This is a genomic window from Limnohabitans sp., from assembly GCF_031539105.1.
In the GTDB taxonomy this organism is placed as follows: domain Bacteria; phylum Pseudomonadota; class Gammaproteobacteria; order Burkholderiales; family Burkholderiaceae_C; genus Limnohabitans.
Genome location: NZ_JAVKLM010000034.1, coordinates 1 through 56,127, shown reverse-complemented (window position 1 = coordinate 56,127; position 56,127 = coordinate 1). Strand labels below are relative to the sequence as shown.

Genomic DNA, 56,127 nt, shown 5'->3' with positions numbered 1-56,127 from the left:
GCCGGGGAAACTCGATGCGCTCAGGTGCTTCAGTGGTGCGTAGACCATGTGTTCGTACACCTCGTCGCTGATGAGCACGATGTTGGTGGGGGCGAGCAGCTCTTGCAGTTTGAGCATTTCCTCGCGCGTCCACACCGTAGCGCTGGGGTTGTGCGGGCTGTTGACGATGATGGCGCGCGTCTTGGGTGTGATGGCCGCTGCGATTTTGTCGAAGTCAGGGCGGAAGGTGCCGGGGGTGAGCGGCACGCGCACGGCCACGCCGCCGGCCATGTCGATGTTGGGGATGTAGCTGTCGTAGCAAGGCTCCAACACAATCACTTCGTCACCTGCACGCACCACGGCCAAGATGATGCTGAGGATGGCTTGGGTCGCACCCGCCGTGATGGTGATTTCGTTGGTGGGGTCGTAGCGGTATTGGTAGAGCGACTCAATCTTGTCAGCCACGGCTTCGCGCAGCGCGGGCACGCCGGTCATGGGCGGGTATTGGTTGAGGCCGTGGGTCATGGCGTCGTTCACGCAGGCCACGAGCTTGGGGTCGCAGTCAAAGTCGGGGAAGCCTTGGCCGAGGTTGACGGCATTTTTTTCAGTGGCCAAAGCCGACATGACCGTGAAGATGGTGGTGCCGATTTTGGGGAACTTGGTGTCGAGTTGAGGTGTGGTCATCTTGCGTGGTTCACATGTTGAAATCAGTGGGGTGGCCGTCGAGGGCCTTCATGATGAGGTTGCGGTCGAGGCGGTCGCTCAAGAGGGCGGCAAAGTCATACACAAAGTGGCGAATGTAGGCGCTGCGCTTGAACGCAATACGCGCCACGTTTTTGCCAAACAGCAGCGAGGCGGGGCGTGCCACGAGGTCGTCGTCCAAGCCGTCTTTCACAGCCATCTCGGCCACGATGCCCACACCTAAACCCAAACGCACATAGGTTTTGATGACGTCAGAGTCAATCGCTTCGAGCGCGATGCGTGGCGTGAGGCCCTTGGCTGCAAAGGCTTTGTCAATGCGTGTGCGCCCTGTGAACGAGGGGTGGTAGGTGATGATGGGTTCAGTCGCCAAGTCTTCCAACGTGATACGCACTTTGCCCGCGAGCGGGTGCGATTTGGGAATGACCAACATGTGTTCCCACTCGTAGCAGGGCAGGGTGACCAGCTCGAGGTATTCAGAGAGCGACTCGGTGGCAATGCCAATCTCGGCCACTTCGTCCATCACCATTTGCGCCACTTGCGCGGGTGCGCCTTGGTGCAAACTGATGTTCACATTGGGATAGGCCTCGCGCAGCTTGGCCACGGGCACGGGCAGCACATAGCGGGCTTGGGTGTGGGTGGTGGCGATCGACAACGTGCCGCTGTCTTCGGCGCTGAACTGCTCGCCAATGCGTTTCAAGTTGCCCACTTCGCGCAAGATGACTTCGATGCTGCGCAGCACATGCTGGCCTGGCTCGGTCACGCGCTTGAGGCGTTTGCCGTGACGCGAGAAGATTTCGATGCCCAACTCTTCTTCCAGCTCAATGATGGCTTTAGACACGCCAGGCTGCGAGGTGTGCAGCGACTTGGCCACCTCGGTGAGGTTGAGGTTGCGGCGGACGGCTTCTTGGACGAAACGGAACTGATGTAGGTTCATGGCTTGGCGTTGTAATTTGCCGTCCATTATGCCTTGGGCATCTAACTAATCGTTTCTTTATGCTTTGTAATAGTCTCGGTACCAAGCCACAAAGCGCGCAATGCCCGTGCTCAAAGAGGTTGCTGGCGTGAACCCAATGCAGGCTTCAAGCTGGGTGGTATCGGCAAAGGTGGCGGTCACGTCGCCGGGCTGCGCGGGCTTCATGATTTTGGTGGCTTCCACGCCCACAGCTTGCTCGATGGTGTGGACAAAGTCCATGAGTTGCACGGGGTCCGAGTTGCCAATGTTCAACACGCGGTAGGGCGCCCAGCTTTCGGCGCAACCGGGCTCTTGGCCTTTGGCAAATGTTTGTGACACGGGCGGGCGGTCAAGCACTCGCAGGGCGGATTCGACGATGTCGTCCACATAGGTGAAGTCGCGCATTTGCTGACCGTGGTTGTAAATCTCAATGGGCTGCCCTTTGATGATGGCATCCGCAAATTTGAAGGGCGCCATGTCGGGGCGGCCCCAAGGCCCATACACCGTGAAGAAGCGCAAGCCCGTGGTGGGCGTGCCGTACAAGTGGCTGTAGGTGTGGGCCATAAGTTCGTTGGCGCGTTTGGTGGCAGCGTACAAGCTGACAGGATGGTCGACGGGGTCGGACTCTTTGAAGGGCAGCTTTTCGTTCCCGCCATACACGCTCGAGCTGCTGGCGTAAGCCAGATGCTTGACTTGCCAATGGCGTGACCACTCCAGAATGTTCAAGAAGGCGACCAAGTTGGATTGCGCGTACACATGCGGATGGTCGATGGAGTAACGAACGCCTGGCTGAGCGGCGAGGTGAAGGATGGCATCGGGGCGCCAAGTGCCTAGCTGGCTTTCAATGGCCGCCATATTGACCAAGTCTTCTTCGATGAAGCGGAAGTTGGGCTGGCCCAACAGCTGCTGCATGCGCGCATGCTTGAGATTGACGTCGTAATAAGGGGTGAAGTTGTCAATGCCAACCACGTCGTCGCCACGGGCTAAGAGTCGTTGAGCAGCATGCATGCCGATGAAGCCGGCGCAACCAGTGAGGAGTACTTTCATGCGGCCATTGTCCCGCAAAAAGTGAGACCGAATCAGGGCTGAGTTTTGATCCTGCGGAGTGCTCGCCAGTGCACATAGCACCCGCGTGTGGCCCATGCGCAGCCCCACAGCAGCAAGCCGCCGAATAGCACATCGCCCAAAAAGTGGCCGCCTTGAGCCATACGCACAAAGCCCAGCACCAAGCCGGCCGTCCAGCCAATGAAGATCCAACGGCGACGTGTGCGCGTGGTGGCGAGTGCGCCCACGGCAATCAGCACAAAGCCAGTGCCCGCATGGCCACTCATGAAGGAGCAATTGGTGTCACAAGCCGAGCTCGGGACCAAGGGTGAGGTGTAGGCTTCAGTGCCACCCAGGGCTGTGATTTGGCTAGGACGTGCGCGGCCCCAGTGGTCTTTGAAGCCGACATGCATGATGAGCCATAGCCCGACGATGAGGCAGACAAGCAAGGCGCATGTTTTGCGGCGCATCGCGGGCTTTAACCGACCCTGACCAAAAGCCAACAAGAACACGCAGACCAACACCATAGCTCGCCCAGCCCAAGGCACGCTCATGTGCCAGGTGGGTACCCAAGACCATGCGTCGGCATCAAATCCGACGTTGGGTGTGTAAAACCAATAGGCTACCTGCAGGTCCAATTCTGGCCAAACCAGATAGACCGCAATGCATATCAGGGTGAGGGCAAACCACGTTTGAACTTCGTGGCGTTGGGGGCGTGTCATGGCTGTGGTCGTTGGGCTTGCAGCAGCCAAGCTTGGAGTGTGACGCGATCCGATTGCGCCTCAGCCAGTTTGCGTGCCTGTGGGTATCGCATCAGCAGCGCGGGGTGTGGCTCGCCGGGGTTGATCCACACCACGGTTGGATCGCTGGCATTCGCAGGCCAAGGCTGTTTCCATTCAAAGTGATGGTGCACACCGCCATCGCTGTTCCATGCGTACAGTTTTGGTTCGAGCGTGCGAAGGCTGTAGGCAACTTGCACCAAGGTGCTGCGGTCGCTCGTGAGCCAAGGCACATCACGGTAAGGCTCTAGGGCGGGTTTGAGGATTTGCAATGACGCGTCCCAGCCTCGCATGCGGCCCCAGATGTCCCACTTCGATTGGTTGGCTTGGGTTTGTACACCCACCCATTGTTTGATGTCACCGCCCGTGGCGATGAAGCCGCTCAGCACAACGCCTGCAAGACAAGCCCAGATGAGGCGCGTGAGTGAAAGTTGCAGCTGATTCGCCCAGCAGGCCAGCCACAAGCACACGCCCAAGGCCATGGGCACAGACCAGTTGATGAGCGCTTTGGAATTGAGCGCTTGAATCAAACCCAGCGCCAAGATGGGAAACGAAAAAGCCAAGGCGTAAGCGCGAGGTGTCCACACACTGGTCTGTGACGCAGTCTCTTTCACGCCGTATTCGGCTGGGGGTGGCAAGTGATCCGTGCGTTGTTTGCGCCAAAGCCAAAAGCAAACCAGCCACACACTGGGTCCCAAAATTAACAACTGGCCAAAGGAAAACTCTAAGCCTGATGCCAACACGCGGCGCCATCCACCTGCACCTTGGGCCACGGTCGAGCCTGTTTCTTGCACGGTGATTTCAAGCGTGTGTTGTGCCGTCGGCCAGTGGTTGGCCATGTTCCAAGCCAAGTGCGGCAGCAGCACCAACACAGCCACCAAGCTGGCGAGCATGCCACCCAAGAAAATATGTCGACGGTGTTCTTTGGGTGCTGTTGCCAAGAGCCAGAGTGCAGAAATACCCAAGGCCAAGGCGCTGTATTTGGACAACACGCCCAAGCCTAAGCTCACGCCACAAGCGATCCACCACAAGTTGGCACGCAGGCCTGTGGCATGGGCCGCCTCCCAAAGGGTGAGCATGCAAAACGCCCAACACAAGGTCAGGGGGGCATCGGTGGTGACGCTCAGGCCCAACAAGCCCGACACCAAGGTGGCAGAAAAAAGACCACCCGCAAAGATAGCGGTGCGCATGCCGCTGATGCGATAGGCCAACCAGCCCAGCACCCACGCACTGAGAATCCAGCACGTCATCGCCAGCGCTTTGACACCCAGCAGCGAATTGCCAAACATCGCTGTGGATGCCGTGATCAGTGCCACCAAGACAGGTGGCTTTGAAAAGTAGCCCCATTGCAAGTCACGCGACCACAACCAATATTGCGCCTCGTCCACATGCAAACCCGCACCACTGAGGGTGAATTCGAACATCCGCAAAGCCAGCAAGGCGAGCGAGAGCAGCACCAGGATCACAAGGGTGGACGAGAGGGGGCGGCGGTTCAAAGGCATGAGATCAAAAGGGCTTATGGCATGGGCTTGAGCAGCAACAGCCCACGGTGGCTGTGCGCTGTTTCATAGCGGGACATGGGCAAGCCCTCCACGCGGTCTTGGCGCACGATGACCCAGTCGGTGGCTGTGGGGGGCTGCTGCGTGGTGGGCGCGCCGAAGTAAAACGCAAAGCTGGGTTGATGCATGCGCCATTGCACGATGCGGGCATCTGGGTGGTGTTGGCGTGCCCAAGTGCCAACTTCTTGGAAGGGAGCTTGCAGCACTTGGCCCAACCAAGGAATCACCATGCCAATCCACAACATGCTGACCAGCCAAACGCAGGTCATCAAACGCGCCCATGCTTCAGCACGACGTGCGATGGCAAGCATCACACCGACCAAGGCTACGCCAGCGGCGGCGACCTGAACCCACAAGCCATCGGGCGCGCTGGCCAGCAAGGGTTGTACCCAGGTGTCTTTGACGGTGGTGGCACCCCAAGCTGCGATGAACGGCACGGCAAAAGCCAAGGCGCAAGACAGCGCAGCACACACCCAAAGCGCAGCCTGCCAAACTTGAGTGGCAGGACGCTGGACAGATTGAGCCACGATCAGCAACACCAAGGGTGCAAGGCCATACAGCATGTAATGCGGCAGTTTGGTGCCCGACAGCGAGAAAAACCCCAACACGAACAGCACCCAAATCCACAAGAAGCGTTGCAAGGGATCGGCCCACTGCGTGCGCACGCTGCCCAGCAAACGCACGCACCAAGGCGACCATGGCAAGAGCAGAAGTGGCAACACCACCACGTAGTAAAGCGGATTGCCACCGTGTCCCTCAAGCGTGCCAGTGAAACGTTCGACGTTGTGCTTTAAAAAGAAGCCCTGCACAAACGCCATTTCGTGACGCTGCAACGCGTAGAGATACCAAGGCACAGCGATGGCGAGTAAAAGTAACCAACCCTTGGGCTCCCAAAGCGCTTGCAAGGCCGTACGACCTCGGTCAGTGACCAAAGACCAAATGAGCAACGTGACGCCAGGAATCAGCAGCGCCACCGGGCCTTTTGTCAGCAAGCCAAGCCCGCACCACACATAAGCCCAGCGCAATGCCGCGCGAGAGCCTGTGGAGGCAAAGGTCCACAAGCACAAGCCTGTAGCAATCAACAAGGCATTGAGCATGCCGTCGGCGGTGGCTGCACGGCCAATGGCGAGCAGGCCTAAGCTAGAACCCAGCATGAACGCAGCGCGCTGGCCGGCGGCCTCGCCCCAATGCCGGGCTGCAAACCGCCAGACGCCGAAGGTGGCCGCGAGGACCGCCAAAGCGGAAGGCAAACGAGCCACCCAGTCGTGGGAGCCCAACACGGTCATCAGCGCCGCTTGGCACCAATAGATGAAGATGGGTTTGTCAAAACGGTCTGCGCCGTTGAGGGTGGTGTGGCCCCAATCGCCAGAGGCTAGCATTTCGCGTGAAGCTTCGGCAAAGGCCCCTTCGTCCACATCAAACAGGGGGGCACCTGCTAGGCGGACCAAATATAAACTCAGGAGCGACAGGGCGACCCAAGTTGCGCTGGTCCAGCGAAGGGGGTTGCAGTACTGAATCATGCGTGTGCGGTATGCCAGCCCTCTGAAGCTTCGGGTGCTTCATTGCGCATCACATGGTAGGAGCGTGCACCGCTTTGGTCAAAGTAGCTGCGCATCAAAATCTCCGCCAATACACCCGTCGTCAGCATTTGCACGCCTGCGAGCAGCGCAAAGAAGCCCAGCCACAACAAGGGGCGACCACCCACTTGGTCGCCAAACAATTTCAAAACGCCCAAATAGGCCAAGACCAAGCTGCCGATGGCCGAAAAGACCAGGCCAATGCCGCCAAAGAAATGGCCAGGGCGTGTGCCAAAGCGCAAGAAGAAGTACATGGCCAGCAAGTCAACGATCACACGGAAGGTGCGAGAGATGCCGTATTTGGACTCGCCCAACACGCGTGCGTGGTGACGCACAGGCTCTTCGGCCATGCGACGTGGGGATGTGACCGTGGCTAGCCAAGCGGGAATGAAGCGGTGCATTTCGCCATACAGACGCACTTTGCGCAGCACTTCACCGCGGAAGGCTTTGAGGCTGCAGCCCAAGTCTTTGAAATCGAGGCCAGACACTTTGCGAATCAAGGTGTTGGCAATCATGGACGGGAACTTGCGCAAGATGAAACCATCTTGGCGCTTTTGACGCCAGCCAGCCACCATGTCGAGGTCTTCGTTGAGCAAACGCGCCACGAGTTTGGGGATGTCGCGTGGGTCATTTTGCAAATCGCCGTCCATGGTGACGATCACGTCACCTCGTGCGGCATCAATGCCTGCTTGCATGGCGGCAGTTTGTTTGAAGTTGCGGCGCAGTTCGACCACGCGGATGTGCGGGCCAATTTCTTTGGCGCGTTTGAGCAAGGCCGCCACCGTGTTGTCTGAGCTGCCATCGTCGACCAAGATCATTTCCCAAGGCATGGGGTAGTGCTTCAGTGCGTCTTGCACCGCATCGATTTGCAAAGGTGCATTTTCTTGTTCGTTGTACATCGGAACAACGACGGACAAGGTGTGCTGTGGCATGAGGGCGATGGGGTCTGACATGATGTGAAAACCTTATGGTGAAAATGTGGCTGGCGCCCCGTCCAGGCGGTGCAGCGGTTTTTGGCTCCAGCCTAGGACACGCGCCACCGTGGCTGAGCCAACCGTGACGGCCAAAGCCAGCAAATGCACAGCCAAAGCTGTGGCAGCAATTTCTTGCCAGGGTAGGGTGGCTGACCACTGGATGCCAAAAATGACACCACCTTCGTAAGGCCCAAAGCCCGCCGGAGGCTGCAAGGGAAGTGTAGCGGCGAGCTCGCCCCCCACCGATCCGTGTAAGGCCGTCCTAAAGTCAATCGGCAGCATGACCCACAGCGGCCAAGCAATGGCGCAGGACTTGAGGATCCAGTTGGAAATGGCGTACATCCAGCTTTCCCACGCAGGTGGGGGAGCTTGGAAAGGCTCAGCGCCTTCTTTGCGCGACATGCGGTACATCAGCCATGTCCAGCTCAAAGGCAGGATCCACATGGCCATCGCCATCATCACCACCGCCAATACCAAGCTGATTTCTAAAGAAAACGGGGCGAACAAAGCCACTGACAAACCGCCCAAAACCGCCATGTCTTGGACGCGCAATCTAAGCAGGCTGATGCTGGCATCGCGAATGGAAATGCCGCCTTGTCGGTGCAGCACCCATACATAAATGGCTTCACCCCCGCGCATGGGCACCAAGACGACCCAAGCGCTGTGCCGCACCATCAGGCCCCAAGCTTCTCGCCAACCCATGTTGAGTGTGTCGCGCCATTCCGTTCGAACGCGGCCAGCGCGCAGCAGGTGGCTGGCTGCCAAGCCGATGGCACTGACCAGCCAAATGTGGGCCGGTACGCGCTGCCAAGCGCCAATGGCCACATCCCAGTCCACGGCGCGCAGCATCCACGCCATGATGGCAACTGCCAGCACGGTGACGCCGATGGACACCCAGAGTTTTTTGGAAGATTTTTTCATGCGGCGTGTTCAGAAGTTGGGCGTGACCACCAGGTTTGGATGCGCCACATCAAGCTCGCCACAGCCAAGCCACCAAGCAGCCACTGCCAGGTCAAGGCCAGTGGCATGCCTTCGTCAAACGTGAAGGCGGCCCAAGCACCCAAAGCTTCTACAAAAACGGGAAGCCATGGGAAAGCTTGCGCATCTTTGCGCGGCCATGCAAAAGGAAAGCGCCAAGCCAGCCAGCCCACCATCAAGCCGAGACCACTGCCCACTAGCACATCGGCGGGCCAATGCGCCCCCACAGCAATGCGGGATGCAGCGATGGTGGCAGCGATAGCCCATGACAAGCCCTCCAACCAGCGAGGGTATGCGTGCGCGCGGATCAAGCACACCCACAGCGTGCCCATGCACATTGCTGCGAGCGCGTGGCCAGATGGCATGGAGTGGTGGTTGATGACAGGGTTACCAATGAAGTGCAGCATGTCCAAAGGCAAAACTTCACCGGGCCTAGGTAGGCTGAGCCAAGGTTTCAGGGTATGCGTCACGATGCCGCCAAGCAGGAATGCGGTCAACACCACGCGAGCGCCTAAGTCGCTGCGGCTCATGACGCTGACCAAAATCAAGACCGCCCAGCCTAAGCCCGATACGGTGATGCAAGACCAGAAGAGTTCAGGCAGTAGCTGCGCAGCGTGGTTCAGCCCAAGCATCAAGCTCGGGTGCCACTCTGAGAATTCGGCTAAGACGCCTGCCGCAATGATCAAAGTGGCCATCACGAACCAAACGCGTCCGTTAGGCGGCGACGACAAAGTGATCTGCATGCAGTGAGGATGAGGGCGAGCGAGCTTAGTCGCTGCCAAACAAATCGCGCGTGTAGACCTTGGCCGCCACATCGCTGAGATCGTCTGTTTGGCGATTGGCCACGATCACATCGCATTGCGACTTGAACGATGCCAAGTCGTGCGTGACTTCAGATTTGAAAAACTCTTCCTCTGCCAACAAAGGCTCGTACACGATGACGCGCACGCCTTTGGCTTTGAGCCGCTTCATGACGCCTTGAATGCTGCTGGCGCGGAAGTTGTCGCTGCCCGCTTTCATGATGAGGCGGAAGATGCCCACGGTGCTGGGCTTGCGGCGCAGGATGTCGTCGGCAATGAAGTCTTTGCGTGTGCTGTTGGCGCTCACGATGGCACCAATCAGCGTTTGCGGCACATTGTTGTAGTTGGCCAGCAATTGCTTGGTGTCTTTGGGCAGGCAGTAACCGCCATAGCCAAAGCTGGGGTTGTTGTAATGGCTGCCAATGCGTGGGTCTAGGCAAACACCATCGATGATTTGGCGGGTGTCTAGGTCGTGCGAGGCCGCGTAGCTGTCGAGCTCGTTGAAATACGCCACGCGCAAGGCGAGGTAGGTGTTGGCAAACAGCTTGATGGCTTCAGCCTCGGTGCTGCCTGTGAACAGCACTTGCACATCGGGCTTCAGAGATGCTTCTTGCAACAACCCGGCAAATACGCGGGCCCGTTCAGACACTTCGCCCACCACAATGCGGCTGGGGTAGAGGTTGTCGTGCAAGGCTTTGCCTTCGCGCAAAAACTCGGGGCTGAAAATAATTTGCTCTGTGCCCAGATCGGCGCGAATCTTTTCAGTGAAGCCCACTGGAATGGTGGACTTGATGACCATCACCGCTTTGGGTGCGATGCGCTTGACATCGGCAATCACCGACTCGACCGAGCGGGTGTTGAAGTAATTGGTTTGCGGGTCGTAATCGGTGGGCGTGGCAATGATCACGTAGTCAGCGCCTGTGTAGGCATCAGCCGGATCTAGCGTGGCACGCAAATTCAATGTTTTTTCAGCCAAATAGGCTTCAATGTCGCGGTCATCGATGGGGGAGTGACGGGCATTGATGGCTTTGACGCGCTCGTCGACGATGTCGAGAGCCACAACTTCGTGGCGTTGTGCGAGTAAAACTGCGTTAGAAAGACCGACGTAACCTGTGCCTGCAATGGCGATTTTCATAAGTTATCACGCAATTATTAGGATCATCGATTCTAACATTTGACCCCGTCAGCCAAGGCCTCAACTCAGGGCAATATCGGCCAGCAAATCCAGTAACTGTGCTTGTTCGCCCACGGCGGGCTGGCACTGAATGTCTACCGAGGGGTGGTCGATTTTCAAGACCCTGATCAACTCGGGCAAATCCTCACGCGCATGGCGGCCTACACCCAAAAACATCGGCACCACACACAAACTGGTGGCGCCTTCGTCCACCAAGGCCTTTGCCACATGCGGCAGATCGGGTTCGGTGAGCTCAAGATAGGCGCATCTAACCACCGTGGTGGGGGAGCGCTGAACAATGCGTTCAGCCACCGCTTGAATGGGCTTGTGCCAGAGCGGATCGCGGGAGCCGTGGGCGAACAAAATGATGGCGTGCATAAAAAACCTTATTGACGAGCGACCAACCAGCCAAATGCGGCCAAAGAGGCCAGTGTGTAAAGCAACCCAGGCGCAGCGGCAGCAAACCAAGGTAGCCAGTTGTTGATGTTGCCCAAGTAGCCAAACACGTTGTTGAGCAAGAAGAAGCTGATACCCGCCAACACGCCCCCAAAGACATGGCTTGCAATGTTGCTGCTGCGCGAATGCAAGTAGGCAAAAGGCAGTGCCAACACCACCATGACCAAGCAGCTGAGTGGGTAAAACACTTTCTTCCAAAACTCAATCTCAAAACGCTGGGTAGATTGCCCGTTGGTGCTTAAATGTTTGATGTATTGAAACAAGTCAACGGTGCTCATTCGGCCGGGTTTGAGAATGGCAACAGCGACCATTTCGATGCTGATTTCGCTGGGCCAGCGCATCGTGTCTGCATGTATCACTTTCAACTGCTGCTCGTCCGCTTTGCCTTGCAGCGCATTGCGTTCTGTTTGGCGAAGCAGCCATGCGCCGCTTTCAATTTGAGCCCCTCCTGCTTTGCTCAAGGCGATCCATTCGCCGTCTGCGTTGAATTCAAAAATTCGAATGTCTTGCGGAGAACCATCGGCTGAAAGCTGGTTGATGTTAATAAACACTTTTTGGTCGGCTTGGGTTTCGCGCAGCCACGCGCCAGTGTGGCCCACCTTGATTTGCGTGCCAAGGTACTTGGACTTGAGAAGCTGTGCGTAGCGATCGCTAATAGGGGCTAAGAAGTCGCCCACGGCAAATGTGATGAGTACGAAAGCAAGACCTAAACCCATCAGGTTGCGAAGTGCCATCAGCGGCGTGAGTCCGCTGGTGCGCAAAATGGTGAATTCCGAGCTCTTGGCCAAACGTGACATCACAAAAATGGTGCCGATCAAGACCGTGATAGGGAGCAACTCATACAAGTGGCTAGGGACGGACAGCAACACAAACCCAAACACGTGTCGCAGTTGGTAGAGGTTGTTGTTGCCTCCGGCATTGGGCAACTCATCAATGAAGTCAAAGAAAAAGAACAGCGCTAAAAAACAAAGCGTGACAAACGCCACAGAGACCCAAATTTCATGGTGAATGAGTTTGCGAAGGGTTTTCATAAGTCGATGGGCTTTAAGCGCCTGCACGTCCCAACAGTTGACGCCAATTCCAGTTGTAATGACGCGCTGTGAGCCAGGTGTAGGCCAAGACGAAAACCCCGCCATGCAGCGTGATGAAGAAGGGCAGCAGTTGCACTTTGCCCGAGCCCACCCAACTTTGCCCCAAGTTGATCAAGTTGAAATAGACCACAAAGATGAGCAGTGCCTGAGCCAAATTTCCTCCGCGTCCCACACGCGGGTTGGCGCTGGTGATGGCCAAGGCAATGACGATGACATTGAACGCCGAAAACGCCACACCCAAACGCCAACCCAATTCACCCAAATTTGCACTTGTGGGGGTTTGGATCAGTTCGAGGCTCGTGACTGTTTTGAGTGGTGGTTTGTCTTGCAGTTTGGAGGAGGGGTTGAGTTGCGAGGTGTAGCTTTTGAATTGGGTGACTTTCAACTCAGGTTTGCCGATGGTTTGTTCAACCCGTTGGCCGTTTTCGAGCACCAAATATTGTTCATCGTCCAAGATTTCCACATGTCCTGTTTTGGACGATGTCATGGCTTGTTTGTTGTGGTCCGTGGATGAAATAAAAACGTTTTTGCCTTCTTTGTTATCAAGGCTGTCTTTGTCGATGAAAAACACCCGAGCCCCGCTGGCGGACTCTTGAAACTGACCCGGTGCCACACGCTCTAAGTCGCCGCGGCGCTCGTAGCGGTCTTTGAGTTCACCGATTTGCTGATGGGACCAAGGCCAGACCAGCAGCATCAGCACAAACACGCTTAGCAACATTGGCCAAGCAAAGTTCAGCATCGGCGTGACCAAAGCGCGCAGTCCTTTGCCGCTGACGAGCCAGATCACCATTTCGCTTTCCAAGTACATGCGAGACAAGGTGCCGACGGCCGCAATAAACAAGCTCATCGTGAGCAAAATGGGCAGTTGCCCCAGCATCGTGTAGCCCAGAATTAGGGTGACTTCGGCTGGGTTGACGCTGCCGTTAGAGGCCTGTCCGAGCGTGCGGATCAGCATCATGGTCATCACGATAGTGACCAGCACGATCAGCGTGGCACCAAAACTGCGGGCCAGCTCTTTACGAATAGTGGAATGGAATAACATCAGCAACAGAGGAAAACCGCAATTATGAACTTCGAGCTCAAGACCCTAGATTTACACGCTGCAGCCACGCATAAAACCGATGCGCTGATTATCTTGGTATCTGCCAAGGACAAGCCTGCCAAATGCGTTTTGGCACAACTTATTTCTGAAGCACGCAAAAGCGGCGATTTATACGAATCACCCGCCAAGCTCCTGAGCGTGTGGCACCCACAAGGCGTGACCGCACCTCGCGTGGTGTTGTCCTCGAGCGGCGACGGCAGCGCCCGCGTGGTGCGCCAAGCTGTGACCGCTGCGGTGGCTGCACTCAAAGCAGCCAAGCCTGCCCACATCACGGTGTGTTTGGCCGATGCCAGCGAACACCGCCTGCAAGCCGCGGCGCAAGCTGTGGCCGACACCAGCTATGTGTATACCGCCACCAAGCCTTCGGCCAAAGCCGCTGACTTGAAGCGCGTGGTGTTGGCCTTGCCAACAGCTGAGAAAACCAAAGCCGCTAAACACGAATTCGACCTCGCTCGTGCCCAAGTGGCCGGTGTGTCTCTGGCCAAAGAGTGGGGCAACCGCCCCGCCAACCACGCCACGCCCACGCATTTGGCCGATGTGGCCAAGGCTTTGGGTAAGAAGGCTGGCATCCATTGCCAAGTACTTGGCCCCAAAGAGATTGAAAAGCTGGGCATGGGCTCATTCGCTGCGGTGGCGCGTGGCTCGGTCGAGCCTTTGCGTTTCATTGTGTTGCAATACACCGGTGCCGCCAAAATAGTGGCGCCCACGGTCCTGGTGGGCAAGGGCATCACCTTTGACACCGGCGGTATTTCTCTCAAGCCAGGCCCTGGCATGGATGAGATGAAGTTCGACATGTGCGGAGCCGCCAGCGTGCTTGGCACGTTTGAAGCGTTGGCGCACCTAAAGCCCGCCATCAACGTGGTGGGTTTGATTCCTACTTGCGAAAACATGCCTGACGCCTCAGCTTTGAAGCCAGGTGACGTGATCACCAGCATGAGCGGCCAAACTATTGAGGTGCTCAACACCGACGCTGAAGGCCGTCTGATTTTGTGTGACGCGCTCACCTACGCCACGCGCTTCAAGCCCCGTGCCGTGATTGACATTGCCACGCTCACCGGTGCTTGTGTGATTTCACTGGGCCATGTGCGCAGTGGTTTGTTTTCGCCATCTGATGATTTGGCCAATGCCTTGTTTGCCGCCGGCGAAGCCGCGCTCGACCCCTGCTGGCGCTTGCCTTTGGATGAAGAATACGCTGAAGGCCTCAAGTCCAACTTTGCCGATGTGGCCAACGTGGCGGGGCGTGAGGGGGGCTCGATCACCGCTGCCAAGTTCTTGCAGCGCTTTGCCAAAGATTACCCGTGGGCGCATTTGGACATCGCAGGCTCGGCTTGGAAGAGCGGCGCTGCCAAAGGCGCCACCGGTCGCCCCGTGGGCTTGTTGTTGCAATACCTCTTAGGTACTGTCAAAGCCAAATGACCGAAATCGCCTTTCACTTCAACGCGCCTGACAAATTAGCCTATGCCTGCCGCTTGCTGCGCAAGGCTGTGGCCAGCGGTGCGCGCGTGGTGGTGACGGGCGCGCCTGCATCTTTGCAAGCGCTGGACACGCTACTGTGGACGTTTTCGCCGCTGGAGTTTGTGGCGCACTGCCGCGCTGGCAGTCCAGCCGAGCAGTTGATGGCATCGCCCGTGGTCTTGGCTGCACAAATTGAAGGTGGGCCTGAATTGCCGCACCACCAAGTACTTTTGAATTTGGGAGCCGATGTGGCGGCTGGCTACGAGCGTTTCGAGCGCACCATTGAAGTCGTGTCGCTGGACGACGAAGACCGCCAGCAGGCCCGTCAGCGTTGGAAGCACTATGCCGATCGCGGGTATGCCATCACACGGCATGATTTGAAGTTGAAGGAAACTTCGGCTTAATTGTTCTCTGTGTTTTTTCTTTTCACTTTTAGGAGCTCTTGCATGCATCTCTCTTTCAAATTGACAGCCGTTGCAACTTTGGCCGCCATCAGTAGTTTGGCCATTGCGCAAGAACAAGTGGTGAAGATTGGCCATGTAGGACCCGTTAGCGGTGCCATCGCCCACTTGGGCAAAGACAACGAGTGGGGCGCACGTTTGGCCATTGAAGAACTCAATGCCAAAGGCGTGAGCATCAACGGTAAAAAGGTCAAGCTTGAATTGGTCGCTGAAGATGATGCCGCCGACCCCAAACAAGGCACGGCCGCAGCACAAAAGCTGGTCGATGCCAAAGTCAGCGGCGTGATTGGCCACTTGAATTCGGGCACCACCATTCCAGCCTCCAAGATTTACAGCGATGCGGGCATTCCGCAAATTTCTCCTTCGTCCACCAACCCCAAGTACACCCGCCAAGGCTACAAAACCGCCTTCCGTGTGGTGGCGGATGACGTGCATTTGGGTGGCACCTTGGGGCGCTATGCGGTGAACGAGCTCAAGGGCAAGTCGATTGCCGTCATCGACGACCGCACGGCCTACGGCCAAGGTGTGGCAGAAGAGTTTGAAAAAGCGGTCAAGGCCGCCGGCGGTAACTTGGTGGGCCACGAGTTCACCACCGACAAAGCCACCGACTTCATGCCAATTTTGACGACGCTTAAAGGCAAGAAGCCAGACATCATCTTCTTTGGCGGCATGGACGCCGTGGGCGGCCCCATGGTCAAGCAAATGAAATCTTTGGGCATCAAGGCCAAGTTCATGGGCGGTGACGGCATTTGTACCAACGAGATGATCAAGCTCGCCGGCGACGCCATGGCCGATGGCCAAGTGGTGTGCGCCGAAGCGGGCGGCGTGGACGGTGCCTTGAAGAAGGGCATGGACGAGTTTGGTGTTAAGTTCAAAAAGCGCTTCAATGACGACGTGAAACTGTATTCACCGTATGTGTATGACGCGGTGTTTGTGATGGTTGACGCCATGCAACGCGCCAAGTCCAGCGAGCCAGCCAAGTACTTGCCAGAGTTGGCCAAGACCACGGGCTTCAAAGGCGTGACTGGTACGATTTCGTTTGATGCCAAGGGCGACATCAAAAACGGGGCCCTCACGCTGTACACCTTCAAAGCAGGCAAGCGCGACCAGATCGCCGTCGTTCGTTAATCCTTTGTGATTAGCCTTTGCTTTTTAAAACCACCTTCGGGTGGTTTTTTTATGACTTTTTTGAAATTTTTAATCTATATAAATCAATGACTTAATCTAATTTTTTCAATTTGATGTTATTTTCTTTACAAAATGTGTGCACCAAATGAAAGTCTGACGCGTTGATTTCTGACTAAGTTCTTTGGAGCCTAAATTGGATAAATCAGCAGTTCAGATCGAGTCGCCTAATGTTGCCGTGGAGCGTCGCTTCAAAATCGTGTCTTGCGAAAAGACCGGCATCAAAGCCACTTTCGATCGCATCCGCGCTCAGTTGGCCCAAGAGGCCGAGCAGCGCAGCCGTCCTGCTTCGCGTATGTATTCTGGATTCCGCGCTGTCAAAGCCTGATCCAAGTCCACTATTTCAAGGGCACCCGAAGGGTGCCCTTTTTATTTGTACTCTAAATAGTTAATTTATATTTAAATTCAACAATTTATACGCCGTGAGGTGTATAGACTGATTTTGTTGAATTATTGATAATTTCGCGCGACTACTCCTTCATGCGAGGTTATTTTGTTCTCTAGCTTCACCAAATTTTTCTCGACCGATATTGCCATCGACTTAGGCACGGCGAATACGCTGATCTACACCAAAGAACACGGCATTGTGCTCAATGAGCCTTCGGTGGTCGTGATCAAAAAAGACGGGAAAGTTCACGGCAAAACCTCCGTCTTGGCTGTGGGCAACGAGGCCAAAGCCATGTTGGGTCGCGTGCCTGCGGGTATTGAATGCATTCGCCCCATGAAGGACGGCGTGATTGCCGACTTCACCGTGACCGAGGTCATGCTCAAACACTTCATCAAACTGGCACATCCGCACATGCTGTTCAAGCCCAGCCCACGCATTGTGATTTGCGTGCCTTGCGGCTCCACCCAAGTCGAGCGTCGTGCGATTCGCGAGTCAGCTCTCGGTGCAGGAGCCTCTGAGGTGTACCTGATTGAAGAGCCCATGGCCGCAGCCATTGGTGCAGGTTTGCCTGTGACCGAGCCCTGTGGCTCGATGGTGGTGGACATTGGAGGCGGCACCACAGAGGTGGGCATTGTGTCGCTGGGCGGCATGGTTTACAAAAACAGCGCACGCATTGGTGGCGACAAGTTTGACGAAGCCATCGTGAACTACATCCGTCGTAACTTTGGCATGCTCATTGGCGAACAAACGGCAGAGCGTATCAAGAAAGAAATTGCCACCGCCTTCCCCACGGGTGAGGTGATGGAAATGGAAATCACGGGTCGTAACCTGAGCCAAGGCATTCCCCAAAGCTTCACCATCAGCTCCACTGAAATTTTGGAAGCCCTGACCGACACGCTCAACAACTTGGTGTCTACCGTCAAGATCGCTTTAGAGCGTACGCCGCCGGAGCTGAGTTCTGACATTGCCGAGCGGGGCGTCATGTTGACTGGCGGCGGTGCTTTGCTGCGCGACTTGGATCGCTTGATTTCTGAGGAAACCGGTTTGCCTGTCTTGATTGCAGAAGACCCGCTCACGTGCGTGGCTCGTGGCTGCGGCATGGCGTTGGATCAGCTGCACAGCGTCAGCGGCATCTTTACCGCTGATTGAGCTACTTTCTTTAAGACATCTCGGCAATCAACTCAATCTCCACACAAGCACCCAAAGGCAGTTGTGCCACACCAAACGCGCTGCGTGCGTGTGAGCCTTTGTCGCCAAACACTTGGCCAATCAGTTCGCTGCAACCATTGGTCACCAAGTGGTGTTCGGTGTAGTCCGGGCTTGAGTTGACCAAGCTCATCACCTTGACGATGCGTTTGACTTTGTTCAAGTCGCCCACCGCAGCGTGCAGGGTGCCCAACAAATCTACAGCCACCGCGCGTGCAGCTTGTTCGCCTTCGGCGGTTTGCATGGTTTTCCCCAGTTGGCCGGTCCACACTTTGCCGTCTTGCTTGGCAATGTGGCCGCTCAAAAATACCAAGTTGCCTGTTTGCACAAACGGCACATAAACCGCAGCGGGAACAGACACGGGGGGCAGGGTGATGTTCAGGGCTTGGAGTTTGTCGTAAACGCTCATGTTGGATTCCTTGTTTGAATCCAATGATTTTAAGAGTGCTAGGCCACCAACTCAGAAGCCGGTTGCACCGTGACGCCCACTTCCAGCGTGTGGCTGGCGCCGCCATGAATCACCCCGCGCACGGGTGACACATCTGCGTAGTCGCGGCCAATGGCCAAGGTCACGTAGTCGATGCCAGGTGAGCTCAGGCCCCAGCGGTTATTGGTGGGGTCGAGGTCAAACCATTGCCCGGTGGTGGCCAGTGCCCCTGTTTTAGCGGTTTCTGCTGCATCGTCTAAGTCGTTGGGCACATAGACCGACACCCACGCGTGCGAGGCATCGCTGCCAATCAAGCGTGCTTTGCCTTGTGCCACTTCGGTCACCAAATAGCCGCTCACATACCGCGCTGCCAAACCTTGCGTGCGCAAACAGCCAATGAGGATGTGAGCAAAGTCTTGGCACACGCCGGTGCGACTTTTGAGGGCATCGAGCGCCGGCGTGTTGATGTCGGTACTCGCCGTTTCATAGGTGAACTCTTGGTGAATGCGCGTCATCAAATCGCAGGCAGCCACCAACACGGGGCGAGCGGGTGTGAAGCTGGCGCGCGCATATTCGGCAAAGTCTGGATGAGGTTGCACATAAGGCGAGGCAAACACGTATTCGGTAGCGGCGTCCCACGCAGCACCCGAGTGGTACACAAAATGTGCGCGCACGTTTTCCCATGCCGGGGTCCCGTCTGCTTGCTCAGGTGGGTAGGGGATGAAGTGGGTTTCTACCGTGCTCTTGGCGGTGATGCTTAAGCGTTCGTGCACCACCGGCAGCGAGAAGAACGTGCGGTTGTTGCCAAAAACATCCACATGTGTGCTGGTGGCAGCCGGCGTTGGGCTGATGTGTAGCTCGGCTTGGTGAACGGTTTGCGCAGCACTTTCGCGCGGCAACAAATGCGCCATGTGCTGTGCGGTGTTGACCTGCGGCACATAGTGGTAGGTGGTGGTGTGGGTGATGAACAGCAGCATGGTTTAGGCCCCCACGCTGTCGGCGTCGTCGGTGTGGCTGAAGTAGTGGGCCGTGATGGCGTCCGACACTTGCCAAGCAGCTTGCATGCACTCGGTCAGGCAGGCACGGAGATTTTGGTGGTGGCCTGCGCCGTTGAATGTGCAGAGCTGTTCTAAATCCGTGTCTTTTAAAGTGGGCACCAAGCGTGCCAGTGCATCGGGTTCGCCCATGGGCGTTTTGGCCAGCTTTGACAAACGCCCACGCAGCGCGCGAGCCACCCAAGCGAGTGAGCGTGGGTTGTCGTTGTCTTGTACCAGCAGCTCAATGAGTGGCGCCAGTTCTCGGCTTTGTTGGTACTGCGCTTGAAAAGTGATGGTGCTGTCAAATAATGACAACAGGGCCGCAAAGTGCGAGCTGTTTTCGTCAGCACTCTGTGTTTCGTCAGCAGCGCCTTCAAACGCGCCCACTTCCACCGCCAAGTCGAGGGCAGATGACAAAAAGCCGAGGCGTTCCACATGGCGGCCAATGCTCAGCAGCTGCCAACCGTCGTCACGTGTCATGCGGTCGGTTTGTGCGCCGGTGATGGCGGCCAGTGCCGAACTAGCAGCATCAAGCGCTTGCAAGGCTTGTACGGCAGTGAACTCGCGTTGCGAACCCGACAGCGCGCAGTCGGCGCTGAACTGGTCCACACAATGCACGATGGCGTTCCAGTGCTCGGGCGACAAGCGTTCGCGTAACGATGACGCGGCTTGGTGCAAGGCACGCAAGTTGTAGCCCACGCTGTTGCTGTGGTCGTCTTGGTCCAAGCACGCAATGAGCGTGCGTTCAAACACACGACGTCGTGCACCCATGCTGGGTGTGCTGGTGGTTTTATCTTCGGTGGCGGCGTGAGCCGATGGCACGCCTGCTGGCACAAGGCCTTGGCGCTGGGTGAGCAACTGCAACCAAGCCCACAAGCTGCGTGAGGCAGGGTCTTCGCCGTTCAAGGCTTCGATACACAGACGTACCAAGCGCACCATGTTTTCGCTGCGCTCGGTGTAGCGGCCGAGCCAATACAAATTTTCAGCGGCACGGCTGGTGACGATGCGCTCGCGGTGTTTGAAGTTGGAGGCTAAGTTGTACTTTGGCAACAAGCTGCTGCGGTCCACATCCGCCTCAGTTTGCACCCACACATCGGCACTGCTGCCGCCGCGCTGCATGGAGGCAATGGGCGCATTGGGTGCGGCAATGCGGGCAAGGCCACCGGGCAACACGCGCCATGAATCTGCGTCATCCCCCACACCATTGCGCAGAGCAAAAACGCGCAGCATGACCGAGCGTTGCACCACACCTTCGTTGGCGTTTTTCCAAGTGGGCATTTGCGACAACGGCGTGTAGGCCTGCAAGGTGTAACGGTCGGGTTGGCGGGTAATACGGCCCACCCATTCGTCGCGTTGCGCTTGGGTGAGGGTGCGTCCTAGCACCGCATCGAAAGTGCCGTGCGTGGCTGAGCCAGGATAGGTGGGCTTGATGGCCATGTGTTCGAGTTGGGGCAGCACCGAGGCTAGGGCCGCGCGTTCGCCACACCACCAGCTGTCGAGGGCGGGCAACTGCAACTCTTCGCCCAGTAGCTGCTCGCTAAGCGCAGGCATGAAACCCAACAACGCAGGCGATTCTAAAAACGCCGAGCCCGGTGCATTGGCCACCACCACGTTGCCCGCGCGCACGGCTTGTAGCAAACCGGGGATACCTAGGGTGGAGTCAGCGCGCAATTCGAGCGGGTCTAAAAACTCATCATCCAAACGCTTGAGCAGCACATGCACGGGCTCTAAGCCGCGCAGGGTGCGCAGGTAAACGCGTTCGTCACGCACGGTCAGGTCATGGCCTTCGACCAGCGTGAGGCCTAAGTAACGCGCAAGGTAGGCGTGCTCGAAATAGGTTTCGTTGTACGGGCCAGGGGTGAGCAAGGCCACGTGGGCATTGGCGCCTTCCGGACTGTGCGCTTTGAGCGATTCGACCCACACACGGTAGGTGGCTGCCAAGCGCTGGATGTTCATCGCTTCAAACGCTTGCGGGAACTGGCGTGAAATGAGCAAGCGGTTTTCTAGCAAATAGCCCAAGCCCGAAGGCGCTTGCGTGCGCTGCGACACCACGGCCCAGTTGCCATCAGGCCCACGTGCCAAGTCAAACGCGGCGATGTGCAAATGCGTGCCGCCCACAGGTGTCACCCCATGCATGGCACGCAAATATCCGGGGTGGCCTTGCACCAAGGCGGGCGGAATCATGGCCTCGCGAATCAGCTGCTGCGGGCCATACACATCGGCCATCACCCGTTCGAGCAAGCGTGCGCGTTGCTTCACGCCCACTTCAATTTGTTGCCAGCTGTCGGGCGTGATGATGAGAGGGAACAGGTCAAGCGCCCAAGGGCGCTGCGGGCCGCCTTGGCTGGCGTACACGTTGTAGGTGATGCCGTTGTCGCGCACTTGGCGCGCGAGGGTTTGGGTGCGTCGGTCGAGGTCGTCTAGGCCGGTGCTGCCGAGCTGGTCAAAAAAGGTTTGCCAGGCGGGGCTTAAATCGGGCTCGGCTTCGGGCGCAAGCGTAGCTAATGGCTCGGCCATGGGTTGCATGGGGGCCAGCGGTGCCATGGCTTTTGCACCTTGCAAGACTGGACCTTGGCTTTGGCTTTGAGATTGCGTTTGCGTTTGCGTCAGTACCGCAGTCGCTGGCGAACACTTGCCTTGCAGCTCGTCAAAATGCCCGCTGTCGGCGGGATGTGCAAGGCCCTTCACCACGTCAAGCAAACGCGGTGAAGCAACGGACCCAGAGGGAGGTGAGGAAGGCTTTTGCACAGTGCTTGCATTGTCTCACCGCCTTTGGGTTGTGGCATTGCTATGTAGTTGAAGCGTGGTGTTCTTAGTCGCGTCGCAAATCCAGCGTGAAGGGGAACTCTTTGCTGGCAGGCACCCCCACCGTGGCTTGCGGCACCTCCAATTTTCCCGGCGTGTGAGCCAGCGGGAAGAATCGCGACAAGCGACGGCTCTCGGCCTCGTAAGCGTTGACAGGAAAGCTGTCGTAGTTGCGTCCACCCGGATGCGCCACGTGGTACTGGCAGCCCCCGACTGAGCGCTTCATCCACGTGTCCACGATGTCAAAGGTCAGCGGCACATGCACGCCAATGGTGGGGTGCAGCGCCGAGGATGGTGCCCATGCGCGGTAGCGGACTCCAGCCACGTATTCGCCCACGGTGCCTGTGGGTTGCAAAGGCAAGGGTCGGCCGTTGACGGTGATGGTGTGGCGGCTGGGGTTAAGCCCCGCCACATGCACCTCGATGCGTTCGAGTGACGAGTCCACATAGCGCACCGTGCCACCACTTGAACCCTCTTCGCCCATGACGTGCCAAGGCTCCAAGGCGTTGCGAAGCGTGAGGTTGATGCCCAGTGTTTGCAAGTCTCCCACGCGTGGGAAGCGGAATTCAAAGTGCGGCGCAAACCACTCAGGATCGAACTGAAAACCGCAGTCGCCCAGCTCAGTCAGCACATCGTCAAAGTCGGCTTTGACGAAATGCGGCAGCAAGAAGCGGTCGTGCAGCTCGGTGCCCCAACGTGTGGCCGATGCCTTGTAAGGCGCCTCCCAAAAACGAGCGACCAAGGCGCGCAGCAAAAGCTGCTGCACGATGCTCATGCGTTCGTGCGGTGGCATTTCAAACGCGCGCAGTTCGAGCAGTCCTAAACGTCCGGTAGACGAGTCGGGCGAGTAGAGCTTGTCGATACAAAACTCACTGCGGTGTGTGTTGCCTGTCACGTCAATCAGCAAGTTGCGCAGCGTGCGGTCGACGATCCAAGGCGGCATGTCATTGCCAAACTTTTCGCGGTTCTTTTGGATTTCGGCCAGCGCAATTTCGAGCTCGTAAATTTGGTCATTGCGCGCTTCGTCCACGCGCGGTGCTTGGCTGGTAGGGCCAATGAACATGCCGCTGAACAAGTAGCTCAATGAGGGATGGTTGTGCCAATACAAGATGAGTGAGGCCAACAGTTCGGGCTTGCGCAAGAAGGGGCTGTCCGCAGGCGTGGCGCCGCCCATGACGATGTGGTTGCCGCCGCCTGTGCCGGTGTGGCGACCGTCGGTCATGAACTTCTCGGCAGACAACCGCGACTCAAACGCGGCTTTGTACAAGAATTCGGTGTGGTCCACGATTTCTAGCCAGTTGTGGGCGGGGTGGATGTTGACTTCAATCACGCCGGGGTCGGGGGTGACTTGCAGCACTTTGAGACGCACATCGCGTGGGGGCGGGTAGCCTTCCAACACAATGCGCACGCCAAGTTCTTCGGCGGTGGCTTCGATCGCGCTGAGCAGTTCTAGATAGTCTTCCAAGTCGCCGAGTGGCGGCATGAAGATATAAATCAAACCTTGTGGGTTTTCCATCGCTTTGAGTTCAACGGCGGGGCCGTTGGCACGCGATGGGTCGCGCACTTCCACGCAAATGGCGGTGCGGGTGATCCAATGCGCCGATTGGTCTTTGGCGGGCACTGGGTGGGGCGTGCCCGGCACAAAGCCGTCTTGGCCCATGCCAGTTTGCAAGCCCACCGTGCCGCCTTGGGCCAAGCCACCACCTGCCACATGCGTGTTGATATGGTGGCCAATGTGTTGATCAAAGTGCGGGTGCCGTGCATGGTGCGAGTACTGTGCACGCAAAGCCGCCGCGTGGGGCAGAGGCTTGCGTTCGGCAAAGTGGTCTTGCTCAATGGCGTAGGGATAGTCCGCTTGGCTGACCCACGGCAGAGAGTCGAGTGGCAAGCGCAGGCCCATGGGTGAGTCGCCGGGCACGAGGTACATGCGCTCGTCGCGTAAAAACCAAGGGCCTGTGGTCCAGCGCGGGTCGCCCGCGGCTTCGCCGGCTTTGAGGGGCAGCACGTAGCCCACGGTTTTGTCCAAGCCTTGGCCAAACACGCGGCGCAGGCGCACGCGTTCCATCTCGTCGTCGAGCTTGGCGTCAAACGGATCCACGTTCACGGGCAAGCGGCGTTCGCGCCATAGGTAATACCACGTGTCCTCAAAGCCGGGGGTGATGTATTGGTCATCCAGCCCCAGCTTGTGCGCGAGGGTTTGGGTAAAGCGCTGCGCATCTTCGGTGGTGTACTGGCTGGGCACGCGCTCGTCGGCAAACAAATCGGGGTTGTGCCAGCAGGGATGGCCGTCGGTGCGCCAGTAAATGCCCAGCGCCCAGCGCGGCAATTGTTCGCCCGGATACCACTTGCCTTGGCCGAAGTGCAAGAAGCCGCCATCGCCATATTCAGCACGCAGCTTATGCACCAATTCGGTGGCAAAGCCACGTTTGGTCGGTCCGAGTGCATCGGTGTTCCATTCTGGTGCATCGCGGTCATGCACGGTGACGAAGGTCGGTTCGCCACCCATGGTCAATCGCACATCGCCTTCGACCAAGCGGCGGTCCACTTCGTCGCCCAAGGCCAGCACTTCGGTCCATTGGTCTTCGGTGTAGGGCTTGGTCACGCGGGGTGACTCAAGCACGCGGTTCACAACCATCTCGTGGCCAAACTCCACCTCGGCTTCGTCCACCAAGCCTTCAATCGGTGCCGCGCTCGATGGCTGCGGTGTGCAAGCCAGAGGAATGTGTCCTTCGCCTGCGAGCAAGCCTGATGTGGGGTCTAGACCAATCCAACCAGCGCCGGGCAGGTACACCTCGCACCAGGCGTGTAAATCGGTGAAGTCCACTTCGGTGCCGCTGGGGCCGTCGAGCGACTTCACATCGGGGGCGAGTTGAATTAAGTAGCCTGACGCAAATCGAGCGGCCAATCCGCAGTGGCGCAGCAAGTTCACCAGCAACCAAGCCGTGTCACGGCAAGAGCCGCTGCGCAACGTCAGCGTTTCTTCGGGCGTCTGCACACCGGGCTCCATGCGGATGGTGTACGCAATGTCTTCGTGCAGTTTTTGGTTGATTTGCACCAGAAAGTCGATGGTGCGAATCGGTGCACGCTTCAGTGCTTTGAAGTCGATGCTGTGAAAGTAGTGCTTGAAGTTCGGCGTGAAGCGGTTGGTCACCAAGTAAGGTGCCAGCTCTTGGGCCGAGGTCACGCCATAGGCAAAGGGAAACTTTTCGGCGTGCGGCTCGAGGAAAAAGTCGAACGGGTTGTACACCGCCATTTCCACCACCAAATCCACCGTGACTTTGAACTCAGTGGTTTTTTCGTGAAACACCAAACGGGCTTGGTAGTTGGCAAAGGGGTCTTGCTGCCAGTTGATGAAATGCTCGGGCTCGACTTTGAGCGAGTACGAAATGACGTTGCTGCGGCAGTGCGGAGCAGGGCGCAGGCGGATGACCTGCGGGCCTAACTCAACCAGTCGGTCGTAGCTGTATTGGGTGACGTGGTGGAGTGCGGCATGGATAGACATGCATTCATACTAGCAAGACACGCGCCAAGCCTTATGCGCCAAAGCGGTGCGCTTTTGGCTGCGTGTGTTGACTCAAGTTTTCTGCACCACCGCCGATACCCTAGGCAAGTCAGTTCTATCTTTGAGTCCCGCCATGCGTTCACGTCATTTCACTGTTGTTGCTTTCGTGCTTGCCAGCCTGCTGGCCTGGGCTGCGCCAGCTTCGGCCGAATGGAGCGAATTGGTGAAGGAAGACGAAGCCACGTATTACTTTGACAAAGAAGCCGTCATGCCCGTGCACGTGTCCCGCTACGCATGGGTGCTGACCGATTTGCCCAAGGGCGACAAAACACCCACGGGCGAAAACTACAAGTCGATGATGTTGCGTGTGCGCATGTACTGCAAGAACGACACTGTGGTGCGCTTGTCGGTGAGCTACTTTGACAAGCAAATGGGCAAGGGCAAAGAAGTGTCGTCAGACGATGTGCACGAGTGGCGCCCGCGCGAATACCCGATTCGCCCCAACACCTACATGGCAGCTTTGAAGAAAGAAGTGTGCGGGTCTAAGGCGGCTTCGGGCTAATCCTTGACTTGCCACGCATCCAGCCGCGCCAGAGATGGACGCGGCTTTTTAACTTGTGAGTGGGCATTGCCCCTGCAAGGCTGCATTGCGCCGAACATGCGGCCATGTTTTCTGTCATCACACCATTTGCCCTAGGCTGGATTGCGGGCACGGCGTTGCAGTTGCAGCAGGCCAAGCTGTGGGCTGCTGACATGTATTGGTGCTTGGGTGCTGTGGCGCTTTTACTGGTGTATGCCGCTGCTCGCTTCATACTTAGCCGCTTTGCGTTTGCCCGCAGTGCCTCAGCTTTCTTCTCGCGTGTATCGGCTGGCGCTTGGTGGCAAGCTTTTGTTTGGTTTGCCCTGGCCGGAACTTTGGCGTTCTCCCTCGCTGGCGCTAGAGCCTGCCAGTTTTTGCAAACCGCTTTAAACCCCGCGCTTGAAGGCCGCACTTTACAGGTGGTGGGCATCGTTGCCAACTTGCCGCAGCGCACCGAGGACAGTGCGCGGTTTCGCTTAGAGGTGGAGTCTGCCCGGGAGATGGACGGCACGCAGGTGCAGCTGCCGCCGCATGTGTTGCTGGGTTGGTATGGCAACCGCCTGAAAGGGTATGGCGGGCAAGGTGGCAGCGACGATCAGGTTCAAGCACCGCCCGCCGATTTGCGCCCAGGTGACCGTTGGCAATTGGCCGTGCGCCTCAAAGCGCCACATGGCCACATCAACCCACACGGTTTTGATTACGAGTTGTGGCTGTGGGAGCAGGGCTTGCAAGCCACGGGCTATGTGCGCAATGGCGCCAAAGACGCGCCGCCGCAGTGGCTAGGCAGCACATGGGCGCATCCCATAGAGCGACTGCGTCAGCGGGTGCGCAGCGCCATCGACGCGCAGGTGGCTGACCGTGCCATGGCAGGCATTGTGGCGGCCTTGTTGGTGGGCGATCAAGCGGCGATTGAGCGCACCGATTGGGATGTGTTTCGCGCCACGGGTGTGGCGCACCTCATGGCCATTTCGGGTTTGCACATCACAGGTCTGGCGTGGCTGGCCGCTTTGTGCGTGGGTGGGTTGTGGCGGCGCAGTGATGTGTGGTCGCCTCGCAAACCGTGGAGCTTGTGCTTGCCCGCACCCGTCGCCGCCAGCGCGTCTGCCGCACTGGTGGCCTTGGCGTATGCCGTGTTCACAGGCTGGGGCGTGCCTGCGCAGCGCACCGTGTGGATGCTGGGTGTGGTGACGTTGCTGCGGGTGTATGGCTTGCGCTGGCCCTTGATGCAGGTGTGGTTGAGCGTGTGCGCGGTGGTGCTGGCGCTAGACCCGTGGGCGCTGATGCAAGCTGGGTTTTGGTTGAGCTTTGTGGCGGTGGGCGTGTTGTTTGCATCGGGCTCGCAAGAAGGCGCTGCCTCAGTCTGGGGCGCAGTCCAACGCATGTGCCGCGAGCAGTGGCTGATGAGCGTGTGCTTGGCCCCGCTGACCTTGCTGCTGTTTCACCAAGTGTCGGTGGTCGGTTTGTTCGCCAATTTGCTGGCTGTGCCATGGGTGACCTTGGTGGTCACGCCGCTGTGCATGGTGGGGTTGGTGTTGCCGTTGGCGTGGAGCTTGGCGGCTGAGGCGTTGCAACTGTCGGTTTGGCTGCTCAAAGTGGGGGCGGGTGTGTCGTGGGCGCAATGGTCGGCGCCCGCTGCACCCTTGTGGGCGGGTGCTGCCGCGTTGGCCGGCATGGGCCTGTGGGCCATGCGTTTGCCGATCTGGCTGGGGTTGTTTGGCGTGGCTTTGGTGTTGCCCGTGCTCAGCTGGCAAACACCGCGCCCCGCGTACGGAGCGTTTGAGTTGGTGGCGGCTGACATGGGGCAGGGCCATGCCGTGTTGCTGCGCACAGCCACGCACAGCTTGTTGTACGACACGGGTCCGCGCTACTCGGCTGAGACCGATGCGGGCCAGCGCGTGTTGGTGCCGCTGCTGCGCGCGTGGGGCGAGCGGCTGGACCGCATCGTCATCAGCCACCAAGACAGCGACCACAGCGGCGGCGCACCTTCGGTGATGGCCATGCAGCCCCAAGCGGATGTGTTGACGTCGATTGCGCCTGAGCATCCGTTGCGACAGTTAGGCCACATGCAGCGCTGCGAACGCGGGCAGTCGTGGGTTTGGGATGGTGTGCACTTTGAGGTGCTGCATCCGAGAGCGGCGGACTACGAACGCAAGCTCAAACCGAATGCGCTGAGCTGTGTGCTGCGCGTGTCGGCTTCACATTGGCAGACCAACCGCACACACGCGTCGGCCTTACTCGCTGGCGACATCGAAGCCGCCCAAGAGCATGACCTGCTGCAAAGCGGCCAAACCCTCCAAGCCGATTGGCTGCTGGTGCCGCATCACGGCAGTGCCACATCGTCCACGTCAGCTTTTTTAGAAGCCGTTGATCCCAGCGTCGCCATCGTGCAAGCCGGCTACCGCAATCGCTTTGGCCATCCCAGGCCTGATGTTTTGCGGCGTTACAGCGATTTGGGGGTGCTTGTGGTGCAGACGCCTCGTTGTGGTGCATCGACCTGGCGCAGTGAGCAACCCAACTTGGTGCAATGTGAGCGAAATCTAAGACAACGATACTGGCAACACGTATTCTGAGGGTTGGCACTCAATTTGCGTAACAAATGCCAGGAGTTCCAAAGATGCACAAGTTTGATGAGATGTATGCCCAGCTGCCATTTGTGGACAGCGCGGTGCGCCCCCACTACCGGAACTACTTGGACTGGCTCAAGCGCCAAGACCCTCAGACCATGCGCGACAGGCGCGAAGAGGCCGAGATGATTTTTCGTCGCGTCGGCATCACCTTTGCGGTGTACGGCGACAAGGATGAAGACGGCGCAGGCACTGAGCGCCTGATTCCGTTTGATTTGATTCCCCGCATCATTCCTGCTCACGAGTGGACCAGCATGCAGCAGGGTTTGGTGCAACGCGTCAATGCCTTGAACATGTTCATTCACGACGTGTACCACGCGCAAAACATTCTCAAAGCTGGCCTCATTCCGAGTGAGCAAATTTTGAACAATGCGCAGTACCGCCCCCAGATGCATGGCGTGGATGTGCCGCACAAGGTGTATTCGCAAATCAGCGGCATCGACATCGTGCGTGCACCAGACGCCCAAGGCAATGGCGAGTACTACGTGCTCGAAGACAACTTGCGCGTGCCCAGCGGCGTGAGCTACATGCTGGAAGATCGCAAGATGATGATGCGACTCTTTCCCGAGTTGTTCAGCCAACACCGCGTGGCGCCTGTCGCGCATTACCCCGACTTGTTGCTTGAAACCTTGCGTGCCAGCAGCCCATCCACCACCGACGACCCTACTGTGGTGGTTCTGACGCCCGGCATGTACAACAGCGCTTATTTTGAGCATGCCTTCTTGGCGCAGCAAATGGGTGTGGAGTTGGTTGAAGGCCAAGACCTATTTGTGAAAGACGACTTCGTTTACATGCGCACCACACGCGGCCCCAAGCGCGTGGACGTGATTTATCGCCGCGTAGACGATGACTTTTTAGACCCCAGCGTGTTTCGCGCAACCTCCACACTTGGCTGCGCCGGTTTGATGGACGCTTACCGCGCGGGCCATGTGAACATTTGCAACGCGGTAGGCACGGGCATTGCCGACGACAAGTCTATTTACCCATATGTGCCGCAAATGATCGAGTTTTATTTGGGTGAGAAGCCCATCCTCAACAACGTGCCCACGTTCCAATGCCGCAAGAAAGACGACTTGGCCTACACGCTGGCCAACCTCGACAAGCTCGTGGTGAAAGAGGTGCATGGCGCAGGTGGCTACGGCATGTTGGTCGGGCCTGCAGCGACCAAGGCTGAGATTGAAGAGTTCCGCCAAGTGTTGCTGGCCAAACCCGATGGCTATATCTCGCAACCGACGCTGAGCTTGTCGAGCTGCCCCACGTATGTGGAGAGTGGCATCGCGCCGCGCCACATCGATTTGCGCCCCTTCGTGTTGAGCGGCAAGACCGTGCAAATGGTGCCCGGCGGCTTGACCCGCGTGGCGCTGAAAGAAGGCTCACTGGTGGTGAATTCGTCCCAAGGCGGCGGCACCAAAGACACATGGATTCTTGAGGTTTAACAATGCTGAGCCGTACTGCTGACCACCTGTTTTGGATGTCCCGCTACACTGAGCGGGCCGAGAACACCGCGCGCCTGTTGGATGTGAATTATCAAACGTCGTTGCTGCCCCAGTCTGCTGAAGTGACGCAGTTGGGATGGGAAGGCTTGTTGTCGATCAGCGAGTTGTTGCCCGCTTATCAAGCCCGTCATGGCGACATCACGCCCTTGCGTGTGATGGAGTTCATGGTGAAGGATGAGAACAACCCGTCGTCCATCATCTCGTGCCTGCGCGCTGCGCGTGAAAACGCGCGTGCTGTGCGTGGCAGCCTGACCACCGAAGTGTGGGAAACGCAAAACCAAACGTGGCTGGAGCTCAACCGCATTTTGAAAAGTGGTTTGCTTGAGAGCGACCCCGGTGAGTTTTTTGAGTGGGTCAAATTCCGCTCGCACCTCTCACGCGGCGTGACCGTGGGCACCATGTTGATGGACGAGGCCTTGCACTTCATGCGCTTGGGTACGTTCCTGGAACGCGCCGACAACACCGCTCGTTTGGTGGATGTGAAGTTTCATGCTGTGCATGGCGACCTCTTTGCCGATGGTAGCGAGAAAACCGAGCAACACGACTTCTACCACTGGAGCGCGATTTTGCGCAGCGTGTCGGGCTTTGAGATTTACCGCAAGGTCTACCGCGATGTGATTCACCCCGAGCGCGTGGCAGAGCTGTTGATTCTGCGCGCCGACATGCCGCGCTCCCTACATGCGTGCTTGAACGAAGTGGTCAACAACATCTCGATGGTGTCGGACGACCGCTCGTTAGAAAGCTATCGCCGTGCGGGCAAGCTGTGCGCCGAAATGGAGTTCAGCCGCATTGACGAAATTTTGGCCAATGGACTGCATGCCTACCTCACGCAGTTCTTGGACCGCGTGAATGAAATTGGAGCGAGCATCAGTCGGGAGTTTTTGGTCCCGAATTAATCGTGCGGTAGCGAAAGCGAATTAACCGCCTCTACGCATCATGTCGAAGAACTCGACGTTCGACTTGGTCGCCTTCATGCTCTTCAACACCATTTCCATGGATTCGATCTCGTCCATGTTGTACATGAACTGGCGCAGGATGCGGGTCTTTGACAAGATCTCAGGTGGCAGCAGCAGCTCTTCGCGGCGTGTACCACTGCGGTTGAGTTGAATGGCTGGGAACACGCGCTTTTCATACAAGCGGCGGTCGAGGTGAATTTCGCAGTTACCCGTGCCTTTGAATTCTTCAAAGATCACTTCGTCCATGCGGCTGCCGGTGTCAATCAAAGCAGTGGCGATGATGGTCAGTGAGCCACCTTCTTCCACTTTGCGGGCCGCGCCAAAGAAGCGCTTGGGGCGTTGCAAGGCGTTGGAGTCCACACCACCTGACAACACTTTGCCTGATGAGGGCACCACGTTGTTGTAAGCGCGGGCGAGGCGGGTGATGGAGTCGAGCAAGATGACCACATCTTTTTTCAGTTCCACCAAACGCTTGGCGCGTTCAATCACCATTTCGGCCACGTGCACGTGGCGTGCGGCGGGTTCGTCAAAGGTGGAGGCAATCACTTCGGCTTTCACCGAGCGCTGCATTTCTGTCACTTCCTCTGGGCGCTCGTCCACCAACAACACCATCATGTGGGCGTCGGGGTAGTTGGCGGCGATGGCGTGAGCGATGTGCTGCATCATCACGGTCTTGCCGCTCTTGGGCGGGGCAACCACCAAGGCGCGTTGGCCTTTGCCGATGGGCGCAATGATGTCGATGATGCGGCCGGTGATGTTTTCTTCACCCTTGATTTCGCGCTCGAGTTTCATCTGTTCGCGGGGGAACAGCGGGGTCAAGTTTTCGAACATGACCTTGTGCTTGTTGTTCTCAGGCAGGTCGTCGTTGACCTTGTCGAGCTTGGTCAACGCAAAGTAGCGTTCGCCATCTTTGGGAATGCGCACTTCGCCTTCAATCATGTCGCCGGTGTGCAGGTTAAAGCGACGCACTTGGCTGGGGCTGATGTAGATGTCGTCTGTCGAAGCGGTGTAGCTGGTGTCGGGGCTGCGCAAGAAGCCAAAGCCGTCGGGCAAGATTTCGAGCACGCCGTCGGCAAACACTTGTTCGCCAGCGCGGGCGCGCTTTTTGATGATGGCAAACATCAGCTCTTGCTTACGCATGCGGCCTGTGTTTTCGATTTCGAGTTCTTCGGCTTGTTTCAGCACTTCAGACACGTGCAGTGCCTTGAGTTCGTTCAGATGCATCTTGGGACTCCAGTAGGGAGTTCGTTAAAAAAATTGGGGTGGGGAGGTCGGAGCGAGGAGAGAAATACCTCTGGACCGGAATTCATGCCCTGATGGGGAGCCGAGTGGCCTCATGGGCCGCAAGGTGAATTCGAAACGAATTATGGCAGGAAAAAAGCCCACAAATCAAAAGATCTGTGGGCTTTGTAAATTGTCAGTTGGACTGATTGATCAGTCCAATTTGTTAGGCCAATGAATTACGCCAACTGTTGGTCAATGAAGGCTGTCAATTGGGCTTTGCTCATGGCGCCTACTTTGGTGGCTGCCAGTTGGCCGCCTTTGAACACCATCAGGGTGGGGATGCCACGGATGCCGAGCTTGCCGGGAATGTCGCGGTTTTCGTCCACGTTCATCTTGGCAATTTGCAGCTTGCCTTCGTAAGCGGTAGCCACTTCGTCCAAGATGGGGGCAATCATTTTGCAGGGGCCACACCATTCGGCCCAATAGTCCACCAACACGGGCTTGTCCGCTTGCAAAACGTCTGCTTCAAAGGTGGAGTCGGTGATGTGTTTGATCAAATCGCTGGCCATGGTTTTATTTCCTCTTTCAATTGGCGATAGAGCTACAGTTGGGGCATTGTGGCAGAAAGCAAGTACCCCCATGAAAACTCTCACCATTGATGTTGTGTCGGATGTTGTTTGCCCTTGGTGCTACATCGGTAAACGTCGCTTAGAACGCGCTTTGGCACTTTTGTCAATTCAGTACCCCGATGTAGACCCCGAAGTGCGCTGGCACACCTTTCAGCTCAACCCCGATCTATCGCCCGAAGGGATGCCTCGCGCTGACTACGTGTTCAATAAATTTGGCGCCGCAGGCATTGCCAAATATGAGCACATCGCGACAGTTGGTAAAGAAGTGGGTATTTCATTTGCATTTGACAAAATCGTCCGCCAACCCAACACCGTGGTGGCGCACAGCCTGATTGCGGTGTCCGAGCCTGGCATGCCGCAAGACGTGATGGTGGAGGCTTTGTTCAAAGCGTATTTTCTCGAAGGCCGCGATCTCACCGAAGCCTCGGTGCTGATGGACATCGCTGAGTCGGCGGGCATGGACCGCGCAGTGGCTGAAGCGCATCTACAAAACTCCGACCTGCACAGCCAAACCATTGACAGCGACAAGGCGGCTCGTGAAATGGGTATCTCGGGTGTGCCATTTTTTATCTTCAATCGCCAAGTGGGTTTGTCGGGTGCGCACGAGGCAGAAACCTTGCTGCAAGGCATGGTCGAGGCAATGAACGCCGCCACCAACGATTAATCTTGTTTGGAGCCCATTGATGTCTGACTCATCTTCCAACATGGTTCGCGCTTTGGTGTTGCGCGAGCTTGAGGCTGGCAAACGTGACGATGGTCTGTGGCTGCAAGCCATGACCGAATCAAAGATGGACACGGCCAAAGCGCAAGTGCGCTACGTAGCGTTGCGCACGCAAGCCATGCAAGGCGATGTGAAAGGTTTGTTGATCAAGCAAATTCGTGGCGCGGTGGCCAAAGACAGTGGCAGCAGCGGCGTGCGTTTGAACAACGCCGGCTTGGCCGATTACTTAAAAGCCAAAACTACTTCTTCAGGGAATAAGTAGGCCGCAAATTAGGCGGCATCAACAGCACGGGTTGGCGCTTTTTGGGTTTGATTTGAGTTTGTTTGATGGATTCAAACAAGGTGGTTTGTGCTGACGGCACAGGCAGTTTGAATTCATCATAAATTTTGATGCGCGTTGCCGCTGCTTTGCGCTGCACCAGCTGCGACGTCATCATGTGCACGTAGGCGTCTTTGGCAGTGTCAGACAGCGCATCCCACTCTTCGCGGAAAGTTTTGATGTGGGCTCGTAAGAACTTGCCCAGCTCTAGGGCCTCGACTTCATGCTGAATGGTTTCAAACGCCTTGTCGATGAAGGGCTGAATGGCGTCGGGCTCTTGGGGCGCTTCAGGATCACTGGGTGCAGCTGAAGCTTCTTGGGCAGCAGGCTGAGCTGCCGCCACTTGAGATTCGCTTGTAGCCACGGTTTCAGTAAGCGCAACAGCACCTTCGGGCACATCGGTGGTGCTCGTTGGGTCTTGTAGTGCTGTAGTCGTGTCTTCGGCCATCACACCCTTATCGGCTTGGGTTGAGGGTTTCTTTAGCAGATAAAGAAAAAAAATAAAGGTGACGGGCCTGGCCCTTAGCACTGGCTCCACAGTTAGGGCTGCTTGGTTCCCCACCTGACCCGGTTGGCCGCTTCACCATGTAAGGAGGCCCGTCGAGGTCTATTGTAGGTCACATAGAATGCTTGGCTTATGTCGTACCTCGTGCTTGCCCGCAAATATCGCCCCAAAACCTTCACGGAGATGGTGGGGCAAGAGCACGTCGTGCAGGCGCTGACCAATGCACTGACGACCCAGCGTTTGCACCACGCGTACTTATTCACCGGCACCCGCGGTGTGGGTAAAACCACGGTGTCGCGCGTGCTGGCCAAGTCGCTCAACTGCCAAGGTGTGGACGGCACGGGTGGCATTACCGCCAACCCCTGTGGCGTTTGCCAAGCCTGTACTGACATTGATGCTGGCCGCTTTGTGGACTACACCGAGTTGGATGCTGCTTCTAACCGTGGCGTCGACGAAGTGCAAAGCTTGCTAGAGCAAGCTGTTTACAAGCCTGTGCAAGGCCGCTTCAAAGTCTTCATGATTGACGAGGTGCACATGCTCACCAACACCGCGTTCAACGCGATGTTGAAGACGCTTGAGGAGCCGCCTGAGTATTTGAAATTTGTGCTCGCCACCACAGACCCACAAAAAGTGCCGGTTACGGTGTTGTCGCGTTGCTTGCAGTTCAACCTGCGCCCGATGGCCCCTGAAACCGTGCTGGAGCACTTGGGTCATGTGCTGGGCCAAGAAAACATTGCCTCTGAGCCACAAGCCTTGCGCCTGTTAGCCCGTGCCGCACGTGGCTCCATGCGCGATGCCTTGAGCTTGACGGACCAAGCTATTGCCTACGGCGGTGGCCAATTGCAAGAAGCTGCTGTGCGTCAAATGCTGGGTAGTGCCGACCGCTCGCATGTGTTCCGCCTGATCGAAGCTTTGGCGCATGGCAACGGCAAATCCGTGGTCGAAACCTCTGAAGCCCTTCGTGTGCATGGCTTGAGCGCTGCCGCCACACTCGAAGACATGTCGATGGTGTTGCAGCGCATGGCTGTGTTGCAAGCGGTGCCTGACATGGGCGAGGGTGATGCTGCCGACCCTGAAGCTGCCGAGATGGTGCGTTTAGCTGGCGTGATGCCACCCGATGAAACTCAATTGTTGTACAGCATTTGCTTGCATGGCCGGCAAGAGCTGGGGCTAGCGCCTGATGAATACGCCGCACTCACGATGGTGCTGCTGCGTTTGCTGGCGTTTAAGCCACAGACTTCAAATGCTGCTTCGGCCTCGGCTGAAAAAAAAACTCTAATTAATCCGCAACCCGCTGTTTTAGCGCCTGTACCGGTTGCTCATCTGGTGGCTCAAGCGCCGTCAACCCCCGTACAAGCTTTGCCTGTGCGCGACATGCAGCCGCGCGAAGTGGCGCCTTGGGAAGACGATCCCAGCCACGACCCCAATTGCAGCGATAGCTCAAGCTATGACCACGATTCAGACGCCGCCGTGGTGGCTATGCCCGTACGCCAACAAGCCGAACCCAGCGCTGTGCTGGAGCCGCAAATACCCACTACCGAAGTGCCGCAGATCGTGGCCACGCCCGAGGGTGAGTTCTGGCACAAGCTGGTGATGGACATGTCGGCAGCCGAAACCATCAACGCCTTGGTGCGCGAGCTGGGTTTGCAATCTCAGTTAGTGGCGCGTGATACCGATACCTGGATGCTGCGCGTGGAGCGCGAATCGCTCAACAGCACCACCAGCCGTGAGCGTTTGCAAAAAGCACTCGAGGCTGCGGGCTACCCCGTGCGTCTAGTCGTTGAAGTGGGCCGCGTGCAAGACAGCCCCGCCAAACGCAATGCCGCTGCTGCGGCTCAGCGCCAAGCAGGGGCTGAAGCCATCATCCTCAACGATGTGTATGTTCAAAGTTTGATGCGTGACTATGGCGCCAAAATCGTGCCGGGCAGCATCAAGCCGCTGTAAATCAGAGCGTTTAATTTTTAGTTTGTAAAAGGGAAAAATCATGTTCAACAAAGGACAACTCTCGGGCCTGATGAAGCAAGCCCAAGCCATGCAAGAGAATTTGAAAAAGGCACAAGATGAATTGGCGTTCGTCGAAGTGACTGGCGAATCTGGCGCTGGTTTGGTCAAGGTTTTGATGACCTGCAAGCACGACGTCAAACGCATCACCATCGACCCAAGTCTGTTGGCGGACGACAAAGACATGCTCGAAGACTTGGTGGCTGCCGCCTTCAACGATGCGGTGCGCAAAGCCGCTGAGACCAGCGAAGCCAAGATGAGCAAGCTCACCGCTGGCTTGCCGCCTGGCTTGAAGCTGCCGTTCTAAATGAGCGACACGTCCGTGCTCGAAGGCCTGATTCAGGCCCTGCGCCGTTTGCCCGGCGTGGGGGTGAAATCGGCCTCGCGCATGGCGTACCACTTGCTGCAGCACGACCGCGAGGGGGCGGAGATGATTTCTCAAGCTTTGCACCAAGCCGCAAGCCAAGTGCAGCACTGTGAAAGCTGCCATACCTTCACCACTCAGCCCGTGTGCGACACCTGTTTGGACGATGGGCGCGACACCACCCGCTTGTGTGTGGTGGAAACGCCTGCCGATCAATCAGCGGTCGAGCGAACCGCTGCTTACAAGGGGCAGTACTTTGTGTTGATGGGCCGTATCAGTCCCTTGGATGGTTTTGGCCCCAAAGACATAGGCCTTCAAAAACTCATCGAACGTGCCAGCGACGGCGTGGTGAAAGAAGTCATTTTGGCCACCAACTTCACTGCTGAGGGCGAAGCCACGGCGCATGTGCTGGGCGAGGCTCTGAAGAAGCGCGGTGTGCAAGTGACGCGTCTAGCCCGTGGCGTGCCTGTGGGTAGTGAGCTGGAATACGTGGATTTGGGCACCATTGCCCACGCGTTGGTGGACAGGCGAGACGCATAAAAGGCGGAAAGCGCAGAGCCTTCCGCTATACGCCGCATATTTCTAGCTGCGCCGCTTTATTTCTTGGCGACCTTGGTGTCGCCTTTTTTATCGCCCTTGGCTGCCGCTTGCTGTTTGCCAGAGCCCTTGCTGTCTTTGGCGGATGCTAATTTAGTGCCCTTGGCGTTTTTGCTACCTTTGGCCGCCGCTTTGCGTTTGGCCACGGCTTCAGGCGATAAATCTAAGTGGCCGTTGTCAGCCACTTGTGCCGTCACGTCACCCAAGATGCCTGCACTGCGGGGCACCAGCAGTGCAGAGCCTGCTTTGATGAGCATGCGCGGCGGGATGTTGTTGATGGCGCGAAAGTCGGCCTCGTTCATGTTCACGCGCTTGGCCGCATCTGTCACTTTCATGGTGGTGGGCGCAATCCAAGCGGTCCATGTGGCCATTCGGCCCAAGGTGGAGGCTTCGTAGTTGCGTTGGAACACTTCGGCGTTGTCCCATGGCAGCAAAATTTTGGGTGAGCCAGCCGCCAGCAGCACGGGGCGGTGGGCGGATGGGTTGAGGGCTTTGAAGTCTTGTTCAGAGATTTCGGCTAACTTGGCAGCCACGCTGACGTCCATGTCGCGTGGCAAGGGCACGCTTTGAAAGTAGGGGTGGTTGGGAATGCTGGGGAGCACCACGCTGAATTGGGGTGGGTTGCCCACGATGTTTTTCATGGCCTGTAATTTGGGCACGTACATGCGTGTTTCCATCGGCATGTTCAGGTCGGTGTAGCCCGTGGGTTGGCCTGCACGTTTGTTGCGGGCAATTGCTTTGCCTACATTGCCTTCGCCCCAGTTGTAGGCGGCCAAGGCCAAGTGCCAGTCACCAAACATTTTGTGCAGGCGTTCTAGGTAGTCGAGTGCGGCGCGTGTGGAGGCTTGCACGTCACGGCGGTCGTCGCGGAAAGCGTTTTGTTTTAGGTCAAAGCTCTTGCCTGTCTTGGGCATGAACTGCCACATCCCACTGGCGCGAGCGCTAGACACAGCTTGCGGATTGAAAGCACTTTCAATGAAGGGCAGCAATGCCAACTCGGTGGGCATGTTGCGAGCTTCGAGTTCTTCAACGATGTGATACAGGTATTTGTTTGAGCGCTCAGTCATGCGACTCAAATAATCGGGTTTGGAGGCGTACCACAGGGTACGGTCATTGGCCAAGTCGCCTTCTAGGTCTGGCATTTTGTAGCCCTTGCGGATGCGTTCCCACAAGTCGTTGGGTAAGTCGAGCTTGGCCACGCTGTCGCGTTTGGCGCTGCCTTTGGCGATAGGGCTTAACTCGGTTTGGTTTGTCGCCTGAGGAGGTTCGGCCAAATTGGCGCAACCGGTGAGCAAGGCAAGGCTGAGGCTAAATACGGTGAGTAGAAATCTCATCTGAAATCGTTCTTCCATTCACGAAGGGCGGCAAACACAGCCACGTCGTTGGTTTGTTCGAGCGCTGAGAGTCCAGCGTGTTGTGCAACAGCGTGTCGCACACGGGGGTGTCGAGCCCGTAAAAACGGGTTGATTTGCAATTCGCTACCCAGCTGGGCCGGGAGGGTGGGCAAACCCTCTGCTCTGAGCTGTTGGCACTGCGCCATATAGGTTTGCAAGTCGGTGTTGCTGGGTTCTACGGCGAGCGCGAATCGCAAGTTGGACACAGTGTACTCGTGGGCGCAGCAAATCTGCGTGGAGGCGGGAAGTGCTGCCAGGCTGTCGAGCGAGGCCAGCATTTGCGCCGGCGTGCCTTCAAAAATACGCCCGCAGCCGCCTGAAAATAAAGTGTCGCCGCAAAACAGCACGGGGCTGGGTGCAGCGTTGGGTAAAAAGTAAGCCACATGGCCCGCCGTGTGGCCTGGCACGTCTAGCACCTGTACGCTTTGGCCCAGTAGCTCAAGCGTGTCACCCTGCATGACGGGCGTAAAGGGTGCTGGCACATCTTCGCGCGCAGGACCAAACACTTGTGCGCCCGTGGCGAGGTGCAATTCGCGCACGCCACCCACATGGTCGGCGTGGTGGTGGGTGACTAGAATCGCGGCAAGTTTCAGACCTTCTTTGGCTAGCGATTGCAACACAGGCGCAGCGTCACCGGGGTCGACCGCTACGGCCAATTGGCCTTGTTGCCACAACCACAGATAGTTGTCAGAGAACGCGGGCAGTGCAATCAGTTTCATGTCATCCACACCTTTAAAAAACGATAGTTTGCCTGACTGGCTGGCGTCCCCCGCAGGCCAGTATTTGTGCGCGTGGGAGCAAACCTATTTAGACCGCGCAGTGGCCGATGTGTTTGGCTTTCATGCCTTGCAACTGGGATTTCCCGCGCTCGACGCTTTGCAAGCCAACCGCATGCCGCACCGTTGGTTGGGCTGTGACGCCCATCCCGAGCCATGGCCCTTGGGCCGCGAGGTGGTGCTGACCAATTACGAGGCTTTGCCTTTCCCCAGCGCCAGCTTGGACTTGCTGGTGTTGCCCCACACGCTAGAGCTGAGCTACGACCCGCACGCCACCTTGCGAGAGGTGGAGCGCGTGTTGGTGCCCGAGGGGCGTGTGGTGATTTGCGGCTTCAACCCCAACAGCCTGTGGGGTGTGAGTAAAAGCTGCAAGCGCAGTTTTTCGCAGGTGGGCGACTTCATTGGTCAACGCCGCTTGCGCGACTGGTTGCAACTGCTGAGCTTTGAGGTGGAGTCGACCAGCTTTGGCTGCTACCGGCCAGATGTGAAAACACAGCGCTGGCTAAGGCGCTTGGATTGGATGGACGAGGCCGGCGTGCGCTGGTGGCCCATCTTGGGCGCGGTGTATGGCATGGTGGCGGTCAAGCGCGTGCAAGGCATGCGGTTGATGTCGCCTGCATGGAAAAAAACGGTGCCGCGTTCGGCGGTGGTGGCGACCACGGCATCCAACACCGCATCAAAAGGAATGGAATGAACACGGTAGAAATTTACACAGACGGTGCTTGCAAGGGCAACCCAGGCCCAGGCGGCTGGGGTGTATTGCTGCGCTCGCCCTCGGGCCAAGAAAAAGAGTTGTTTGGCGGTGAGCTGGGCACCACCAACAACCGCATGGAGCTGCTGGCCGTGATCGAGGCGTTGCGTGCCCTGAAGCGCCCGTGTGTGGTGGCTTTGTATTTGGACAGCGAATACGTGCGCAAAGGCATCACCGAGTGGATCCATGGCTGGAAAGCTCGGGGTTGGCGCACTGCGGCCAAGCAGCCCGTGAAGAACGCCGACCTGTGGCAGCAGCTCGATGCACTGACCCACCAAGGTGACCATGACATCGTGTGGCATTGGGTCAAAGGCCATGCCGGCCACGTGGACAATGAGCGCGCCGATGGCTTGGCTAACCGAGGTGTTGACTTGGTTTTGTCTACTAAGTGACAGCTTGTGTGAAGCCAAGGTAAATCAGACGGTTTTCAGCCCAGCCGCTGGTACATTGCAAGGTTGGTTTAAATGCAACTTAAAAGAATCTCATTCATGGCCTCCAAAAAGATGTATTCCGTTGTGGCAGTCGTGGGCATTGTGGGTGCCTCGACCTTGGCTTGGTGGCTGCAAATGCCCAAGTCGGACGCAGGTGCTCCAACGGGTGCGCGTGCGGTGGGCGTGGAGATCACCCAAGTCAAAAAGCAAACCTTGCGAGACGACGCCGAGGCTGTGGGCAGTTTGCGCTCGTCGCAAAACGTGATGCTGCGCCCCGAAGTGGCGGGCCGTGTGTTGTCACTTGGTTTTGCCGATGGTGCGCGTGTACGTGCTGGCCAAGTGCTGGTGCAAATGGACGACACCCTGCAGCGCGCAGAGGTGCAGCAGTCGCTGGCTCAAATGTCAATTGCCCGCGCCAACCACAAACGTAATCAAGAGCTGGTGGCCCAAAACTTCATCGCCCAACGCTCCTTAGACGAAAGCGCAGCAGCCTTACAAGTGGCCGATGCGCAGTTGGGTTTGTCATGTGCCCGTTTGGACCGCATGCGTTTGATTGCCCCTTTCAACGGTGTGGTGGGTATTCGCAGTGTGAACGTGGGTGACTACGTGAAAGATGGTGCAGACCTGATCAACCTAGAAAACATTGGCAGCTTGTATGTGGACTACCGCTTGCCCGAGCGCTACCAAATCAAGGTAGCACCCGGTCAAACGATCGAAGTCAAGCTCGATGCCTTCAGTGGTCGTTTGTTCAAAGCCAAAGTGGAAGCGGTAGATCCGCTGATTGATGCCAATGGCCGTTCTATTGGTGTACGTGCGGTATTGGCCAATACGGCGGGCGAACCTGTGGCTGCGGCGGGTGGTAAGAGTCAAGGCCAAGGTGCTGCTGCACCAGCACCTGCCAAGTCGTCGGTGTCTGAGACGTCAGCACCCAACAACCGGGGCGTGGCATTGCCTTCGCCTCAAAGCTTGGGTTGCCCCACCAACACCTTTGACCGCACGCGCACCAGTGCGGGTGGTGATCAACACGGCCCTTTGCGCCCAGGCATGTTTGCGCGTGTGACGGCCGTGTTTGCCGTCAAGCCCAATGCCTTGGTGGTGCCTGAAGAGGCCATCGTGCCGCAGGGCGGCAAACAATTTGTCATCAAAGCTGTGCCTCCAAGTGACTTGCCTGTACCTGCCGCCAGTTCGGCCAGTGCCGCAGCCAGCGCACCCGCTTTGCCGCCTGACACCAAACTGGTGTCTCAGCGTGTCGAGGTGAGGTTGGGCATGCGTCGTGGTGGTCAAGTGGAAATTACCGAAGGCTTGGCAGAGGGCGATACCATCGTGGTGGCCGGCCAGCAACGCCTGCAAAAAGATGGCTCGCCTTTGCGTGTGGTTGAGCTTGGCCGCGGGCCTGCAAACCCCGCGTCGGCTGCAGCTTCAGGGGCATCCGGCGCAACAGGCACTGATGCATCCGTGTCCGCCAACTCAGCCAGTGCGGCAGCTTCTGCTGCCAGCCGCTAAACCGAACGCGAAGAACTCACATGCAGTTGCCTGAGATATCCATTCGCCGCCCGGTGTTTGCCACCGTGCTGTCCCTGCTCATCGTGTTGGTGGGCGTGGTGTCGTTCACCCGCTTGAACGTGCGCGAGTACCCCAAAATTGACAACCCCGTGGTCACGGTTGAAACCAAGTACACCGGCGCGTCGAGCGCGGTGGTGGAATCGCAAGTCACCAAGGTGCTCGAAGATTCGCTCTCCGGCATTGAGGGTGTGGACGTCATCACCTCTATCAGCCGCCAAGAGCAAAGCCAAATCACCGTCAACTTTGTGTTGTCGCGCGATGCCGATTCTGCGGCTGCCGATGTGCGTGACAAAGTCAGTCGTGTGCGCCAAAAATTGCCGCAAGGCATTGATGAACCGGTCATTGCCAAGGTCGAGGCCGATGCCTTTCCGGTGATTTGGCTGTCCTTCAGCGCCGACACCTTGAACGTGTTGCAGCTCACCGACTATGCCAACCGCATTGCCAAGCCCATGCTGCAAACTGCGCCCGGCGCGTCGGATGTGCGCGTGTATGGCGAGCGCAAATACGCCATGCGTATTTGGTTGGACCCAGACCGTTTGGCTGCCTACAAGCTCACCACCCAAGACGTGGAAGATGCGCTGCGCCGCTCCAACGTGGAAGTGCCTGCAGGCCGCATTGAGAGTAAGTTGCGTGAATTCAACGTGACGGCATCGACCGATCTGCAAACCCCGCGAGAGTTTGGCAACGTGGTCATCAAATCTGTCAACGGCATTCAGGTGCGCATGAGTGATGTGGCGCGTGTCGAGCAAGGCCCGCAAGCCGAGCGCACGGCCACCCGTCTAAACGGCAAAGACGCCATCACCTTAGGTGTGATTCGAAACGCCACCGCCAACCCGCTGGACCTGAGCGCGGCTGTGCGCAACATGATCCCGAAGATCAAAGAGAACTTGCCACCGGGTGTGGAGATTGAAGTTGCCAACGACAACTCGGTGTTCATTGACCGCTCCATCAAGGCGGTGTACCAAACGATTGTGGAAGCTGCCATTCTGGTGGCCTTGGTGATTTTTGTGTTTTTGCGCACGCTGCGTGCGTCCATCATTCCGCTGGTCACCATTCCCGTGTGCTTGATTGGAACGTTTGCCTTGATGGCCATGTTTGGCTTCACCGTCAACACGCTCACCATGTTGGCCTTGGTGCTGGCGATTGGTTTGGTGGTGGATGACGCCATCGTGGTGCTCGAAAACATTTACCGGCACATTGAAGACGGGATGTCGCCGTTTCATGCCGCGATCAAAGGCGCCAAAGAAGTGGGCTTTGCCGTGGTGGCCATGACCATGACCTTGGCCGCGGTTTACGCGCCCTTGGCGTTCACGCCGGGTCGCACGGGCAAGCTGTTTACTGAATTTGCTTTGGCCTTGGCCGGCTCTGTGGTGGTGTCTGGCTTTGTGGCCTTGACGCTCACGCCCATGATGTGTTCCATCATGCTCAAGCACAACCACAACCCCAGCTGGTTTGACCGCACCATGGAGCGTCAGCTGCAACGCATGTCCAACGCCTATGGCCGATTGCTGCAGTGGACCTTGTCATCGGGTGTGGTTTTTGGCCGCACGATGTCGCGTCGTTGGCTGGTGGTGGCGGTGATGGTGTTGGCCGGTATTGGCACGTGGACCTTGCTCAAAACCACCAAAAGCGAATTGGCCCCCATGGAAGACCGTGGCGTGATCTTGACCGTGATCAACGGGCCTGATGGTGCCACCATGGACTACACCACGCGCTACACCATGGCCATTGAAAAGATGGCCGAGAAATACACCGAGTTTGACCGCATCTTCACCGTGGTGGGCAACCCCACTGTGGCGCAGGGCAACGTGTTTTACCGTGCCAGACCTTGGGAAGAACGTAAGAAAACCACGCTCGAAATTGCCCGCGAGATGACACCCGCCGTGGCAGGTTTACCGGGTGTTACTGCGTTTCCCATTACGCCACCTTCTCTGGGTCAGGCGTTTCGCGAGCGTCCTCTGAACTTTGTCATCTTGACGTCGGACAGCTACCAAAACTTGGCGCAAGTGGTGCGTAGTTTTCAAGAAGAAATTGCCAAGAACCCAGGCATCGTGAGCGTGGACACTGACTTGCGTTTGAACAAGCCCGAAATCAGCATGGAAGTGGACCGTGAGCGAGCTGCTGACATGGGTGTGCCCGTGGAACAAATTGCCCGCGCGGTGGAGACCATGATGGGTGGCCGACAAGTCACGCGCTACAAGCGCGAGGGCGACCAATACGACGTGATTGTGCAAACCGCACCGACAGGCCGCGACACGCCAGACGACATTGAGCGCGTGTTTGTGCGCGGCAAGGGCGATGCCATGATTCCGCTGTCGGCTTTGGTGAAGATCAAAGAGGTGGTGGTGCCGCGCGAGCTGAACCATTTCAGCCAACGCCGCAGCGCCTCCATCAGTGCCAATTTGGCCCCCACCTATTCTCTGGGTGAGGCCATCACCTTCATGGACACCACGGCCCAAAAGGTGCTTAAGCCGGGTTACTCCACCGACCTCAACGGCACTTCACGTGAGTTTGTGAAGTCGTCAGGCTCGCTGGTCATCGTGTTTGTGCTCGCGCTGTTGTTCATCTTCTTGGTGTTGGCGGCGCAGTTTGAAAGCTTCATTGACCCGCTGGTCATCATGCTGTCGGTGCCTTTGTCGATGGTGGGTGCTTTGCTGGCCTTGCAGTTCAGTGGCGGTACTTTGAATGTGTTCAGCCAAATTGGTTTGATCACCTTGGTGGGCCTCATCACCAAGCACGGCATTTTGATTGTGGAGTTTGCCAATCAGTTGCGTGAGGAGGGCATGGAATTGTTTGCTGCGGTCACGCAGTCGGCCACCTTGCGTTTGCGCCCGATTTTGATGACCACTGGTGCGATGGTGCTGGGCGCGATTCCGTTGGCTTTGGCCAGTGGCGCAGGTGCTGAAAGTCGCAAGCAAATTGGTTGGGTGATTGTGGGGGGCATGAGCTTGGGCACCTTGCTCACCATTTTTGTGGTGCCCACCATGTACACCTTGCTGGCCCGCAACAAAGTGCCGGGCGCCATCACCATTCGCCATGAAGACGAGGATGTGGGTGCCTAATGGGTTGGCTTAAATAGCGCCCTCAAACATCATCACATCCACCTCTTCGCCCACGGCCACGTTGCCTTGCGCGTGATGCAGCACGACAAGGCCATTGCCTTGCACCATCGAGCTCAGTACGCCTGAGCCTTGGTTGCCTGTGGTGCGCACTTGCAGTGTGCCATCGGCGGCGCTGCTGACAAAACCACGTTGGTATTCGGTGCGGCCTGCTTTTTTGCGCAGGGGCTCAAGGCTCCTGGCGCGCAACATGGGTGCAGGCTGTGTGGTGCTTCCCATCATGCGCAAGAGCGCAGGGCGCACAAAGGCAAGGAAGGTGACCATCACAGCCACGGGGTTGCCAGGCAAGCCAAACAACACCGACCTGCCAATGCGGCCCACGGCCATGGGACGGCCTGGACGCATGGCGATTTTCCAAAACGCCACATCGCCCAACTTTTTCATCATGGCTTTGGTGAAGTCGGCTTCGCCTACGCTCACGCCACCGCTGGTGATGATGGCGTCGGCTACTTGTGCAGCTTGGGCAAAAGCAACTTCTAAAAGGGCAGGGTCATCGCGCACCACGCCCATGTCGATCACTTCGCAGCCCATGCGCGTGAGTAGGCCAAACACGGTGTAGCGGTTGCTGTCGTACACAGCGCCTTCGCGTGGCGCTTCGCCCAAGCTCAACACTTCGTCGCCGGTGGAGAAATAAGCCACGCGCAAGCGGCGGTGCACGCGTACATCGGGCAGTCCAAGGCTGGCGACTAAACCCAATGCTGCGGGTGTGAGGTGTTGGCCAGCCTTCAAAGCGGGTTGGCCCTGCATCAGGTCTTCGCCCATCAAGCGTCGGTTGTCGCCGGCTTTCAAAATGTTGGGAGGAATGTTGACGGTGGTCACATCATGTGCGCTGACCACTTGGCAGAGCTCTTGTGGCACCACCGTGTCGAGCCCGTCAGGCAGGATGGCGCCCGTCATGATCTTCAGGCACTCGCCCGCATTCACCTTGCCTTGCCACGCTTTGCCGGCGAGCGCCGTGCCCACCACGCGCAGTGTGAGTGGCTGGTTGGCGTGCAACTGAGTGGCATCGAACGCGAAGCCGTCCATGGCCGAGTTGTTGTGCGCGGGCACGCTGATGGGCGAGACCACATCTTGCGCTAAAACGCGGCCCAAAGCGTCAAACAAAAACACGTCTTGCGAATCGTCGGCAGATACAGGCTGCACGAGTTGCGCCAAGAATTCATTGACTTGACTCACACTTAACGCTTGTGGGTCGTAGCCTTGCAGTGCAGCGGCGATGTCGTCGATGCTTTTCATGGCGCGGCGTTTTCTAGGGCTTGCAGTTCGTTCAAAGTGTTGACGTTCGCAAAGGCCAGTGGGTCGTCGCTGGGTGCGTCAAACGGCACGACCGCCGTTTTGTGCTGCGCTGTCCACGCGTCAATCTTGCGGCCACCGGCTTGGGTGAACTTGACCAAACTTTCAGACAGTTCAATCTTCATCAAGCAGAACACGGGCTGCGTGCGAATATGTGCTTGACCTTGGGCATCGGTTTCAGGCGCGGCGGCCATGGCGATGTCTGCGTCTTCGCGCACCAAGGCTTCGGCTAAGCGTTCTGCCAAGTCGAGCGGCAAGCGTGGCGTGTCGCAAGGCACTGCCAGCACATAGGGGGTTTCGGCACGTTCTAAGCCGACGAGAAAGCCAGACAAGGGCCCCGCAAAGTCTGCCGAGGCGTCGGGCCAGACCGAGGCGCCAAACGATTCGTAGGCTGAGAGGTTGCGGTTGGCGTTGACCATCACACTTTCCACTTGAGGCCCCAAGCGCATGAGGGTGTGCAAGGCGAGCGGAATGCCGTTGAAGTTTTGCAAGCCTTTGTCCACGCCGCCCATGCGGCTGCCTCGACCGCCAGCCAAGATGAGGCCGGTGATTTCTTGGGGAGGAATGGTGTGGGTCATGTTGGTGTGTCTAGGGTTCTGTTCGGGAGGGTGGGCTTAGCCGCCTATATAGCTCATCTCGACGCGGCGAGCAGTCGGTGACCCATCAGCTGCGTTGTCGGCGGGCATGGAGGCACGGAGTTCTGAATAGCGGTCATCGCGCTTGTTCCAAATGTGGCCAATCGCCGAGGCGATGTCGGCGTCTGTGGCTTGCGTTTCGGGCGAATTAGAGCTTCGCAAGAGGCTGCGCAAGTCATAGCCCTGTGTGGCAAACAAACACAGGTAAAGCTTACCTTCGGTGGAGAGGCGGGCGCGGTTGCAGTCGCGGCAAAAGGCTTGGGTCACGCTGCTGATGACACCGACTTCGCCCAAGGCGGGGTCAAACACGCCAGAGGCATTGGCATAGCCCCAGCGTTGGGCGGTTTCGCCCAGCTTGCTGGCGTCTAGCGCCACTAGCGTAAATTCTTGTTGGATATGTCGGATGACTTCTGCAGAAGGCAGCACGTCGTCCATACACCAGCCATTGGTGGCGCCCACATCCATGTACTCAATGAAGCGCAGCGTGATGCCGCTGCCACGGAAATGGCGTGCCATGGGCAAGATTTGGTCGACGTTGGTTCGGCGCTTGACCACCATATTGACTTTGAGGCCCGTGAACAGTCCGTTGGCATCCAACCCCAAGCCCGCGTCTTTGGCGGCGGCAATGCCATCCAGCACATCGGATACGGGAAAGTCCACATCGTTCATGGCGCGAAATACCGCGTCGTCCAAACCGTCTAGGCTGACCGTCACGCGGTTCAATCCCGCGTCTTTGAGCGACTTGGCTTTGCGGGCCAAGAGCGAGCCGTTGGTGGTCAGGGTCAGGTCGAGCGGTGTGCCGTCAGGCGTTTGGATATTCGCCAGCTGGTCCACCAAAATTTCAAGGTTCTTGCGCAACAGCGGCTCGCCGCCGGTTAGCCGAATTTTGCGCACGCCGTGGGCCACAAACACCTTGGCGAGACGCGTGATTTCTTCAAAGTTCAGCAAGTCGCCGTGGGGCAGGTAGGCGTAGTCTTTGTTGAACACCTCTTTGGGCATGCAGTAGTTGCAGCGAAAGTTGCAACGGTCGGTCACGCTGATGCGCAGGTCGCTCAGCGGGCGGCCCAAGCTGTCGCTCAGCAGGCCTGTGGCCGCAATGGGTTGGTTAGGTACGGTGGCAGCAAGGGCTCGCAGCCGTTGGTCGACAAGGGGGATCACGCGTTCTGACATAGGGCTAGATTTTGCCTGAGTGGCCAATCCCTTAAGTGTTGACATAGATCAGTGCGACAGGCTCCCAAACGGAGCAAAGTGAAGGCATTGCAATTGACAGGAGTAAACCCATGAAAGCTTGGATCGACCTTTTTTCTACCGATTACGGCCTGATGAGCTTGGCGGTGATCGTGGCTGTGTTGGTGATGGCGGTGTATTTTTTGCGCGTGTTCATGGGTTTGATGGATGAAACCGGTAAAAGCACCCACGAATAAGAGTTTCAAAGGGCATTCAGAGACGCAAGCCCCATGAAAGTAAAATCGGGGCTAATCCTCTGTGTTTCTTTTTTAACTTTTATAACAAGACAACCATGTCCCTGAATAAAGTCACCCCCGGTAGCAAAGTTCCTGAAGCCTTCAACGTGATCATCGAAATCCCGATGAACTCGGATCCCGTGAAGTACGAAGTCGACAAAGAGTCTGGTGCTCTGTTTGTGGACCGCTTCATGGGCACGGCCATGCATTACCCCACCAACTACGGTTATGTGCCACAAACCATCGCTGGCGACGGCGACCCTGTGGACGTGTTGGTGATGACACCTTTCCCATTGCCACCAGGCGTGGTGGTTCCTTGCCGTGCGTTGGGCATTTTGATGATGGAAGACGAAGGCGGCGTGGACGGCAAAGTTTTGGCTGTGCCCACTGAAAAAATCTTGGCCCGTTACAGCAACATCAAGTCATTGGCTGATATCCATGAGTTGCAGTTGCAACAAATCGCCCACTTCTTTGAGCACTACAAAGACCTCGAAAAAGGCAAGTGGGTCAAGGTCAAGGGCTGGGAAGGCATTGATTCTGCCCACAAAGAAATCGTGGACGGCATGGCCAACTACAAGAAGTAATTCTTGGTTGTGTTGGTCGAAAGCCCGCTTTTGCGGGCTTTTTTACGTCTACGTTTTATTGAGGCGCTTGGCGCTTAAAAGGGCTGCGCTCGGCCAAGTGGTCGAGGTAGTTGTCGACACCCGCTGACTCCCGCTCTAAAAATCGTTCCACCGCATCGGCAAACGCAGGATGGGCTAGCCAATGCGCGCTAAAGGTGGCTACGGGCATGAGGGCGCGGGCCATTTTGTGTTCGCCTTGCGCGCCGCCTTCAAAGCGCTGCACACCGTTGGCAATGCACCAGCTCAGCGGTTGGTAGTAGCAGGCTTCAAAGTGCAGGCAGTCCACGCGCTCTAATGCGCCCCAGTAGCGGCCATAGGCGACGGCCTCAGTCGTACCCAGGCCTTGCACCGCCACCAAGCTGCTTGCAATGGCGCGGCCTTCGCGCTCGGCTACAAAAAGCACCCAGTTGTGGGGCATGTCGTGTTGCATGTGCTCGAAGAACGAGCGGCTGAGGTAGGGCGCATTGCCGTGCTCAAGGTAGGTGCGTTCGTAGCACTGGTAGAAAAAGTCCCAGTCCTTGCTGCTGATGGCCGCACCCACCGAGGTTCGAAACGTGACGCCCGCATCGGCCACGCGGCGGCGTTCTTGTTTGATTTTTTTACGTTTCTCTTGCGAGAGGCTGGCTAGGAAAGCCTCGAAGTTGTCAAAGTGTTGGCCTTGCGGGCTGCTGTTGTGCCAATGGAATTGCACGGTTTGGCGCTGCATCAAACCCAGCGTATCGCAAGCGGTGCGGTCGTCGGGGCTGGTAAAAAGCAAGTGTAGAGATGAGAGCTGAAACTGCTTGGCCACATCCACCAAGGCTTCAAGTAGGGCTTGGCGCGCTGTTGCGTCGATGGCCAACAAACGCGATCCCGGCACGGGCGTAAACGGCACGGCGCACGTGGCTTTGGGGAAGTAGTTCAGGCCGTGGTCGGCATAGGCGTTGGCCCACGCCCAGTCAAACACATATTCGCCGTAGGAGTGGTCTTTGATGTAAAGCCCGCAGGCGGCGGCTAAGTTGTCACCGAGCCAGAGCGACACAAACTGCGGTGTCCAGCCCTTGTCGGGCGTGGCGCTGCCGCTGGTGTTTAGGGCTGCCAGATAGGCGTGCTGCATGAAGGGCGAGGGCGCGTCTTGCTGGGCCAACAAAGCGTCCCACGCTTGGGCGGGGATATCGAGCGGGCTGGCGTGGACGCGAATGACATAATCCATTTTCTTTTTAGACCTGTTTTACTTTGGACGATGTGCCTGCTGCCATGACTCTCAAAATTTGTGTTGCTCAGTTGAATTTCGTGGTGGGCGACATGGCGGGTAACGCCCAGAAAATCATCGATTGCGCCACTGCGGCGTACCAAGATGGCGCACGTTTGGTGCTGACGCCTGAGCTATCGCTGTGCGGTTATGCAGCCGAGGATTTGTTCCTTCGCCCCTCGTTCATCCAAGCCTGTGATGATGCCTTGAAAACGGTGTCCACCGCTCTGAGCGGGTTAAAGGGTTTGCACGTGGTGGTGGGCCATCCTTCAGGCGGTGACCAGCGCACACGGTCGGTATCAGTCCAGCGCCGCTTCAACATGGCGAGCGTGGTGAGTGAAGGCCAAGTGGTGGCCACTTACGCCAAGCGCGAACTACCCAATTACCAAGTGTTTGATGAGCGCCGCTATTTCGTGGCTGGCGAAAAACCGTGCGTGTTTGATGTGGCTGGCACAAGAGTGGGCCTGCTCATTTGTGAAGACGCTTGGTTTGATGCGCCTGCGGCGGACGCCAAATCAGCAGGCGCTGAGTTACTGGCGGTGATCAATGCTTCGCCTTTCCATGTGGGTAAAGGCGACGAACGCGAGCAAGCCATGCGTGGCCGCGTTCAAGCCACGGGCTTGCCTTTGATTTACGCGCATTTGGTGGGCGGCCAGGACGAGGTGGTGTTTGAAGGTCGCTCGTTTGCGCTGAATGCCGATGGTGTTGTGGCTGCTCGCGCGCCGAGTTTTGAAGTGGCTTCGTTTGTGGTGGATGTGGCTCGCGGTGAAGACGCGCCACAGGGGAAGGGCGTTGCGAGTGTGCAGACCTCACCAATCTCCTCAAGCCGATCTCCGGTCAATCTTCGTCTGTCGGGTGAAATCGCCAAAGACGGCTCGCTCGAGGCTGACCTGTGGCACGCCCTCGTGTTGGGCGTGCGCGACTACATTGGTAAAAATGGTTTTCCTAGTGTGCTGCTGGGCTTGTCGGGCGGTATTGATTCAGCCTTGGTGCTGGCCATTGCGGTGGATGCTTTGGGCGCCAACAGAGTGCGCACCGTGATGATGCCGTCTCCCTACACCGCCGAAATTAGCTGGGTCGATGCGCGTGACATGGCCCAACGCATGGGCGTGCGCTACGACGAGCTTTCGATCGTGCCGGAGTTTGAAGCCTTCTTAGGCTCGCTCAAATCTGACTTTGAAGGCACGCAGCTCGACACCACCGAAGAGAACATCCAAGCTCGCATTCGTGGCACCCTGCTGATGGCCTTGTCCAACAAGTTTGGCGCCATCGTGCTGACCACGGGCAACAAGAGCGAAATGGCCACGGGCTATTGCACGCTTTACGGCGACATGGCCGGTGGTTTTGCAGTCATCAAAGACGTGGCTAAGACCTTGGTGTTTAAGCTGGCGCGTTGGCGCAATGCCCACGACCCATACGGCACGGGTACCGAGCCCATCCCTGAACGCATCATCACGCGTCCGCCCAGTGCTGAGTTGCGTCCTGATCAAACTGACCAAGACAGCTTGCCACCGTACGAGGTGTTGGACGAGATCGTGTCGCGCTTCATGGAGAACGACCAAAGCTCAGATGACATCATTGCCGCAGGCTTTGCGCGTGCCGATGTAGAGAAGGTGACCCGTTTGATTCGTATCAACGAGTACAAACGCCGCCAATCTCCGGTGGGAATTCGCGTGACCCACCGCAGTTTTGGTAAAGATTGGCGTTATCCTATAACCAATAAATTCCGCGCCTAAATACAGGCCCTTCCATTGATCTCAAGGACTTTGAACATGAAGCAAATCACCGCCATCATCAAACCATTCAAACTTGAAGAAGTGCGCGAAGCACTGGCCGAATGTGGTGTGACGGGTTTGACCGTGACCGAGGTCAAGGGCTTTGGTCGTCAAAAGGGTCATACCGAGTTGTACCGTGGTGCTGAGTATGTGGTCGACTTTTTGCCCAAGGTGAAAGTTGAAGTGACCGTCAAGGCCGCTGATGTGGACAACTGCGTAGACGCCATCGTGCGTGCCGCACGTACGGGCAAGATTGGCGACGGAAAAATTTTCATCACGCCTGTGGAGCGTGTGGTGCGCATTCGTACCGGTGAGTTGGACGATGCCGCGATTTGATGTGACGATTTAAGTTTCGCGCTTCAATCGCAAAAGCCGCAGCCTGAGAGGGCCGCGGCTTTTTTTGTTGGATGGGTGTTCAGAGACCTGCCAGCTTAGGCTCGGGTGCAAAGCCTGCGGCTTGCACCAGCGCTTGCAGCAAGGCAATGGGCTCGGCGCCGCTGCGAATGAGGTCCATTTGCCAATCGTTCAAGAATCCTTGGCCCACGCTGTTTTGCGCAAACTGCAATAGGCCGTCGTAATAACCTTGGGTGTTGAGCAGGCCAATGGGTTTGTCGTGGTAGCCCAGCTGACGCCAAGTCCACACCTCAAAGAACTCCTCAAAGGTGCCAATGCCGCCTGGCAGGGCCAAGAACACATCGGCGCGTTCAGCCATCATCTGCTTGCGCTCGTGCATGGTGTCGACCACGTGCAACTCGGTGCAGGCTGTGCGTGTGTTTTCGGTGGTTTGCAGCGCTTTGGGGATGATACCCACGACGTGGCCACCGGCATCGGCTGTCGCTTGTGCCACGATGCCCATCAATCCGTTGTTGCCGCCTCCGTACACGAGTTGGCCGTTGTGTTTGCCAATCCAAGTGCCAACTTGGCGGGCCACATCGGCATAAGCGGGCAGGGCGCCATTGCGTGAGCCGCAGTAGACGCAGACAGAAAATGCGGGGGGTGTCATAGACAAGCGCTTAGGTGGGGACTTTTTCAGGGACTGGTTGCGCATTGACTAAGCGCGTACCCGCGAAGGCGTCGTGCCAAAACTGTCGCTGCGGATGAAAGCGACTCAGCAAGGCCCACACCGCGACCCAGCCCAAAAACAGCACAGTAGTCTCGCCGCCGGTTAGTTCGAATGGCGCCAGGATGGCTAAAGGCGGAATGAACCAAATCCAGCTCAGCACGTAACGCAAGAACGCACGTTTTTGAGTCAGTGCTTGTCCTTGGACATCAACGACGCGGATGTGCCAAGTTTTCATGGCCAAAGTTTGACCTTTTTGCCCAAACCAAGTGAAGTAAATACCGACCACCAGAAACAAAAACGCTTGCAAACCGTGGCGGTTGTCGAGTGCGTGTCGCGACTGACTGAGGGTGCTGAACAAATAACCCGAGATGAAGAGCACACCAAACAAAAGCAGGCCTTCGTAGAGCCAGCAAGCCATGCGGCGAAGCAGGCTAGGGGCAGTCAACTCCGATGTCATTGGGGTGCGAGTGCGCTTTCGGCGCTGGCCGGTGCTGTGCTGGTAACCGGTGTTGGCAACAAGGTGGTGGGTGCTACTTGGTCTGTTGCAATGCGCGGCAAGGGTTTGTTGGTGCTTGCGGCAGGCGATGAGGTGAGCTTGGCGGCAGAAACGGGCTTGGTGGCGGGGGCTGCACCTTGAATCGGTTGACTTTGCTGCGCCGCAAGTTTTTGCTTGGCTTCAGGTGAAAGGGCTTGGTAGGCCTCCCACTTGGCCTTTTTGTCTTCTTGCAACAGTTGTTTGGCGTCAGCGTAATTCAACCGTGCAGCGGTACGCTGCTGTGGGCTTAGGGCTGCCCACTCGCGCATGCGGCCTTGAACCGTGGCTTGCTCGTCAGCGCTGAGTTGACCAAAGTTTTGTGAAACAGCCAACCATTTGCGCTTGTGCGGCTCGGTCATCGTAGGCCACAGCTGGGCCAATGGTGCAAGGGCTTGTTGTTGTGATTCAGCCAAATCCATCCACAAAGGACGACCGGGGAGGCTGGGGGCAGGTTTTGTCGCCACCACGGGCGCAGTTTGTGCGCCCACCATCACGCCAGTGAACAACACCGCACCGCTCAGCAACAGTTGGGCGATGAATGTGGCGGTGATCGAGCGTTGAAGCAGCATGGAGGCCGTTATTTATTTGGTTTCAGTGGCAATAGGGTTCTTCAAGAACTGAAGAAAGCCGGGGTCGGCATAGGCTGAAGGTGGCAAATCGTCCACCAACAAGGCTGAGTCGACTTCGGCCAATTCGTTGGCACGATCGTCGTCCATGATGTTTTGGATCAGGGCCAAGCCTGCGACCAAGGCAATGAGGGGCAACAAGGAGGCCAAACGGCTCCAAATGTTCAGGCCTTCGTCGCCACCAAAGTTCAACAAGGCAGCACCGTTTTGGTGAACCATACCAGCGCTGGTTTGCAAGCGGGTTTGAGGCTTTAAGCGGGCAGCCACAGCGCGGGTGCGTGCAGCACGCAGGCGCTCAGAAATGTCGTGGGGCAGCGCAAGGCTGGCTGAATTCAGTTGGGCAGCAATGCGCAAACCAAACTGGTCTTGGGTATTTGCGGTATGTGTCATGGTTGAATTCCCTTTAATTTAAGCGCTTTGCTGAGCGCGAGAACAGCCCGAGAGCAGTGTGTTTTGACGCTTCCTTCTGAGCAGCCCATGGTTGCCGCAGTCTCAGAAACATCGAGATCTTCCCAATAACGCAGCAGGAAGGCTTCCCGTTGACGTGCCGGCAAATTTTGTATCTCTTCTTCGATGTCGTGGATATTCTCGATACTGGCGAAGTTGTCTTCGGCGCTTTGGGTGGTTTGGCTGTCATTGTCGACGGCCAAAGCCTCTAAAAGATCAAATTCGCCATCGGCTTTGTCTGAGTCGAAATCGCTGAAATTACTGAACAACGCTCGACGTGTTTTGTTGCGTCGAAACCAGTCGAGGGTGGTATTGGACAAGATGCGGTGAAACAGCATGGGCAGCTCTGCTGCTGGCTTGTCACCGTAGTGCTCAGCGAGTTTCATCATGCTGTCTTGAACAATGTCCAGAGCCGCCTCGTCGTCACGAACGTGATAGACCGAACGCTTGAAGGCTCGCTTCTCAACGCTTTTTAAAAAGTCTGACAGTTCTTGTTCGGTGGCCACTGACGAAAGGGGTTCAAGTTTGAATCGGGCGCGATTATGGCACCTGCCACGCGTTTTTGTGAGCTTAAGACCGGATCTGGCGAAGGATGGTGTCATAATCGTAGGCTGCAATTCGACAAAAAAGGCAAACGGGTCTGGGTCCGGCGCGAACCATGCGTCTATGGCTGAAGGTCCAAAGTTTCGATGCTGCCCCACAAGGGTTCGCCAAGAAGCACCCAAGGTTTTTCGTTGACGAAATTCACTCAGG

At 57.4% G+C, this 56,127-nt stretch carries 53 protein-coding genes and 1 other RNA gene (1 of these 54 only partly in view); 22 read left to right on the top strand and 32 right to left on the bottom strand.

What is annotated here, in order from left to right; genetic code table 11:
* From RMR24_RS08980 to lptF, 13 genes are all read right to left on the bottom strand, one after another.
* On the bottom strand, window positions 1–663 hold the 5' portion of the coding sequence (locus RMR24_RS08980) for a pyridoxal phosphate-dependent aminotransferase (RefSeq protein ID WP_310614737.1). 501 nt of this gene lie to the left of the window's left edge; the window shows 663 of its 1,164 coding nt (coding positions 1–663); it begins with the start codon at window positions 661–663; its stop codon lies off the left edge, out of view.
* Window positions 664–673: 10 nt separating this feature from the next.
* Window positions 674–1,615 (bottom strand): CysB family HTH-type transcriptional regulator, encoded by a 942-nt coding sequence (locus RMR24_RS08975; protein ID WP_310614740.1) that lies wholly within the window; start codon window positions 1,613–1,615, stop codon window positions 674–676.
* Window positions 1,616–1,672: 57 nt separating this feature from the next.
* On the bottom strand, window positions 1,673–2,680 hold the full coding sequence (locus tag RMR24_RS08970) for an NAD-dependent epimerase (protein WP_310614736.1): 1,008 nt from the start codon (window positions 2,678–2,680) through the stop codon (window positions 1,673–1,675).
* Window positions 2,681–2,712: 32 nt separating this feature from the next.
* Window positions 2,713–3,399 (bottom strand): phosphatase PAP2 family protein, encoded by a 687-nt coding sequence (locus RMR24_RS08965; protein ID WP_310614735.1) that lies wholly within the window; start codon window positions 3,397–3,399, stop codon window positions 2,713–2,715.
* Window positions 3,396–4,958, bottom strand: coding sequence for a glycosyltransferase family 39 protein (locus RMR24_RS08960; protein WP_310614734.1), 1,563 nt, complete (start codon window positions 4,956–4,958; stop codon window positions 3,396–3,398). Before RMR24_RS08960 ends, RMR24_RS08965 begins: the two co-directional genes overlap by 4 nt.
* Before the next feature lie 14 nt (window positions 4,959–4,972).
* Window positions 4,973–6,463 (bottom strand): glycosyltransferase family 39 protein, encoded by a 1,491-nt coding sequence (locus tag RMR24_RS08955; RefSeq protein WP_310614733.1) that lies wholly within the window; start codon window positions 6,461–6,463, stop codon window positions 4,973–4,975.
* Window positions 6,464–6,531: 68 nt separating this feature from the next.
* Window positions 6,532–7,545 carry a glycosyltransferase family 2 protein gene (locus RMR24_RS08950; RefSeq protein ID WP_310614732.1) on the bottom strand — a complete coding sequence of 338 codons (1,014 nt, stop codon included), beginning with the start codon at window positions 7,543–7,545 and terminating at the stop codon, window positions 6,532–6,534.
* A gap of 12 nt (window positions 7,546–7,557) precedes the next feature.
* Window positions 7,558–8,487 (bottom strand): lysylphosphatidylglycerol synthase domain-containing protein, encoded by a 930-nt coding sequence (locus tag RMR24_RS08945; protein WP_310614731.1) that lies wholly within the window; start codon window positions 8,485–8,487, stop codon window positions 7,558–7,560.
* Window positions 8,484–9,287, bottom strand: a complete 804-nt coding sequence (locus tag RMR24_RS08940) for a phosphatase PAP2 family protein (RefSeq protein ID WP_310614730.1) — start codon at window positions 9,285–9,287, stop codon at window positions 8,484–8,486. Before RMR24_RS08940 ends, RMR24_RS08945 begins: the two co-directional genes overlap by 4 nt.
* A gap of 25 nt (window positions 9,288–9,312) precedes the next feature.
* The gene (locus RMR24_RS08935) at window positions 9,313–10,479 is read right to left on the bottom strand and encodes a nucleotide sugar dehydrogenase (protein WP_310614729.1); all 1,167 of its coding nucleotides are present in this window, start codon (window positions 10,477–10,479) and stop codon (window positions 9,313–9,315) included.
* 60 nt (window positions 10,480–10,539) lie between these two features.
* Window positions 10,540–10,896 carry a CbiX/SirB N-terminal domain-containing protein gene (locus tag RMR24_RS08930; RefSeq protein ID WP_310614728.1) on the bottom strand — a complete coding sequence of 119 codons (357 nt, stop codon included), beginning with the start codon at window positions 10,894–10,896 and terminating at the stop codon, window positions 10,540–10,542.
* An 8-nt stretch (window positions 10,897–10,904) separates the two neighbouring features.
* Window positions 10,905–12,005 (bottom strand): LPS export ABC transporter permease LptG, encoded by a 1,101-nt coding sequence (gene lptG / locus RMR24_RS08925; protein ID WP_310614727.1) that lies wholly within the window; start codon window positions 12,003–12,005, stop codon window positions 10,905–10,907.
* Window positions 12,006–12,018: 13 nt separating this feature from the next.
* Complete coding sequence (lptF, locus tag RMR24_RS08920; RefSeq protein ID WP_310614726.1) at window positions 12,019–13,107, bottom strand: LPS export ABC transporter permease LptF; 1,089 nt, start codon at window positions 13,105–13,107, stop codon at window positions 12,019–12,021.
* 24 nt (window positions 13,108–13,131) lie between these two features.
* Here lptF and RMR24_RS08915 point away from each other — a divergent pair, with 24 nt between their 5' ends.
* The 5 genes from RMR24_RS08915 to RMR24_RS08895 all read left to right on the top strand — a co-directional run bounded on the left by RMR24_RS08915 (window position 13,132) and on the right by RMR24_RS08895 (window position 17,805).
* Window positions 13,132–14,583 (top strand): leucyl aminopeptidase, encoded by a 1,452-nt coding sequence (locus RMR24_RS08915; protein WP_310614725.1) that lies wholly within the window; start codon window positions 13,132–13,134, stop codon window positions 14,581–14,583.
* Window positions 14,580–15,026 carry a DNA polymerase III subunit chi gene (locus RMR24_RS08910; RefSeq protein WP_310614724.1) on the top strand — a complete coding sequence of 149 codons (447 nt, stop codon included), beginning with the start codon at window positions 14,580–14,582 and terminating at the stop codon, window positions 15,024–15,026. Before RMR24_RS08915 ends, RMR24_RS08910 begins: the two co-directional genes overlap by 4 nt.
* Window positions 15,027–15,068: 42 nt before the next feature.
* Window positions 15,069–16,211, top strand: a complete 1,143-nt coding sequence (locus RMR24_RS08905) for a branched-chain amino acid ABC transporter substrate-binding protein (protein ID WP_310614723.1) — start codon at window positions 15,069–15,071, stop codon at window positions 16,209–16,211.
* 193 nt (window positions 16,212–16,404) lie between these two features.
* Window positions 16,405–16,596, top strand: a complete 192-nt coding sequence (locus RMR24_RS08900) for a hypothetical protein (RefSeq protein WP_310614722.1) — start codon at window positions 16,405–16,407, stop codon at window positions 16,594–16,596.
* Between the two features lie 165 nt (window positions 16,597–16,761).
* Window positions 16,762–17,805: a rod shape-determining protein gene (locus tag RMR24_RS08895; RefSeq protein ID WP_310614721.1), complete on the top strand. Its 1,044-nt coding sequence runs from the start codon at window positions 16,762–16,764 to the stop codon at window positions 17,803–17,805.
* A gap of 10 nt (window positions 17,806–17,815) precedes the next feature.
* Here RMR24_RS08895 and RMR24_RS08890 read toward each other — a convergent pair whose 3' ends face one another.
* The 4 genes from RMR24_RS08890 to RMR24_RS08875 form a co-directional block, all read right to left on the bottom strand.
* The gene (locus RMR24_RS08890; protein WP_310614720.1) at window positions 17,816–18,271 is read right to left on the bottom strand and encodes a RidA family protein; all 456 of its coding nucleotides are present in this window, start codon (window positions 18,269–18,271) and stop codon (window positions 17,816–17,818) included.
* Window positions 18,272–18,309: 38 nt separating this feature from the next.
* The gene (locus RMR24_RS08885) at window positions 18,310–19,266 is read right to left on the bottom strand and encodes a transglutaminase family protein (RefSeq protein WP_310614719.1); all 957 of its coding nucleotides are present in this window, start codon (window positions 19,264–19,266) and stop codon (window positions 18,310–18,312) included.
* Window positions 19,267–19,269: 3 nt separating this feature from the next.
* Entirely contained in the window at window positions 19,270–21,870 is a 2,601-nt protein-coding gene (locus RMR24_RS08880; protein WP_405023330.1) for a circularly permuted type 2 ATP-grasp protein, read from the bottom strand.
* Window positions 21,871–22,138: 268 nt separating this feature from the next.
* Window positions 22,139–25,633, bottom strand: a complete 3,495-nt coding sequence (locus tag RMR24_RS08875) for a transglutaminase family protein (protein ID WP_310614717.1) — start codon at window positions 25,631–25,633, stop codon at window positions 22,139–22,141.
* Between the two features lie 133 nt (window positions 25,634–25,766).
* Between RMR24_RS08875 and RMR24_RS08870 the strand changes: the two genes are divergently transcribed.
* The 4 genes from RMR24_RS08870 (at window position 25,767) to RMR24_RS08855 (ending at window position 31,229) form a co-directional block, all read left to right on the top strand.
* On the top strand, window positions 25,767–26,195 hold the full coding sequence (locus tag RMR24_RS08870) for a surface-adhesin E family protein (protein ID WP_310614716.1): 429 nt from the start codon (window positions 25,767–25,769) through the stop codon (window positions 26,193–26,195).
* A gap of 104 nt (window positions 26,196–26,299) precedes the next feature.
* Window positions 26,300–28,783 (top strand): DNA internalization-related competence protein ComEC/Rec2, encoded by a 2,484-nt coding sequence (locus RMR24_RS08865; protein ID WP_310614715.1) that lies wholly within the window; start codon window positions 26,300–26,302, stop codon window positions 28,781–28,783.
* A gap of 44 nt (window positions 28,784–28,827) precedes the next feature.
* Window positions 28,828–30,273 (top strand): circularly permuted type 2 ATP-grasp protein, encoded by a 1,446-nt coding sequence (locus tag RMR24_RS08860; protein WP_310614714.1) that lies wholly within the window; start codon window positions 28,828–28,830, stop codon window positions 30,271–30,273.
* 2 nt (window positions 30,274–30,275) lie between these two features.
* Entirely contained in the window at window positions 30,276–31,229 is a 954-nt protein-coding gene (locus RMR24_RS08855; protein ID WP_310614713.1) for an alpha-E domain-containing protein, read from the top strand.
* A gap of 21 nt (window positions 31,230–31,250) precedes the next feature.
* Here RMR24_RS08855 and rho read toward each other — a convergent pair whose 3' ends face one another.
* Together rho and trxA are read right to left on the bottom strand one after the other, a co-directional pair.
* A complete protein-coding gene (gene rho, locus RMR24_RS08850) occupies window positions 31,251–32,513 on the bottom strand; it encodes a transcription termination factor Rho (protein ID WP_310614712.1) in 1,263 nt (420 codons plus the stop codon).
* Window positions 32,514–32,749: 236 nt separating this feature from the next.
* Complete coding sequence (gene trxA / locus RMR24_RS08845) at window positions 32,750–33,082, bottom strand: thioredoxin TrxA (protein WP_310614711.1); 333 nt, start codon at window positions 33,080–33,082, stop codon at window positions 32,750–32,752.
* Window positions 33,083–33,152: 70 nt separating this feature from the next.
* Between trxA and RMR24_RS08840 the strand changes: the two genes are divergently transcribed.
* Window positions 33,153–33,806: a DsbA family oxidoreductase gene (locus tag RMR24_RS08840; protein ID WP_310614710.1), complete on the top strand. Its 654-nt coding sequence runs from the start codon at window positions 33,153–33,155 to the stop codon at window positions 33,804–33,806.
* Between the two features lie 19 nt (window positions 33,807–33,825).
* Window positions 33,826–34,125 (top strand): hypothetical protein, encoded by a 300-nt coding sequence (locus RMR24_RS08835; protein ID WP_310614709.1) that lies wholly within the window; start codon window positions 33,826–33,828, stop codon window positions 34,123–34,125.
* Here the strand turns inward: RMR24_RS08835 and RMR24_RS08830 are convergent.
* Entirely contained in the window at window positions 34,103–34,630 is a 528-nt protein-coding gene (locus RMR24_RS08830; protein ID WP_310614708.1) for a hypothetical protein, read from the bottom strand. The genes RMR24_RS08835 and RMR24_RS08830 overlap by 23 nt on opposite strands.
* Window positions 34,631–34,687: 57 nt before the next feature.
* Window positions 34,688–34,784: signal recognition particle sRNA small type (ffs, locus tag RMR24_RS08825), an RNA gene on the bottom strand.
* A 35-nt stretch (window positions 34,785–34,819) separates the two neighbouring features.
* Here ffs and dnaX point away from each other — a divergent pair.
* Genes dnaX through recR form a run of 3 tightly spaced genes read left to right on the top strand, consistent with a single transcriptional unit; the run spans window position 34,820 to window position 37,592 of the window.
* Complete coding sequence (gene dnaX / locus RMR24_RS08820) at window positions 34,820–36,631, top strand: DNA polymerase III subunit gamma/tau (protein WP_310614707.1); 1,812 nt, start codon at window positions 34,820–34,822, stop codon at window positions 36,629–36,631.
* A gap of 40 nt (window positions 36,632–36,671) precedes the next feature.
* Window positions 36,672–36,995, top strand: coding sequence for a YbaB/EbfC family nucleoid-associated protein (locus tag RMR24_RS08815; protein ID WP_310614706.1), 324 nt, complete (start codon window positions 36,672–36,674; stop codon window positions 36,993–36,995).
* Window positions 36,996–37,592 carry a recombination mediator RecR gene (gene recR, locus RMR24_RS08810; RefSeq protein ID WP_104797315.1) on the top strand — a complete coding sequence of 199 codons (597 nt, stop codon included), beginning with the start codon at window positions 36,996–36,998 and terminating at the stop codon, window positions 37,590–37,592.
* Window positions 37,593–37,648: 56 nt separating this feature from the next.
* Here recR and RMR24_RS08805 read toward each other — a convergent pair whose 3' ends face one another.
* Both RMR24_RS08805 and gloB read right to left on the bottom strand, forming a co-directional pair.
* On the bottom strand, window positions 37,649–38,983 hold the full coding sequence (locus RMR24_RS08805; RefSeq protein WP_310614705.1) for a transglycosylase SLT domain-containing protein: 1,335 nt from the start codon (window positions 38,981–38,983) through the stop codon (window positions 37,649–37,651).
* On the bottom strand, window positions 38,980–39,762 hold the full coding sequence (gloB, locus tag RMR24_RS08800; protein ID WP_310614704.1) for a hydroxyacylglutathione hydrolase: 783 nt from the start codon (window positions 39,760–39,762) through the stop codon (window positions 38,980–38,982). Before gloB ends, RMR24_RS08805 begins: the two co-directional genes overlap by 4 nt.
* On the opposite strand from gloB, the gene RMR24_RS08795 reads away from it, so the two are divergent.
* The 4 genes from RMR24_RS08795 (at window position 39,761) to RMR24_RS08780 (ending at window position 45,626) form a co-directional block, all read left to right on the top strand.
* Entirely contained in the window at window positions 39,761–40,513 is a 753-nt protein-coding gene (locus RMR24_RS08795; protein ID WP_310614703.1) for a methyltransferase domain-containing protein, read from the top strand. The two genes, gloB and RMR24_RS08795, sit on opposite strands and share 2 nt — an antisense overlap.
* On the top strand, window positions 40,510–40,962 hold the full coding sequence (gene rnhA / locus RMR24_RS08790) for a ribonuclease HI (protein WP_310614702.1): 453 nt from the start codon (window positions 40,510–40,512) through the stop codon (window positions 40,960–40,962). The genes RMR24_RS08795 and rnhA overlap by 4 nt, the downstream gene beginning before the upstream one ends.
* 96 nt (window positions 40,963–41,058) lie before the next feature.
* On the top strand, window positions 41,059–42,504 hold the full coding sequence (locus RMR24_RS08785) for an efflux RND transporter periplasmic adaptor subunit (protein ID WP_310614701.1): 1,446 nt from the start codon (window positions 41,059–41,061) through the stop codon (window positions 42,502–42,504).
* A gap of 20 nt (window positions 42,505–42,524) precedes the next feature.
* Complete coding sequence (locus RMR24_RS08780; protein ID WP_310614700.1) at window positions 42,525–45,626, top strand: efflux RND transporter permease subunit; 3,102 nt, start codon at window positions 42,525–42,527, stop codon at window positions 45,624–45,626.
* Window positions 45,627–45,635: 9 nt separating this feature from the next.
* On the opposite strand, the gene glp is transcribed toward RMR24_RS08780, so the two are convergent.
* From glp to moaA, 3 genes are read right to left on the bottom strand one after another with little or no spacing between them, the layout of a single operon-like run.
* Window positions 45,636–46,919: a gephyrin-like molybdotransferase Glp gene (gene glp / locus RMR24_RS08775; RefSeq protein ID WP_310614699.1), complete on the bottom strand. Its 1,284-nt coding sequence runs from the start codon at window positions 46,917–46,919 to the stop codon at window positions 45,636–45,638.
* The gene (mobA, locus tag RMR24_RS08770; protein WP_310614698.1) at window positions 46,916–47,554 is read right to left on the bottom strand and encodes a molybdenum cofactor guanylyltransferase MobA; all 639 of its coding nucleotides are present in this window, start codon (window positions 47,552–47,554) and stop codon (window positions 46,916–46,918) included. The genes glp and mobA overlap by 4 nt, the downstream gene beginning before the upstream one ends.
* Before the next feature lie 36 nt (window positions 47,555–47,590).
* A complete protein-coding gene (gene moaA, locus RMR24_RS08765; protein WP_310614697.1) occupies window positions 47,591–48,781 on the bottom strand; it encodes a GTP 3',8-cyclase MoaA in 1,191 nt (396 codons plus the stop codon).
* Between the two features lie 110 nt (window positions 48,782–48,891).
* Here moaA and RMR24_RS08760 point away from each other — a divergent pair, with 110 nt between their 5' ends.
* Entirely contained in the window at window positions 48,892–49,035 is a 144-nt protein-coding gene (locus RMR24_RS08760; RefSeq protein WP_310614696.1) for a DUF3149 domain-containing protein, read from the top strand.
* Window positions 49,036–49,130: 95 nt separating this feature from the next.
* Window positions 49,131–49,658 (top strand): inorganic diphosphatase, encoded by a 528-nt coding sequence (gene ppa / locus RMR24_RS08755; protein WP_310614695.1) that lies wholly within the window; start codon window positions 49,131–49,133, stop codon window positions 49,656–49,658.
* 55 nt (window positions 49,659–49,713) lie between these two features.
* Here ppa and RMR24_RS08750 read toward each other — a convergent pair whose 3' ends face one another.
* On the bottom strand, window positions 49,714–50,889 hold the full coding sequence (locus RMR24_RS08750) for a GNAT family N-acetyltransferase (protein ID WP_310614694.1): 1,176 nt from the start codon (window positions 50,887–50,889) through the stop codon (window positions 49,714–49,716).
* Window positions 50,890–50,933: 44 nt separating this feature from the next.
* Between RMR24_RS08750 and RMR24_RS08745 the strand changes: the two genes are divergently transcribed.
* Both RMR24_RS08745 and RMR24_RS08740 read left to right on the top strand, forming a co-directional pair.
* Window positions 50,934–52,664: an NAD+ synthase gene (locus RMR24_RS08745; RefSeq protein WP_310614693.1), complete on the top strand. Its 1,731-nt coding sequence runs from the start codon at window positions 50,934–50,936 to the stop codon at window positions 52,662–52,664.
* 36 nt (window positions 52,665–52,700) lie between these two features.
* A complete protein-coding gene (locus RMR24_RS08740; protein ID WP_310614692.1) occupies window positions 52,701–53,039 on the top strand; it encodes a P-II family nitrogen regulator in 339 nt (112 codons plus the stop codon).
* A 79-nt stretch (window positions 53,040–53,118) separates the two neighbouring features.
* Here RMR24_RS08740 and RMR24_RS08735 read toward each other — a convergent pair whose 3' ends face one another.
* The 5 genes from RMR24_RS08735 to RMR24_RS08715 are packed head-to-tail and all read right to left on the bottom strand — an operon-like array spanning window position 53,119 to window position 55,880.
* Window positions 53,119–53,706, bottom strand: coding sequence for a TIGR00730 family Rossman fold protein (locus RMR24_RS08735; protein ID WP_310614691.1), 588 nt, complete (start codon window positions 53,704–53,706; stop codon window positions 53,119–53,121).
* A gap of 10 nt (window positions 53,707–53,716) precedes the next feature.
* Window positions 53,717–54,223, bottom strand: coding sequence for an RDD family protein (locus RMR24_RS08730; RefSeq protein ID WP_310614690.1), 507 nt, complete (start codon window positions 54,221–54,223; stop codon window positions 53,717–53,719).
* Entirely contained in the window at window positions 54,220–54,870 is a 651-nt protein-coding gene (locus RMR24_RS08725; RefSeq protein WP_310614689.1) for a DUF3106 domain-containing protein, read from the bottom strand. The genes RMR24_RS08730 and RMR24_RS08725 overlap by 4 nt, the downstream gene beginning before the upstream one ends.
* Window positions 54,871–54,882: 12 nt before the next feature.
* The gene (locus RMR24_RS08720) at window positions 54,883–55,317 is read right to left on the bottom strand and encodes a DUF3619 family protein (RefSeq protein WP_310614688.1); all 435 of its coding nucleotides are present in this window, start codon (window positions 55,315–55,317) and stop codon (window positions 54,883–54,885) included.
* Window positions 55,314–55,880 carry an RNA polymerase sigma factor gene (locus tag RMR24_RS08715; RefSeq protein WP_310614739.1) on the bottom strand — a complete coding sequence of 189 codons (567 nt, stop codon included), beginning with the start codon at window positions 55,878–55,880 and terminating at the stop codon, window positions 55,314–55,316. Before RMR24_RS08715 ends, RMR24_RS08720 begins: the two co-directional genes overlap by 4 nt.
* Window positions 55,881–56,127 lie beyond the last annotated feature (247 nt).

What these genes read in the sequence shown, in the direction of transcription:
- RMR24_RS08880 (WP_405023330.1), bottom strand. Translation starts at nt 21,870, where the DNA reads ATGGCACCGCTGGCCCCCATGCAACCCATGGCCGAGCCATTAGCTACG.
- RMR24_RS08750 (WP_310614694.1), bottom strand. Translation starts at nt 50,889, where the DNA reads ATGGATTATGTCATTCGCGTCCACGCCAGCCCGCTCGATATCCCCGCC.
- mobA (WP_310614698.1), bottom strand. Translation starts at nt 47,554, where the DNA reads ATGACCCACACCATTCCTCCCCAAGAAATCACCGGCCTCATCTTGGCT.
- RMR24_RS08805 (WP_310614705.1), bottom strand. Translation starts at nt 38,983, where the DNA reads ATGAGATTTCTACTCACCGTATTTAGCCTCAGCCTTGCCTTGCTCACC.
- rnhA (WP_310614702.1), top strand. Translation starts at nt 40,510, where the DNA reads ATGAACACGGTAGAAATTTACACAGACGGTGCTTGCAAGGGCAACCCA.
- RMR24_RS08785 (WP_310614701.1), top strand. Translation starts at nt 41,059, where the DNA reads ATGGCCTCCAAAAAGATGTATTCCGTTGTGGCAGTCGTGGGCATTGTG.
- RMR24_RS08950 (WP_310614732.1), bottom strand. Translation starts at nt 7,545, where the DNA reads ATGTCAGACCCCATCGCCCTCATGCCACAGCACACCTTGTCCGTCGTT.
- RMR24_RS08855 (WP_310614713.1), top strand. Translation starts at nt 30,276, where the DNA reads ATGCTGAGCCGTACTGCTGACCACCTGTTTTGGATGTCCCGCTACACT.
- RMR24_RS08915 (WP_310614725.1), top strand. Translation starts at nt 13,132, where the DNA reads ATGAACTTCGAGCTCAAGACCCTAGATTTACACGCTGCAGCCACGCAT.
- dnaX (WP_310614707.1), top strand. Translation starts at nt 34,820, where the DNA reads ATGTCGTACCTCGTGCTTGCCCGCAAATATCGCCCCAAAACCTTCACG.
- RMR24_RS08720 (WP_310614688.1), bottom strand. Translation starts at nt 55,317, where the DNA reads ATGACACATACCGCAAATACCCAAGACCAGTTTGGTTTGCGCATTGCT.
- RMR24_RS08905 (WP_310614723.1), top strand. Translation starts at nt 15,069, where the DNA reads ATGCATCTCTCTTTCAAATTGACAGCCGTTGCAACTTTGGCCGCCATC.
- RMR24_RS08830 (WP_310614708.1), bottom strand. Translation starts at nt 34,630, where the DNA reads ATGGCCGAAGACACGACTACAGCACTACAAGACCCAACGAGCACCACC.
- RMR24_RS08780 (WP_310614700.1), top strand. Translation starts at nt 42,525, where the DNA reads ATGCAGTTGCCTGAGATATCCATTCGCCGCCCGGTGTTTGCCACCGTG.
- RMR24_RS08730 (WP_310614690.1), bottom strand. Translation starts at nt 54,223, where the DNA reads ATGACATCGGAGTTGACTGCCCCTAGCCTGCTTCGCCGCATGGCTTGC.
- recR (WP_104797315.1), top strand. Translation starts at nt 36,996, where the DNA reads ATGAGCGACACGTCCGTGCTCGAAGGCCTGATTCAGGCCCTGCGCCGT.
- RMR24_RS08735 (WP_310614691.1), bottom strand. Translation starts at nt 53,706, where the DNA reads ATGACACCCCCCGCATTTTCTGTCTGCGTCTACTGCGGCTCACGCAAT.
- RMR24_RS08725 (WP_310614689.1), bottom strand. Translation starts at nt 54,870, where the DNA reads ATGCTGCTTCAACGCTCGATCACCGCCACATTCATCGCCCAACTGTTG.
- RMR24_RS08835 (WP_310614709.1), top strand. Translation starts at nt 33,826, where the DNA reads ATGTCTGACTCATCTTCCAACATGGTTCGCGCTTTGGTGTTGCGCGAG.
- RMR24_RS08760 (WP_310614696.1), top strand. Translation starts at nt 48,892, where the DNA reads ATGAAAGCTTGGATCGACCTTTTTTCTACCGATTACGGCCTGATGAGC.
- RMR24_RS08860 (WP_310614714.1), top strand. Translation starts at nt 28,828, where the DNA reads ATGCACAAGTTTGATGAGATGTATGCCCAGCTGCCATTTGTGGACAGC.
- trxA (WP_310614711.1), bottom strand. Translation starts at nt 33,082, where the DNA reads ATGGCCAGCGATTTGATCAAACACATCACCGACTCCACCTTTGAAGCA.
- gloB (WP_310614704.1), bottom strand. Translation starts at nt 39,762, where the DNA reads ATGAAACTGATTGCACTGCCCGCGTTCTCTGACAACTATCTGTGGTTG.
- RMR24_RS08945 (WP_310614731.1), bottom strand. Translation starts at nt 8,487, where the DNA reads ATGAAAAAATCTTCCAAAAAACTCTGGGTGTCCATCGGCGTCACCGTG.
- RMR24_RS08960 (WP_310614734.1), bottom strand. Translation starts at nt 4,958, where the DNA reads ATGCCTTTGAACCGCCGCCCCCTCTCGTCCACCCTTGTGATCCTGGTG.
- lptF (WP_310614726.1), bottom strand. Translation starts at nt 13,107, where the DNA reads ATGTTATTCCATTCCACTATTCGTAAAGAGCTGGCCCGCAGTTTTGGT.
- RMR24_RS08875 (WP_310614717.1), bottom strand. Translation starts at nt 25,633, where the DNA reads ATGTCTATCCATGCCGCACTCCACCACGTCACCCAATACAGCTACGAC.
- ppa (WP_310614695.1), top strand. Translation starts at nt 49,131, where the DNA reads ATGTCCCTGAATAAAGTCACCCCCGGTAGCAAAGTTCCTGAAGCCTTC.
- RMR24_RS08840 (WP_310614710.1), top strand. Translation starts at nt 33,153, where the DNA reads ATGAAAACTCTCACCATTGATGTTGTGTCGGATGTTGTTTGCCCTTGG.
- RMR24_RS08890 (WP_310614720.1), bottom strand. Translation starts at nt 18,271, where the DNA reads ATGAGCGTTTACGACAAACTCCAAGCCCTGAACATCACCCTGCCCCCC.
- RMR24_RS08885 (WP_310614719.1), bottom strand. Translation starts at nt 19,266, where the DNA reads ATGCTGCTGTTCATCACCCACACCACCACCTACCACTATGTGCCGCAG.
- RMR24_RS08870 (WP_310614716.1), top strand. Translation starts at nt 25,767, where the DNA reads ATGCGTTCACGTCATTTCACTGTTGTTGCTTTCGTGCTTGCCAGCCTG.
- RMR24_RS08795 (WP_310614703.1), top strand. Translation starts at nt 39,761, where the DNA reads ATGTCATCCACACCTTTAAAAAACGATAGTTTGCCTGACTGGCTGGCG.
- glp (WP_310614699.1), bottom strand. Translation starts at nt 46,919, where the DNA reads ATGAAAAGCATCGACGACATCGCCGCTGCACTGCAAGGCTACGACCCA.
- RMR24_RS08930 (WP_310614728.1), bottom strand. Translation starts at nt 10,896, where the DNA reads ATGCACGCCATCATTTTGTTCGCCCACGGCTCCCGCGATCCGCTCTGG.
- RMR24_RS08965 (WP_310614735.1), bottom strand. Translation starts at nt 3,399, where the DNA reads ATGACACGCCCCCAACGCCACGAAGTTCAAACGTGGTTTGCCCTCACC.
- moaA (WP_310614697.1), bottom strand. Translation starts at nt 48,781, where the DNA reads ATGTCAGAACGCGTGATCCCCCTTGTCGACCAACGGCTGCGAGCCCTT.
- RMR24_RS08970 (WP_310614736.1), bottom strand. Translation starts at nt 2,680, where the DNA reads ATGAAAGTACTCCTCACTGGTTGCGCCGGCTTCATCGGCATGCATGCT.
- rho (WP_310614712.1), bottom strand. Translation starts at nt 32,513, where the DNA reads ATGCATCTGAACGAACTCAAGGCACTGCACGTGTCTGAAGTGCTGAAA.
- RMR24_RS08910 (WP_310614724.1), top strand. Translation starts at nt 14,580, where the DNA reads ATGACCGAAATCGCCTTTCACTTCAACGCGCCTGACAAATTAGCCTAT.
- lptG (WP_310614727.1), bottom strand. Translation starts at nt 12,005, where the DNA reads ATGAAAACCCTTCGCAAACTCATTCACCATGAAATTTGGGTCTCTGTG.
- RMR24_RS08940 (WP_310614730.1), bottom strand. Translation starts at nt 9,287, where the DNA reads ATGCAGATCACTTTGTCGTCGCCGCCTAACGGACGCGTTTGGTTCGTG.
- RMR24_RS08935 (WP_310614729.1), bottom strand. Translation starts at nt 10,479, where the DNA reads ATGAAAATCGCCATTGCAGGCACAGGTTACGTCGGTCTTTCTAACGCA.
- RMR24_RS08745 (WP_310614693.1), top strand. Translation starts at nt 50,934, where the DNA reads ATGACTCTCAAAATTTGTGTTGCTCAGTTGAATTTCGTGGTGGGCGAC.
- RMR24_RS08975 (WP_310614740.1), bottom strand. Translation starts at nt 1,615, where the DNA reads ATGAACCTACATCAGTTCCGTTTCGTCCAAGAAGCCGTCCGCCGCAAC.
- RMR24_RS08740 (WP_310614692.1), top strand. Translation starts at nt 52,701, where the DNA reads ATGAAGCAAATCACCGCCATCATCAAACCATTCAAACTTGAAGAAGTG.
- RMR24_RS08865 (WP_310614715.1), top strand. Translation starts at nt 26,300, where the DNA reads ATGTTTTCTGTCATCACACCATTTGCCCTAGGCTGGATTGCGGGCACG.
- RMR24_RS08815 (WP_310614706.1), top strand. Translation starts at nt 36,672, where the DNA reads ATGTTCAACAAAGGACAACTCTCGGGCCTGATGAAGCAAGCCCAAGCC.